Annotated in this window: 54 protein-coding genes and 3 tRNA genes (2 of these 57 only partly in view); 35 read left to right on the top strand and 22 right to left on the bottom strand. The window is 53.3% G+C overall.

Annotated features, from left to right (window positions below; all coding sequences use genetic code 11):
- The 8 genes from flgE to flgL all read left to right on the top strand — a co-directional run.
- Positions 1-100, top strand: partial view of a flagellar hook protein FlgE gene (flgE, locus tag OGY33_RS18985; protein ID WP_191238636.1) — the end only. The gene continues 1,154 nt to the left of window position 1, outside the view; only the last 100 of its 1,254 coding nucleotides appear in the window; its start codon lies beyond the left edge, outside the window; the stop codon is at positions 98-100.
- A gap of 20 nt (positions 101-120) precedes the next feature.
- Positions 121-876, top strand: a complete 756-nt coding sequence (locus OGY33_RS18990) for a flagellar basal body rod protein FlgF (protein WP_003832161.1) — start codon at positions 121-123, stop codon at positions 874-876.
- A gap of 13 nt (positions 877-889) precedes the next feature.
- Positions 890-1,672, top strand: a complete 783-nt coding sequence (gene flgG / locus OGY33_RS18995) for a flagellar basal-body rod protein FlgG (protein WP_003036202.1) — start codon at positions 890-892, stop codon at positions 1,670-1,672.
- 57 nt (positions 1,673-1,729) lie between these two features.
- Positions 1,730-2,428 (top strand): flagellar basal body L-ring protein FlgH, encoded by a 699-nt coding sequence (locus OGY33_RS19000; RefSeq protein ID WP_032934415.1) that lies wholly within the window; start codon positions 1,730-1,732, stop codon positions 2,426-2,428.
- A gap of 33 nt (positions 2,429-2,461) precedes the next feature.
- Positions 2,462-3,538, top strand: coding sequence for a flagellar basal body P-ring protein FlgI (locus tag OGY33_RS19005; RefSeq protein ID WP_032934416.1), 1,077 nt, complete (start codon positions 2,462-2,464; stop codon positions 3,536-3,538).
- Complete coding sequence (flgJ, locus tag OGY33_RS19010; RefSeq protein WP_016152632.1) at positions 3,538-4,488, top strand: flagellar assembly peptidoglycan hydrolase FlgJ; 951 nt, start codon at positions 3,538-3,540, stop codon at positions 4,486-4,488. The genes OGY33_RS19005 and flgJ overlap by 1 nt, the downstream gene beginning before the upstream one ends.
- Positions 4,489-4,552: 64 nt before the next feature.
- Positions 4,553-6,211, top strand: coding sequence for a flagellar hook-associated protein FlgK (gene flgK / locus OGY33_RS19015; RefSeq protein WP_048214465.1), 1,659 nt, complete (start codon positions 4,553-4,555; stop codon positions 6,209-6,211).
- Positions 6,212-6,225: 14 nt separating this feature from the next.
- Positions 6,226-7,179, top strand: a complete 954-nt coding sequence (flgL, locus tag OGY33_RS19020) for a flagellar hook-associated protein FlgL (protein ID WP_125363408.1) — start codon at positions 6,226-6,228, stop codon at positions 7,177-7,179.
- A gap of 77 nt (positions 7,180-7,256) precedes the next feature.
- Here the strand turns inward: flgL and OGY33_RS19025 are convergent, their stop codons facing one another.
- Positions 7,257-8,456 (bottom strand): MFS transporter, encoded by a 1,200-nt coding sequence (locus OGY33_RS19025; protein ID WP_149608142.1) that lies wholly within the window; start codon positions 8,454-8,456, stop codon positions 7,257-7,259.
- 21 nt (positions 8,457-8,477) lie between these two features.
- On the opposite strand from OGY33_RS19025, the gene OGY33_RS19030 reads away from it, so the two are divergent.
- Complete coding sequence (locus OGY33_RS19030; protein ID WP_048226963.1) at positions 8,478-9,503, top strand: LysR family transcriptional regulator; 1,026 nt, start codon at positions 8,478-8,480, stop codon at positions 9,501-9,503.
- A 40-nt stretch (positions 9,504-9,543) separates the two neighbouring features.
- Here the strand turns inward: OGY33_RS19030 and rne are convergent, their stop codons facing one another.
- Positions 9,544-12,807 (bottom strand): ribonuclease E, encoded by a 3,264-nt coding sequence (gene rne / locus OGY33_RS19035; protein ID WP_191238635.1) that lies wholly within the window; start codon positions 12,805-12,807, stop codon positions 9,544-9,546.
- A 574-nt stretch (positions 12,808-13,381) separates the two neighbouring features.
- On the opposite strand from rne, the gene rluC reads away from it, so the two are divergent.
- Positions 13,382-14,335, top strand: a complete 954-nt coding sequence (gene rluC, locus OGY33_RS19040) for a 23S rRNA pseudouridine(955/2504/2580) synthase RluC (RefSeq protein WP_003036228.1) — start codon at positions 13,382-13,384, stop codon at positions 14,333-14,335.
- A gap of 82 nt (positions 14,336-14,417) precedes the next feature.
- Here the strand turns inward: rluC and OGY33_RS19045 are convergent, their stop codons facing one another.
- Positions 14,418-15,002 (bottom strand): Maf family protein, encoded by a 585-nt coding sequence (locus tag OGY33_RS19045; RefSeq protein WP_003832177.1) that lies wholly within the window; start codon positions 15,000-15,002, stop codon positions 14,418-14,420.
- A 197-nt stretch (positions 15,003-15,199) separates the two neighbouring features.
- Between OGY33_RS19045 and yceD the strand changes: the two genes are divergently transcribed.
- The 14 genes from yceD to ptsG all read left to right on the top strand — a co-directional run bounded on the left by yceD (position 15,200) and on the right by ptsG (position 27,815).
- Complete coding sequence (yceD, locus tag OGY33_RS19050) at positions 15,200-15,721, top strand: 23S rRNA accumulation protein YceD (protein WP_003036239.1); 522 nt, start codon at positions 15,200-15,202, stop codon at positions 15,719-15,721.
- A gap of 16 nt (positions 15,722-15,737) precedes the next feature.
- Positions 15,738-15,911 carry a 50S ribosomal protein L32 gene (rpmF, locus tag OGY33_RS19055; RefSeq protein WP_003036242.1) on the top strand — a complete coding sequence of 58 codons (174 nt, stop codon included), beginning with the start codon at positions 15,738-15,740 and terminating at the stop codon, positions 15,909-15,911.
- A 123-nt stretch (positions 15,912-16,034) separates the two neighbouring features.
- The gene (gene plsX / locus OGY33_RS19060) at positions 16,035-17,114 is read left to right on the top strand and encodes a phosphate acyltransferase PlsX (RefSeq protein WP_071846967.1); all 1,080 of its coding nucleotides are present in this window, start codon (positions 16,035-16,037) and stop codon (positions 17,112-17,114) included.
- A 77-nt stretch (positions 17,115-17,191) separates the two neighbouring features.
- Positions 17,192-18,145 (top strand): beta-ketoacyl-ACP synthase III, encoded by a 954-nt coding sequence (gene fabH, locus OGY33_RS19065; protein ID WP_003832181.1) that lies wholly within the window; start codon positions 17,192-17,194, stop codon positions 18,143-18,145.
- A 15-nt stretch (positions 18,146-18,160) separates the two neighbouring features.
- On the top strand, positions 18,161-19,090 hold the full coding sequence (gene fabD / locus OGY33_RS19070; RefSeq protein ID WP_048226957.1) for an ACP S-malonyltransferase: 930 nt from the start codon (positions 18,161-18,163) through the stop codon (positions 19,088-19,090).
- Positions 19,091-19,102: 12 nt separating this feature from the next.
- Complete coding sequence (fabG, locus tag OGY33_RS19075; RefSeq protein WP_003036255.1) at positions 19,103-19,837, top strand: 3-oxoacyl-ACP reductase FabG; 735 nt, start codon at positions 19,103-19,105, stop codon at positions 19,835-19,837.
- A 154-nt stretch (positions 19,838-19,991) separates the two neighbouring features.
- Positions 19,992-20,228, top strand: coding sequence for an acyl carrier protein (gene acpP / locus OGY33_RS19080; RefSeq protein WP_000103754.1), 237 nt, complete (start codon positions 19,992-19,994; stop codon positions 20,226-20,228).
- Positions 20,229-20,313: 85 nt separating this feature from the next.
- Entirely contained in the window at positions 20,314-21,555 is a 1,242-nt protein-coding gene (fabF, locus tag OGY33_RS19085) for a beta-ketoacyl-ACP synthase II (protein ID WP_003036260.1), read from the top strand.
- Between the two features lie 135 nt (positions 21,556-21,690).
- A complete protein-coding gene (gene pabC / locus OGY33_RS19090; protein WP_048214459.1) occupies positions 21,691-22,500 on the top strand; it encodes an aminodeoxychorismate lyase in 810 nt (269 codons plus the stop codon).
- A 2-nt stretch (positions 22,501-22,502) separates the two neighbouring features.
- The gene (yceG, locus tag OGY33_RS19095) at positions 22,503-23,525 is read left to right on the top strand and encodes a cell division protein YceG (RefSeq protein ID WP_048214458.1); all 1,023 of its coding nucleotides are present in this window, start codon (positions 22,503-22,505) and stop codon (positions 23,523-23,525) included.
- Entirely contained in the window at positions 23,515-24,156 is a 642-nt protein-coding gene (gene tmk, locus OGY33_RS19100; protein WP_048214457.1) for a dTMP kinase, read from the top strand. Before yceG ends, tmk begins: the two co-directional genes overlap by 11 nt.
- A complete protein-coding gene (holB, locus tag OGY33_RS19105) occupies positions 24,153-25,157 on the top strand; it encodes a DNA polymerase III subunit delta' (RefSeq protein ID WP_191238634.1) in 1,005 nt (334 codons plus the stop codon). Before tmk ends, holB begins: the two co-directional genes overlap by 4 nt.
- 10 nt (positions 25,158-25,167) lie before the next feature.
- Entirely contained in the window at positions 25,168-25,965 is a 798-nt protein-coding gene (locus tag OGY33_RS19110) for a metal-dependent hydrolase (RefSeq protein WP_048214455.1), read from the top strand.
- A gap of 416 nt (positions 25,966-26,381) precedes the next feature.
- A complete protein-coding gene (gene ptsG / locus OGY33_RS19115; RefSeq protein WP_003836725.1) occupies positions 26,382-27,815 on the top strand; it encodes a PTS glucose transporter subunit IIBC in 1,434 nt (477 codons plus the stop codon).
- A gap of 55 nt (positions 27,816-27,870) precedes the next feature.
- Here the strand turns inward: ptsG and OGY33_RS19120 are convergent, their stop codons facing one another.
- From OGY33_RS19120 to OGY33_RS19140, 5 genes are all read right to left on the bottom strand, one after another.
- Positions 27,871-29,649: an aminopeptidase P family protein gene (locus OGY33_RS19120; RefSeq protein ID WP_191238633.1), complete on the bottom strand. Its 1,779-nt coding sequence runs from the start codon at positions 29,647-29,649 to the stop codon at positions 27,871-27,873.
- 15 nt (positions 29,650-29,664) lie between these two features.
- Complete coding sequence (locus OGY33_RS19125) at positions 29,665-31,119, bottom strand: AMP nucleosidase (protein WP_032942969.1); 1,455 nt, start codon at positions 31,117-31,119, stop codon at positions 29,665-29,667.
- A gap of 118 nt (positions 31,120-31,237) precedes the next feature.
- Complete coding sequence (gene shiA / locus OGY33_RS19130) at positions 31,238-32,554, bottom strand: shikimate transporter (protein ID WP_191238631.1); 1,317 nt, start codon at positions 32,552-32,554, stop codon at positions 31,238-31,240.
- 244 nt (positions 32,555-32,798) lie between these two features.
- Positions 32,799-33,251, bottom strand: coding sequence for a GNAT family N-acetyltransferase (locus OGY33_RS19135; protein ID WP_191238630.1), 453 nt, complete (start codon positions 33,249-33,251; stop codon positions 32,799-32,801).
- Between the two features lie 101 nt (positions 33,252-33,352).
- Positions 33,353-33,865 carry a GNAT family N-acetyltransferase gene (locus OGY33_RS19140; protein ID WP_191238629.1) on the bottom strand — a complete coding sequence of 171 codons (513 nt, stop codon included), beginning with the start codon at positions 33,863-33,865 and terminating at the stop codon, positions 33,353-33,355.
- A gap of 97 nt (positions 33,866-33,962) precedes the next feature.
- On the opposite strand from OGY33_RS19140, the gene OGY33_RS19145 reads away from it, so the two are divergent.
- Positions 33,963-34,184 (top strand): hypothetical protein, encoded by a 222-nt coding sequence (locus tag OGY33_RS19145; RefSeq protein ID WP_128611808.1) that lies wholly within the window; start codon positions 33,963-33,965, stop codon positions 34,182-34,184.
- A gap of 194 nt (positions 34,185-34,378) precedes the next feature.
- On the opposite strand, the gene OGY33_RS19150 is transcribed toward OGY33_RS19145, so the two are convergent.
- The 11 genes from OGY33_RS19150 to OGY33_RS19200 form a co-directional block, all read right to left on the bottom strand.
- On the bottom strand, positions 34,379-35,533 hold the full coding sequence (locus tag OGY33_RS19150; RefSeq protein WP_191238628.1) for an MFS transporter: 1,155 nt from the start codon (positions 35,531-35,533) through the stop codon (positions 34,379-34,381).
- 78 nt (positions 35,534-35,611) lie between these two features.
- Positions 35,612-36,214 (bottom strand): TetR/AcrR family transcriptional regulator, encoded by a 603-nt coding sequence (locus tag OGY33_RS19155; protein ID WP_008784381.1) that lies wholly within the window; start codon positions 36,212-36,214, stop codon positions 35,612-35,614.
- A gap of 371 nt (positions 36,215-36,585) precedes the next feature.
- On the bottom strand, positions 36,586-37,353 hold the full coding sequence (gene fecE / locus OGY33_RS19160) for a Fe(3+) dicitrate ABC transporter ATP-binding protein FecE (protein WP_191238627.1): 768 nt from the start codon (positions 37,351-37,353) through the stop codon (positions 36,586-36,588).
- Complete coding sequence (gene fecD / locus OGY33_RS19165; protein WP_191238626.1) at positions 37,354-38,310, bottom strand: Fe(3+) dicitrate ABC transporter permease subunit FecD; 957 nt, start codon at positions 38,308-38,310, stop codon at positions 37,354-37,356.
- Complete coding sequence (fecC, locus tag OGY33_RS19170; RefSeq protein WP_191238625.1) at positions 38,307-39,305, bottom strand: iron-dicitrate ABC transporter permease FecC; 999 nt, start codon at positions 39,303-39,305, stop codon at positions 38,307-38,309. Before fecC ends, fecD begins: the two co-directional genes overlap by 4 nt.
- Positions 39,302-40,201, bottom strand: coding sequence for a Fe(3+) dicitrate ABC transporter substrate-binding protein FecB (locus OGY33_RS19175; protein ID WP_191238624.1), 900 nt, complete (start codon positions 40,199-40,201; stop codon positions 39,302-39,304). Before OGY33_RS19175 ends, fecC begins: the two co-directional genes overlap by 4 nt.
- 74 nt (positions 40,202-40,275) lie before the next feature.
- A complete protein-coding gene (gene fecA, locus OGY33_RS19180; protein ID WP_191238623.1) occupies positions 40,276-42,600 on the bottom strand; it encodes a TonB-dependent Fe(3+) dicitrate receptor FecA in 2,325 nt (774 codons plus the stop codon).
- 86 nt (positions 42,601-42,686) lie between these two features.
- Positions 42,687-43,640, bottom strand: coding sequence for a ferric citrate uptake sigma factor regulator FecR (gene fecR / locus OGY33_RS19185; protein ID WP_048214442.1), 954 nt, complete (start codon positions 43,638-43,640; stop codon positions 42,687-42,689).
- Positions 43,637-44,158: a ferric citrate uptake sigma factor FecI gene (gene fecI, locus OGY33_RS19190; protein WP_008784388.1), complete on the bottom strand. Its 522-nt coding sequence runs from the start codon at positions 44,156-44,158 to the stop codon at positions 43,637-43,639. Before fecI ends, fecR begins: the two co-directional genes overlap by 4 nt.
- Before the next feature lie 289 nt (positions 44,159-44,447).
- The gene (locus tag OGY33_RS19195) at positions 44,448-45,431 is read right to left on the bottom strand and encodes an alpha/beta hydrolase (protein WP_191238622.1); all 984 of its coding nucleotides are present in this window, start codon (positions 45,429-45,431) and stop codon (positions 44,448-44,450) included.
- Between the two features lie 345 nt (positions 45,432-45,776).
- Positions 45,777-45,852 (bottom strand) — tRNA-Asn (locus tag OGY33_RS19200).
- Positions 45,853-46,178: 326 nt separating this feature from the next.
- On the opposite strand from OGY33_RS19200, the gene nac reads away from it, so the two are divergent.
- Positions 46,179-47,096 (top strand): nitrogen assimilation transcriptional regulator NAC, encoded by a 918-nt coding sequence (gene nac, locus OGY33_RS19205; RefSeq protein ID WP_008784390.1) that lies wholly within the window; start codon positions 46,179-46,181, stop codon positions 47,094-47,096.
- A 101-nt stretch (positions 47,097-47,197) separates the two neighbouring features.
- Positions 47,198-48,148, top strand: coding sequence for an HTH-type transcriptional regulator Cbl (gene cbl / locus OGY33_RS19210; RefSeq protein WP_048214440.1), 951 nt, complete (start codon positions 47,198-47,200; stop codon positions 48,146-48,148).
- A gap of 618 nt (positions 48,149-48,766) precedes the next feature.
- Here cbl and OGY33_RS19215 read toward each other — a convergent pair.
- Both OGY33_RS19215 and OGY33_RS19220 read right to left on the bottom strand, forming a co-directional pair.
- Positions 48,767-48,842, bottom strand: a tRNA-Asn gene (locus OGY33_RS19215).
- Between the two features lie 99 nt (positions 48,843-48,941).
- Positions 48,942-50,429, bottom strand: a complete 1,488-nt coding sequence (locus tag OGY33_RS19220) for an EmmdR/YeeO family multidrug/toxin efflux MATE transporter (RefSeq protein WP_003846749.1) — start codon at positions 50,427-50,429, stop codon at positions 48,942-48,944.
- 160 nt (positions 50,430-50,589) lie between these two features.
- Here OGY33_RS19220 and OGY33_RS19225 point away from each other — a divergent pair.
- Positions 50,590-50,665, top strand: a tRNA-Asn gene (locus OGY33_RS19225).
- 82 nt (positions 50,666-50,747) lie between these two features.
- On the opposite strand, the gene paaZ is transcribed toward OGY33_RS19225, so the two are convergent.
- Entirely contained in the window at positions 50,748-52,793 is a 2,046-nt protein-coding gene (gene paaZ, locus OGY33_RS19230) for a phenylacetic acid degradation bifunctional protein PaaZ (RefSeq protein ID WP_191238620.1), read from the bottom strand.
- 285 nt (positions 52,794-53,078) lie between these two features.
- Here paaZ and paaA point away from each other — a divergent pair, with 285 nt between their 5' ends.
- The 7 genes in view from paaA to paaG are tightly spaced (at most 12 nt apart) and all read left to right on the top strand, a layout consistent with a single transcriptional unit that may run on beyond the window.
- Positions 53,079-54,008 carry a 1,2-phenylacetyl-CoA epoxidase subunit PaaA gene (paaA, locus tag OGY33_RS19235; RefSeq protein WP_191238619.1) on the top strand — a complete coding sequence of 310 codons (930 nt, stop codon included), beginning with the start codon at positions 53,079-53,081 and terminating at the stop codon, positions 54,006-54,008.
- A 10-nt stretch (positions 54,009-54,018) separates the two neighbouring features.
- On the top strand, positions 54,019-54,306 hold the full coding sequence (gene paaB, locus OGY33_RS19240; RefSeq protein ID WP_032943000.1) for a 1,2-phenylacetyl-CoA epoxidase subunit PaaB: 288 nt from the start codon (positions 54,019-54,021) through the stop codon (positions 54,304-54,306).
- A gap of 7 nt (positions 54,307-54,313) precedes the next feature.
- Complete coding sequence (gene paaC / locus OGY33_RS19245; protein ID WP_048214436.1) at positions 54,314-55,069, top strand: 1,2-phenylacetyl-CoA epoxidase subunit PaaC; 756 nt, start codon at positions 54,314-54,316, stop codon at positions 55,067-55,069.
- 12 nt (positions 55,070-55,081) lie between these two features.
- Entirely contained in the window at positions 55,082-55,579 is a 498-nt protein-coding gene (paaD, locus tag OGY33_RS19250; protein ID WP_149608126.1) for a 1,2-phenylacetyl-CoA epoxidase subunit PaaD, read from the top strand.
- Positions 55,580-55,586: 7 nt separating this feature from the next.
- The gene (paaE, locus tag OGY33_RS19255; protein WP_191238618.1) at positions 55,587-56,657 is read left to right on the top strand and encodes a 1,2-phenylacetyl-CoA epoxidase subunit PaaE; all 1,071 of its coding nucleotides are present in this window, start codon (positions 55,587-55,589) and stop codon (positions 56,655-56,657) included.
- Positions 56,654-57,421: a 2,3-dehydroadipyl-CoA hydratase PaaF gene (gene paaF, locus OGY33_RS19260; protein ID WP_191238617.1), complete on the top strand. Its 768-nt coding sequence runs from the start codon at positions 56,654-56,656 to the stop codon at positions 57,419-57,421. Before paaE ends, paaF begins: the two co-directional genes overlap by 4 nt.
- 2 nt (positions 57,422-57,423) lie before the next feature.
- Positions 57,424-57,671, top strand: partial view of a 2-(1,2-epoxy-1,2-dihydrophenyl)acetyl-CoA isomerase PaaG gene (gene paaG / locus OGY33_RS19265; RefSeq protein WP_048214432.1) — the start only. It continues 541 nt past the right edge of the window; 248 of the gene's 789 nt are visible here — the first part of the coding sequence; its start codon is at positions 57,424-57,426; its stop codon lies beyond the right edge, outside the window.

Below are 57,671 nucleotides of genomic sequence, written 5' to 3' on the forward strand. Positions count from 1 at the left end.
ACTGGTGAATATGATTGTCGCCCAGCGTAACTATCAGTCGAACGCGCAGACCATCAAAACCCAGGATCAGATCCTCAACACGCTGGTCAACCTGCGCTAAGCGCCTGACGGGATGGCTTAATGGATCACGCAATTTATACCGCCATGGGCGCGGCCAGTCAGACGCTGAATCAACAGGCGGTGACGGCCAGCAACCTGGCAAACGCCTCCACGCCAGGGTTTCGTGCGCAGCTCAATGCACTGCGCGCGGTTCCTGTAGAAGGATTGTCTTTACCGACGCGTACGCTGGTCGTGGCCTCCACGCCGGGGGCCGATATGACGCCCGGTCAGATGGACTATACCTCCCGCCCGCTGGATGTGGCGCTGCAACAGGATGGCTGGTTGGCTGTGCAGACCGCTGACGGTAGTGAAGGATATACCCGTAACGGTGCTATTCAGGTGAGCCCAACGGGTGAACTGACTATTCAGGGACACCCGGTAATTGGCGAAGCCGGACCGATCGCCGTACCAGAAGGCTCGGAAGTCACCATTGCGGCGGACGGGACCATTTCTGCACTTAACCCTGGCGATCCGGCTAATACGGTCGCGCCAGTGGGGCGGTTGAAGCTGGTGAAGGCTACAGGGCTTGAAGTACAACGTGGCGATGACGGTATGTTCCGTCTGACCCAGGCCGCACAGGCAACCCGTGGTGCGACGTTACAGGCTGACCCCAGCATCCGTGTGATGTCTGGCGTGCTGGAAGGCAGTAACGTTAAACCGGTTGCTGCGATGAGCGACATGATCGCCAACGCCCGCCGCTTTGAAATGCAGATGAAAATTATCAGTAGCGTGGATGATAACGCGGGCCGCGCCAACCAACTGCTGTCGATGAGTTAATACAGGACATTTTATGATCAGTTCATTATGGATCGCCAAAACCGGCCTGGATGCACAGCAAACCAACATGGATGTGATTGCCAACAACCTGGCAAACGTCAGCACCAACGGATTTAAACGCCAACGTGCCGTGTTTGAGGATCTGTTGTACCAGACGATTCGTCAGCCTGGCGCACAGTCTTCTGAGCAGACCACACTGCCGTCTGGTTTGCAGATTGGTACCGGTGTACGTCCGGTTGCGACCGAGCGTTTACACAGTCAGGGGAACCTGTCGCAGACTAACAACAGTAAAGATGTGGCGATTAAAGGCCAGGGCTTTTTCCAGGTCATGTTGCCCGATGGTACGTCCGCTTATACCCGCGACGGTTCTTTCCAGGTGGATCAGAACGGTCAGTTGGTGACGGCGGGTGGTTTTCAGGTTCAGCCTGCCATCACCATTCCGGCTAACTCGCTCAGTATCACCATTGGACGTGACGGTATTGTCAGCGTGACCCAACAGGGGCAGGCGGCGCCTGTTCAGGTCGGGCAGCTTAACCTGACAACCTTCATGAACGATACCGGTCTGGAAAGCATTGGTGAGAATCTGTACACCGAAACGCAGTCATCCGGTGCGCCGAATGAGAGCACGCCAGGGCTGAACGGCGCGGGTCTGCTGTATCAGGGCTATGTTGAAACCTCTAACGTCAACGTGGCGGAAGAGCTGGTAAACATGATCCAGGTTCAGCGCGCTTACGAAATCAACAGTAAAGCGGTATCGACCACCGATCAGATGCTGCAAAAACTGACGCAACTCTAAAGTGGAGTCCGGTGGGGTGAAAACCTCACCGGCACACTGATTTTGAAGATGACCGCAATGCGAAAATACGCGCTTCACCCATACCCAATTTTAGCCCTGCTGGTGGTTTCACTAACAGGATGTGCCTGGATCCCGGCCACGCCGCTCGTGCAGGGCGCAACGTCTGCCCAGCCTGTTCCAGGTCCAACGCCGGTGGCGAATGGCTCAATCTTCCAGTCGGCACAACCGATTAACTATGGTTATCAGCCACTCTTTGAAGATCGTCGTCCACGCAATATTGGCGATACGCTGACCATCGTATTGCAAGAAAACGTCAGCGCGAGCAAAAGCTCTTCGGCGAACGCCAGCCGCGACGGCAAGACAAACTTTGGCTTTGATACCGTACCGCGCTATTTGGAAGGATTGTTCGGTAACGAACGTGCCGACGTAGAAGCCTCCGGCGGTAACTCCTTTAACGGTAAAGGCGGCGCGAACGCCAGAAATACCTTTAGCGGTACGCTGACCGTAACGGTCGACCAGGTACTGGTGAATGGCAACTTACATGTCGTGGGTGAAAAACAGATCGCTATAAATCAGGGCACTGAATTCATCCGCTTCTCCGGGGTTGTTAACCCGCGCACCATCAGTGGCAGCAACTCCGTACCGTCAACCCAGGTTGCGGACGCGCGTATTGAGTACGTCGGTAACGGCTACATCAATGAAGCGCAGAATATGGGCTGGTTGCAGCGTTTCTTCCTTAACTTGTCGCCGATGTAAGCGAGGTACCCAGTGTTTAAATCTTTTGTTGGAATGGTACTGGTGCTGATAACCACCTTTGCGCATGCTGACCGTATTCGTGACCTGACAAGCGTGCAGGGCGTGCGGGAAAACTCGTTGATAGGTTACGGGCTGGTGGTCGGGCTGGATGGTACCGGTGACCAGACCACCCAGACGCCGTTTACGACGCAAACGCTCAATAACATGCTTTCGCAGTTGGGGATAACCGTGCCAACTGGTACCAATATGCAGCTGAAAAATGTGGCGGCGGTGATGGTTACCGCGTCGTTTCCTGCATTCGGTCGTCAGGGACAAACCATCGACGTAGTGGTCTCCTCTATGGGGAATGCCAAAAGCCTGCGCGGCGGTACGCTGCTGATGACCCCGTTAAAAGGGGTCGATAGTCAGGTATATGCGCTGGCCCAGGGGAATATTTTGGTGGGCGGTGCGGGCGCGGCTGCAGGTGGCAGTAGCGTGCAGGTTAACCAGCTCAATGGTGGACGCATTACCAACGGCGCGATTATCGAACGTGAATTACCCAGCCAGTTCGGCGGTGGTAACACCATTAATCTGCAGCTCAATAATGAAGATTTCACGATGGCGCAGCAGATTACCGACACCATCAACCGCTCGCGTGGCTTTGGTAGCGCAACAGCGTTGGATGCCCGAACCATTCAGGTGCGCGTGCCAAGTGGCAACAGCTCGCAGGTGCGTTTCCTCGCTGATATCCAGAATATTGAGGTGAACGTCACGCCGCAGGATGCGAAAGTGATTATCAACTCGCGCACCGGATCTGTCGTCATGAACCGTGAAGTGACGCTGGATAGCTGTGCCGTGGCACAAGGCAACTTGTCGATCACGGTGAACCGCCAGGCGAACGTCAGCCAACCGGACACACCGTTTGGTGGTGGACAAACCGTGGTGACGCCACAAACCCAGATTGACCTGCGCCAGAGCGGTGGTTCACTGCAAAGCGTGCGTTCCAGCGCCAACCTGAACAATGTGGTGCGTGCGCTGAATGCGCTGGGGGCAACGCCGATGGATCTGATGTCCATTCTGCAATCGATGCAGAGCGCGGGTTGCTTACGCGCCAAACTGGAAATCATCTAATGATTGGTGACAGCAAACTGCTGACCAGCGCTGCCTGGGATGCGCAATCACTGAACGAACTGAAAGCGAAAGCGGGTCAGGATCCGGCGGCGAATATCCGTCCGGTCGCCCGTCAGGTTGAAGGGATGTTCGTGCAGATGATGCTGAAAAGCATGCGTGAAGCGCTGCCGAAAGATGGCGTGTTTAGCAGCGATTCAACGCGTTTGTATACCAGTATGTATGACCAACAAATTGCGCAGCAAATGACCGCAGGCAAAGGTCTGGGGCTGGCTGAAATGATGGTCAAGCAGATGACTGAAGGGCAAGCGCAACCTGCGGATGACGCGCCGCAGGTGCCGATGAAGTTTTCACTGGAAACGGTGACCAGCTATCAAAATCAGGCATTGACGCAACTGGTCCGCAAAGCCATCCCCCGGGCGACGGAAAGCAATGATGAGCCGCTGTCAGGTGACAGTAAAGACTTCCTCGCCCAGCTATCGCTGCCGGCTAAGCTGGCCAGCCAGCAAAGCGGCGTCCCGCATCATCTGATTCTGGCACAGGCGGCGCTGGAATCCGGATGGGGGCAGCGACAAATTCGCCGTGAGAACGGTGAACCGAGCTTTAACATTTTTGGCGTGAAGGCTTCAGGAAGCTGGAAAGGTCCAACCACTGAAATCACCACGACTGAATATGAGAACGGTGAGGCGAAAAAGGTGAAAGCCAGATTCCGCGTCTATAGCTCTTACCTTGAGGCGTTGTCGGATTATGTCGGTCTGATATCGCGTAACCCGCGCTATGCGGCAGTGACCGCTGCCGCGACAGCCGAGCAAGGGGCGCAGGCATTGCAAAATGCGGGTTACGCCACGGACCCTAACTATGCGCGAAAATTAACCAGCATGATCCAGCAGTTGAAATCGATGAGTGAAAAAGTGAGCAAAACCTACAGCACGAACATCGATAATCTCTTTTAAATAGCTCAAGTCTACCGACCTGCTGCCGATAATAACGAGTATTGAAGGATTACAAGGAACCTCCATGTCCAGCTTGATTAATAACGCGATGAGTGGACTCAGCGCAGCGCAGGCCGCGTTGAATACTGCCAGTAACAACATCTCCAGCTATAACGTTGCCGGATATACCCGACAGACGACAATTATGGCGCAAGCGAACAGCACGCTGGGTGCGGGGGGCTGGGTAGGCAATGGTGTCTATGTTTCTGGTGTACAACGTGAATATGACTCCTTTATCACTAACCAGTTGCGAGCAGCGCAGAACCAGAGCAGCGGTCTGACGACACGTTATGAGCAAATGTCAAAAATCGACAATCTGCTCTCCAGCAAAACCAGTTCTATTTCGACCTCCATGCAGGACTTTTTTACCAGCCTGCAAACGCTGGTCAGCAACGCCGAAGATCCGGCGGCCCGCCAGGCGCTAATCGGTAAAGCTGATGGATTGGTAAATCAGTTTAAAACGACCGACCAGTATCTGCGCGATCAGGATAAGCAGGTCAATACCGCGATTAAAGCCAGCGTTGATCAGATCAACAACTATTCGAAACAAATTGCCAGCCTCAACGACCAGATTTCTCGTATGACAGGCGTCGGCGCAGGTGCGTCTCCTAACGACCTGCTTGACCAACGCGATCAGCTGGTCAGTGAACTGAATCAGATTGTCGGTGTTGAAGTCAGCATTCAGGATGGAGGCACTTACAACCTGACCATGGCCAACGGCTATTCGCTGGTGCAGGGCAGCAATGCACGTCAACTGGCGGCAGTGCCTTCCAGCGATGATCCTAATCGTACAACCGTGGCCTACGTTGATGGCGTTGCCGGAGCTGTTGAAATTCCGGAGAAACTGCTGAATACCGGTTCACTGGGTGGGCTGCTCACCTTCCGTTCTCAGGAGCTGGATCAGACGCGTAATACCCTCGGCCAACTGGCGCTTGCATTTGCCAGCGCATTTAACGCCCAGCATAAAGAAGGTTTTGATGCCAACGGCGATCAGGGTAAGGATTTCTTTGCTATCGGTAGCCCGGAAGTCTTCAACAACGCGAAAAATACGGGTACAGGATCGTTAAGCGCTAAGATCACTGACAGCTCCGCTGTACAGGCGACAGATTATAAAATCGTTTTTGATGGGAAGGACTGGCAGGTTACTCGCCTGGCGGATAATACCAGCTTCAAAGCCACCGTTACCGGTGGAAAAATGTCCTTTGACGGGATGGAAATCACCGTTAATGCTGGCGCGAAAGCTAATGACAGTTTTACTGTAAAACCCGTGAGTAACGCTATCGTTGATATGAAAGTTATGGTGACTGATGAGTCGAAAATCGCCATGGCTCAAGTGTCTAAAAATGATACGGACCCCACGATCGATAAAGGCAAGAGCGACAACCGTAACGGTCAGAAACTGTTAGATCTGCAAACCAAAGCGACTGTCGGCAATAAGACCTTCAACGATGCATATGCCACGCTGGTAAGCGATGTCGGGAACAAAACCGCTACGCTGAAAACCAGTGCCACCACCCAGAACAACGTGGTGACACAGCTTTACCGGCAGCAACAGTCTATTTCCGGCGTTAACCTCGACGAAGAGTACGGTAATTTACAGCGTTTTCAGCAGTATTACCTGGCTAACGCGCAAGTGCTGCAGACCGCGAATGCGTTGTTTGATGCACTGATTAATATCCGCTAAGGGAGAGGGACACAATGCGTATCAGCACCCAGATGATGTACCAGCAGAATATGCGTGGCATCACTAACTCTCAGGCTGAATGGATGAAGTTCGGCGAGCAGATGTCAACGGGCAAACGCGTGATCAACCCATCAGACGATCCGATTGCCGCCTCGCAGGCCGTGGTACTTTCTCAGGCTCAGGCGCAGAACAGCCAATATACGCTGGCACGCTCATTCGCGACGCAAAAGGTGTCGCTGGAAGAGAATGTTCTGAGCCAGGTGACGACGGCAATTCAGGCTGCACAGGAAAAAATCGTTTATGCCGGGAACGGAACGTTAAGTGATGATGACCGTGCATCGCTGGCCACCGACCTACAGGGGATCCGCGATCAGCTGATGAACCTGGCAAACAGTACCGACGGTAATGGTCGCTATATTTTCGGTGGATATAAAACAGAATCCGCACCGTTTGCCCAGACAGATGGCGCTTACAGCGGCGGTACAACAAACGTTACCCAACAGGTCGATGCCTCCCGAACCATGGTGATTGGTCATACTGGCGATAAAGTATTCGCCAACCTGACCAGCAACGCTGTACCGGAACCTGGTGGCGGTACTCAGGAAAAGAACCTGTTCAAAATGCTGGATACCGCTATTGATGCGCTCAAAACCCCTATTGAGGGTAATGACGTGGCAAAAGCTACCGCCGCTGCTGCCATTGATAAAACCAACCGTGGCCTGAAAAACTCGTTGAATAACGTCCTGTCCGTTCGTGCAGAATTAGGTACGCAACTGAGTGAATTAAGCTCGCTGGATTCACTGGGCGCCGATCGTGCATTAGGCCAAACTCAGCAGATGAGTAATCTGGTGGATGTTGACTGGAACGCCGCGATCTCGTCTTATGTCATGCAGCAGGCTGCGCTACAGGCATCCTATAAAGCATTTACCGATATGCAGGGAATGTCGTTGTTCCAGCTTAATCGGTAATAACTCTTTTTGAACATATCTTGAAACTGGGTATGTTTGTCTGCCCGCTCCTTTAACACCCCGGAGCGGGCATTTTTTTAGGCAACCGACGTCTTACTAAGCGACGGGTTCCCCGTCAGTCTTATGACCAATGCAATTGCACTGCTGAAGGTAGCCAACGCAACGACACCTTCCCAATTGGCCAGGGCGTAGACCTGACTTCCGAGAACCGAACCCAGCGCCATACCGATAAACACCATCGTAAACAGCAGAGCGTTCAATCGTCCTCGTGCCAGAGGCTCCAGGCTATAGACCAGATTCTGGTGGGCAACCAGGCTGGATTGCAATCCGAGATCAAAACCTACCGCCGAAAGGGCGATGAGCAGCCACTGCCCCTGAACGGGCAGGGCGGGTAACAAAAACATCAGAGCGAAAGATGCCGTTACCAGCAAAGCACCCAATTGCGTTACTTTTGCCGCACCCACTTTATCGGCAAGATGACCCGCCAACGGTGCGGCAAGCGCTCCGGCTGCTCCCGCGATACCAAAAGCACCCGCTATAGCGCTACCCATGTGGTAATGCTCAGATAACATTACCGCCAGCGTAGACCAGAAGGCGCTAAAAGCAATGGACAGAAAGCCTTGTGCCAGTGCTGCGCGGCGCAAGGTGGAATATCGTTGCCAAAGTTGCGCCATTGAGAACATTAATGATGGATAGCTCAACGTGGAATGGACCGTAAAGCGAGGCAGTACTTTCCACATAATCGCGGTAATTATGGCAATGCTGACGGCAGCGAGTTGATACATCTCGCGCCAGCCAAACGCTTCGCCCACCACTCCACTGACGGTACGTGAGAGTAAAATCCCCAGCAGAAGGCCCGTCATCACAGTACCCACCGTTTTTCCCTGCTTGCCGTTGGGCGCCAGTATTGCCGCCGCAGGCACAATATCTTGTGCCATGGTTGCCGCCATTCCCATCAGCAGGCTCACCAGTAATAGCGAATGCAACTGACCGGTAAAGCTACAGGCCAGCAGCAGCGCGGCAAGAGAGATGCTTTTCAGCAGGATTAATGTCCGGCGGTCATAACGATCGCCTAATGGCAATAAAAACAATATACCTAACGCATATCCCGCCTGGGTCAGCGTCGGGACCAACCCCATACCGGTGAGACTTAAGGCCAGATCCTGACCCATTAAAGGCAGAAGAGGCTGGGCGTAGTAGATAGCGGCCACGCTGAATCCGGCGCCCATTGCCAGAACAAAAATGACCCAACGGGAAAGTGCGGTATGTGTGTTCACAAATGATTCCTCAATCACAGGATGTGCGGCTATTTTTATCCTTCTGCGGGTGGTGCGGTAGCGAGCGCAGTGGTAAAACAGTTATACGCCAGACGTATGAAGAAACTGATAATGATAAAAACTGAACGTATAGATAGGGTGGAGCTGATGCGCACGTTTGTGCGTATCGTAGAAGCAGGATCGCTTTCGGCAGCGGCAAAACAGATAGGGACGACGCAAGCGACCGTAAGCCGACGGCTGCAATCGCTGGAGACGCTGCTGGGTGTGAAACTGCTTATGCGTACCACGCATGCGATGAAATTGACCGACGACGGCGAAAGAGGCTATCAGCATGCTAAGAAGATTATTGATGCCTGGCTGGCGCTGGAAGATGGACTTAATGTCACAGAAGATGAACCGGTGGGAACGTTGCGAGTCCGCGCACCGCATGCGTTCGGGCAACAACAACTACTGGAGCCGCTTTTGCAGTTTCTTTCGCGCTATCCCCAGTTGGCAGTAGAGTGGATGCTCAACGATAAAACCGTTGATTTTCTGAGCGATAATATTGATTGCGCTATTCGGGTTGGCGCGGAAGTCGATCCGGCCACGGTTTCCGTTTTACTGGCTGAAGTTCCCCGTAGTATGGTGGTGAGTCCAGGACTGCTGGAGCAATATGGCGAGCTTTCTCATCCTGAGCAGTTATCAGCGCTGCCCTGGATTGCAGTGAACACGTTTTATCAGCATAGCGTTTCGTTGTTGCACCAATTGCGTAATGAGCCAGTCACGCTGAATATTTCACCCAGATTAAGCACAGACAGTATTTATGTCGCAAGAAATGCCGCGCTGGCGGGGTTGGGAGTGACTATTGTTTCAAGCTGGATGGTGGCGGAGGATATTGCCGACGGACGTCTGGTTGCATTGCTACCTGAGTGGCATGCGGCGCCGTTGCCTGTACATTTGGTTTATCCGTGGGCACGTTACTATCCGACCCGCTTACGCAAGTTTCTGGCCCTAATGAAGGATGTTATGCCGCAGCTGACGGGGATGAAAGGCGTAGATCAGATATAAAAAAGCCGACCCGAAGGCCGGCTTTGATATTGATTATGGCTTACTCAACAGGCTGTGGACGTGTTGCTGGCGCAGTCGCTTGATGCGTTGCGCTATGTCCACCTGCGGCACCTTTGCCTTCAAAGGCGAATGCCGGACGCTGCCAGTCGCTATGACGCGGCGCTTCTGGCACATATTCCGGTGCCGGAGCGCGGGTCATTGGCGCGGTTGCATGGCTGTGCAGGTGTTCAGCATCAGCGCTTGCTGCGACAACTTCAGCCTTAACGACTTCAGTTTCGACGACAGGCGCGGCAACAACGACTTTCGGCGCTGCAACCTCTTCAACAACTGGCGCTGTTTCCACAACTTCAGCAATCTCTTCAACCACTTCTGGCTGGGGAATAACCACCTCTGCAGGCTCTTCGGCAACCGGTGCAGTCACAACGTCAGCCACAGGTTCGGCTTCAGCGGCGATTTCTTCTGCTACGGGCGCATCAGATGCAGCGATAATTTGCGGTTGTTCCTCGACTGGGGTCGCAATCACTTCCGGATGCGTGGTTTCAACCTGTGTGGTTTCAACAACGGCGGCCTGAGGCTCAGCTACGACAACCTCTGGTTGCACGGCTTCAACCGGCGCAGGGGTATCCACAATGTGTTCAACGGCAGCGGCAGCAACCTGAGGCTCTACGGCGACAGGTGCAGCTTGCTGCTGGACCATTTCCTGTTCACGCTGTTCTTCAACCTGCTGATCCTGAGGACGTGCGACAGGGTAGCGGATCCAAACTTTACCGGACGCTAATTCAGGAGATGCGCAGGCGACCGTTAACGGCATCGGTGACTGAACCGGATAACGCTCGTCACGGTAACGACGACGACGCTGTCCACTGACGCGCAGATGGCGAGGAGAGCGGCGAGAACGACGCGGCATACCGTTGGAGTCACGAGCTTCGCTGTTGTCTTCCTGCTCAGTCGCAACGACGGCTGGCAGATCAACTTTCGCCAGTTCGGTGCGCTGTGCCGGTACCGGCTGTTCTGTTGGTTGAGCAACAGCAGTTTCAGCGATTGCAGCAACAGTAGCCACTTCGGCTTCAACCGCCGGGCTGTCTGTGAAACGAACTTTCTGAGTCAACTGACGCTGTTTGCGGCGGGTTTGAGGCTGACGTACGCGCTCTTCCTGCTCAGTATCCTGCACAGGTTGTTCAGCCTGGTTCAGCTCTTTAACTTCCTGCTGAGCCTGACGCTTGTCATCGTTACGACGGCGGTTGCGTTCGCGACGCGGCGCCTGCTGTTCATCACCGGATTTCGCTTTGTCTGCAACATCAGTGGTTTGCTGGCGGTTATCGCGAGCTTCCGCATTTTGCTGCTGGGACTGACGACGGTTACGGCGGTTATCTTCACGGTTTTCGCCGTTTTCTGAACGTTCGCTACGGTTGTCGCGGTCACCGCGATTATCACGGTTATCACGACGATCGTTACGGTCGCGACGATTGTTCTGACGCGGTTTACGACGATCCTGCTGGCGTTCGGTTTTCTCTTCAGCTTTCGGCGCAGGTTGTTCAACCGGTTTCACTTCTTCGCTACCACCGAAGATGGACTTCAGTGCGCCAAAGAAACGGCTAATCAAACCGGGTTGTGCGGCAACGGCTGCGGTTGCTGCTGCAGCTTTAGTCGCGGTGGCTTTCGCGGCAGGTTCCTGCAGAGCAGGGGCTGGCGGAACGTCTGGCATGGCGAAGGTGGCCAGCGCCGGTTGCTCAGGCTGTTTACGCTCGACGTACTCTTCTTCCGTCGGCAATGCCATTGCCTCTTCATGCAGTTTCGGCAGCAGGTAGCTCAGGGTCGGTGTTTCTTCCCCTTTACGTACGCGCAGCACAGAATAGTGCGGGGTTTCCATCTGATCGTTTGGCACGATCACACAGCGCACGCCATTCTGACGCGTTTCGATAGCATTAACCGCGGTACGTTTTTCGTTAAGCAGGTAAGAGGCGATTGGCACAGGAACAATAGCATGAACTTCTTGCGTATTTTCTTTCAGTGCTTCTTCTTCGATCAGACGCAGAATAGACAGCGACAGTGATTCGTTATCACGTACGGTACCGGTGCCGGAACAGCGCGGGCACACGTGATGGCTGGATTCACCCAGAGACGGGCTCAGACGCTGACGAGACATCTCCAGCAGACCGAAGCGAGAAATATGGCTGATCTGAATACGCGCTCTGTCCTGGCGTACGGCCTCGCGCAGACGGTTTTCAACCGCGCGCTGGTGGCGAACCGGCGTCATATCAATGAAGTCGATTACAATCAGACCGCCGAGGTCGCGCAGACGTAGCTGACGGGCAATTTCATCGGCTGCTTCAAGGTTAGTGTTGAACGCAGTTTCTTCGATGTCGCCGCCGCGAGTTGCACGCGCGGAGTTGATATCGATAGCGGTCAGGGCCTCTGTGCTGTCAATAACGATTGAGCCGCCGGACGGCAGGCGCACTTCGCGCTGGAACGCGGATTCAATCTGAGACTCGATCTGATAGTGGCTGAACAGCGGGATTTCACCGGTGTACAGTTTGATTTTGCTGCTGAAATCCGGACGACCCAGTGCGGCGATGTGCTGACGTGCCATCTCCATCACTTTCGGATTATCGATAAGGATTTCGCCGATGTCCTGACGTAAGTAGTCACGGAAAGCGCGAACGATAACGTTGCTTTCCTGGTGGATCAGGAACGGAGCAGGGCGGCTGTCAGCGGCTTTTTGAATCGCTTCCCAGTGCTTCAGGCGGAAGCTCAGGTCCCACTGCAGTGCTTCGGCGGATTTGCCGACCCCTGCGGTACGCACGATAAGCCCCATGCCATCAGGCAGTTCCAGGCTTGCCAGCGCTTCTTTTAATTCGGTACGGTCGTCGCCTTCAATGCGACGGGAGATACCGCCCGCGCGCGGGTTGTTCGGCATCAGAACCAGATAACTACCCGCCAGGCTGATAAAGGTAGTCAGCGCAGCGCCTTTATTGCCGCGTTCTTCTTTATCGATCTGAACGATGACTTCCTGACCTTCGCGCAACACGTCTTTAATGTTGGGACGACCATGGGAGTTGTAGTTAGCGGGGAAGTATTCGCGGGCAATTTCTTTTAACGGGAGGAAACCGTGACGTTCAGCGCCGTAATCAACAAAAGCAGCTTCCAGACTCGGTTCAATACGGGTAATTTTGCCTTTATAGATGTTGGCTTTTTTCTGTTCGTGTCCAGGACTTTCGATATCCAGATCGTACAGACGTTGCCCATCTACAAGGGCGACACGCAACTCTTCCTGCTGAGTTGCGTTAATTAACATTCTTTTCATCGTAACTTACTCATTATTCTTACATTGACGACTAAGCTGCGGGCAGAGTAATGCCTTTCCGGGTGTGAACCGATGGCCTCGTGTCTATTCGCGTCGCCAACCTCACGGTTATCGTCAGCTCAAAGAGGCGCAGAGTGTCGGTTGCCTGCATTTCATACGGAAACACAGCGCAATTATCAGGGGAACAGTCTGGGTGTTACTCTCCAGAAAAGCTTCCATATTACCGGTAAGGACTGCAACCCGCAGCCCGCTAACTGCCTGAAAGATCAATACGTCTTACGCCATTGCTGCGTTGATGATCGGTCGGGCAAAATTGGGTCATTCCGGAAAAGTTCTTGTTTTAACAAGATTCAACACGGAAACAACCTCATTATTCCACTGCTAACCTTGTTATAGCAAGATGACTTTTGCCATTTATCACCCGGTTACTCACAGTTTTTTCACTTCCGCGTAGTGATTGCTTTAATAACCACCAAATCGGCTATGTCAAACTTAAGTAATAGGGTATAGCAGTTAATATAAGCATAGAAAAATGTGTGGCGCGAATCTTGATGGCTATTTAAAATCGGCCCCCATGAAAACAGAGACTCCAGCCGTAAAAACAGTTGCCATTACTGCCGACGAAGCAGGGCAACGCATCGATAACTTTTTGCGCACCCAGCTTAAGGGCGTGCCGAAAAGTATGATTTATCGCATTTTGCGTAAAGGCGAAGTGCGGGTGAATAAAAAACGCATTAAACCCGAGTACAAACTCGAAGACGGGGATATTGTGCGTATTCCACCTGTGCGTGTCGCTGAACGTGAAGAAGAGGCCATTTCACCGAACCTGCAAAAGGTCGCGGCGCTGACCGACGTCATTTTATATGAAGATGACCACATTCTGGTGCTTAACAAACCTTCAGGTACGGCCGTACATGGCGGAAGCGGGTTAAGCTTTGGCGTCATTGAAGGATTACGAGCACTGCGCCCGGAAGCGCGTTTCCTTGAACTGGTGCATCGCCTCGACCGGGATACCTCCGGCGTGCTGCTGGTTGCCAAAAAACGCTCAGCCTTGCGTTCATTGCATGAACAACTGCGTGAAAAAGGCATGCAGAAAGACTATCTCGCGCTGGTTCGAGGTCAATGGCAGTCGCATGTCAAAACCGTGCAGGCGCCGCTGTTAAAGAACATTCTGCAAAGTGGCGAGCGTATCGTGCGGGTGAACCAGGAAGGCAAACCGTCAGAAACACGTTTTAAAGTGGAAGAGCGCTATGCGTTTGCCACGCTTGTGCGCTGTAGCCCGGTGACCGGACGTACGCACCAGATTCGTGTGCATACCCAGTATGCCGGTCATCCAATTGCTTTTGACGATCGCTACGGTGACCGTGAGTTCGATAAGCAACTGGCGGATACGGGGTTGAATCGACTTTTCCTGCACGCCGCAGCGTTGAAATTTACCCATCCTGGAACGGGTGAAGTGATGCGTATTGAGGCGCCGATGGATAAGCAATTGAAGCGCTGCCTCGAGGTTTTACGCAGTAAAGCCTGATGCGCGTTGCTTATCAGGCCTACAATCGTGTGATGCACCGTAGGCCTGATAAGACGCATCGCGTCGCCATCAGGCAGATCAATCAGGCATTCAACGGGTTCATCTCTTCCCGCCGCAGCATTTGACACAACGCGATAAGCGGCAAACCGATCAGGGTATTTGGGTCACGGCCCTCCAGGCGTTCAAAGAGTGCAATACCTAACCCTTCACTTTTGAAGCTACCTGCACAATGGAGCGGGCGCTCTTTGCGCAGATAATCATCAATTTCCGCCTCGCTTAAATGACGGAAATGCACGTCAAAAGGTTCAACTTCGGTTTGTAAATGTCCGGTCGCAGAATTATACAGCGCCAGTCCGGTGTAAAACGTCACAATATTGCCACGGGCTTTGAGTAATTGTTGGCGCGCATTTTCTTCAGTTAATGGTTTGCCGGTTATTTCACCATCAAGAACACAAATTTGATCGGAGCCAATAATCAGATGCGATGGGTAACGGTGGGCGAGAGATTGCGCTTTTTTCTGCGCCAGTCGCAAGACTAAATGGCGTGGTGCTTCGCCGGGCAACGGCGTTTCATCAACCTCTGGCGCAGCGCATTCAAACGGGATTGCCAGTTTTTCGAGTAAAGCGCGACGCCAGGGGGAGGTAGAAGCAAGAATAAGTTGAGGCATATTTTTTCCCTCGCATATAGCGTATTGATGAGAGCCATTTTAAACTATGGACTTCGACCTACAAGCTGGCTGTAGTGGCTTGTCTTGAGTGATTTTAAGTCGATGACCCGCAATGTGTGCGAATTATTGGCAAAAGGCAACCACAGGCTGCCTTTTTCTTTGACTATATGACGTTACAAAGTTAATATGCGCGCCCTATGCAAAAGGTAAAATTACCCCTGACTCTTGATCCGGTTCGTACGGCTCAAAAACGCCTCGATTATGAAGGTATCTATACTTCTGATCTGGTTGAGCGCGTCGCCGATTCTGTAGTCAGTGTGGACAGTGATGTGGAATGCTCCATGTCGTTCGCTATCGATAACCAGCGTCTCGCCGTTATAACCGGTGATGCGAAGGTATCGGTTACGCTCGAATGTCAGCGTTGCGGGAAACCGTTCCCACTTCATGTTCACACAACATATTGTTTTAGTCCTGTCCGTTCTGACGAGCAGGCTGAAGCACTCCCGGAAGCGTATGAGCCGATTGAGGTTAACGAATTCGGTGAAATCGATCTGCTTGCAATGGTTGAAGATGAGATTATCCTCTCCTTGCCGGTAGTTCCGGTGCATGATTCTGAACACTGTGAAGTGTCCGAGGCGGACATGGTCTTTGGCGAATTGCCTGATGAAGCGCAAAAACCAAACCCATTTGCCGTATTAGCCAGCTTAAAGCGTAAGTAATTGAGGAGTAAGGTCCATGGCCGTACAACAGAATAAACCAACCCGTTCCAAACGTGGCATGCGTCGTTCTCATGACGCTCTGACCGCAGTCACCAGCCTGTCTGTAGACAAAACTTCTGGTGAACAACACCTGCGTCACCACATCACTGCCGACGGTTTCTACCGTGGCCGTAAGGTAATCGCTAAGTAATCACGCATGACTCAATGGCTTTCCCACTTCTGGTGAGAAAGACAAAGAGTGAACGCGTGATGAAGCTTAGTGAGGCTTTCCCCGGGTAACTGGGGAAACACCTAACCGGGCAGCGACGATACCTTGACACGTCTAACCCTGGCGTTAGATGTCATGGGGGGAGATTTTGGCCCTACCGTGACAGTGCCTGCAGCATTGCAGGCACTGAATTCTAATTCGCAACTCACACTTCTTTTAGTCGGGGATCCCGATACAATCACGCCATTACTTGCCAAAGCTGACTTCGAACAACGTTCGCGTCTGCAGATTATCCCTGCTCAGTCAGTTATTGCCAGTGATGCCCGGCCCTCGCAAGCTATTCGCGCCAGTCGTGGAAGCTCAATGCGTGTTGCCCTGGAGCTCGTGAAAGAAGGTCAGGCACAAGCTTGTGTCAGCGCCGGTAATACGGGCGCACTCATGGGACTTGCGAAGTTATTGCTCAAACCTCTTGAGGGGATTGAGCGTCCTGCGTTGGTGACGGTGTTACCCCATCAGCAAAAGGGCAAAACGGTGGTGCTGGATTTGGGCGCCAACGTAGATTGTGATAGCACGATGTTGGTGCAATTTGCCGTCATGGGTTCCGTGCTGGCAGAAGAGGTTGTTGGCATTGCCAATCCTCGCGTAGCGTTACTCAACATCGGCGAAGAAGAAACGAAAGGTCTCGACAGTATTCGAGATGCTTCAGCTGTGCTAAAAACAATCCCTTCCATTAATTATATCGGCTATCTTGAAGCCAATGAGTTACTGACTGGCAAAACCGATGTGTTGGTCTGTGACGGTTTTACAGGTAATGTCACATTAAAGACGATGGAAGGTGTTGTCAGAATGTTCCTTTCACTGCTGAAATCTCAGGGTGAGGGCAAAAAACGGTCGTGGTGGCTGCTGTTATTAAAACGTTGGTTACAAAAAAGCCTGACAAGGCGATTTAGTCACCTCAACCCCGACCAGTATAATGGCGCCTGTCTGTTAGGATTGCGCGGCACGGTGATTAAGAGTCATGGTGCGGCCAATCAGCGAGCATTTGAAGTCGCGATTGAACAGGCAGTGCAGGCGGTGCAGCGACAAGTTCCTCAGCGAATTGCCGCTCGCCTGGAATCTGTATACCCAGCTGGATTCGAACTGCTGGACGGTGGCGAAAGCGCAAAATCACGAGCACACAGATAACGGTGCGTTTGTGAATGTGGCCAACGTATCAGCGATTTGCTCGTAGCGGTATATAACCAAAAAGTGACTGAGCGTACATGTATACGAAGATTATTGGTACTGGCAGCTATCTGCCTGAACAAGTGCGTACTAACGCCGATTTGGAAAAAATGGTTGAGACGTCTGATGAGTGGATCGTCACTCGTACAGGTATCCGTGAACGCCATATTGCAGCGCCAAATGAAACAGTTGCGACGATGGGCTTTGCCGCCGCAAACCGTGCGATTGAAATGGCGGGCATCGACAAAGAACAAATTGGTCTGATTGTGGTTGCTACCACATCATCCACTCACGCATTTCCAAGCGCGGCGTGCCAGATCCAAAGTATGCTGGGGATCAAAGGCTGTCCAGCGTTTGACGTTGCAGCCGCTTGTGCTGGCTTCACTTACGCCCTGAGCGTTGCCGACCAGTACGTTAAATCTGGCGCAGTTAAGCATGCTCTGGTCGTTGGCTCCGATGTCCTGGCCCGTACCTGCGATCCAACCGATCGCGGAACGATCATTATTTTCGGTGATGGGGCTGGTGCGGTTGTACTGAGCGCATCAGAAGAGCCAGGCATTCTCTCCACGCATCTGCACGCTGACGGTCGCTACGGCGAACTGTTGACGCTGCCTAACGCCGATCGCGTGAACCCGGAAAACCCGATCCACCTGACGATGGCGGGTAACGAAGTATTTAAAGTCGCGGTGACCGAGCTTGCGCACATCGTTGATGAAACGCTGGAAGCCAATAATCTTGACCGTTCTGCGCTGGACTGGCTGGTGCCGCATCAGGCTAACCTGCGCATTATCAGCGCGACAGCTAAAAAGCTGGGTATGTCGATGGATAATGTTGTCGTGACGCTCGACAGACATGGTAATACCTCTGCTGCCTCCGTACCGTGCGCGCTGGACGAAGCCGTCCGCGACGGGCGTATTAAAGCTGGGCAGTTGATATTGCTTGAAGCCTTCGGGGGTGGATTCACCTGGGGCTCCGCGCTGGTTCGTTTCTAGTATAAGGATTTAAACATGACGCAATTTGCATTTGTGTTTCCGGGGCAGGGTTCCCAGACCGTTGGGATGTTGTCTGAAATGGCAGCAAACTACCCAATTGTTGAAGAAACATTTGCTGAAGCATCAGCTGCACTGGGCTATGATCTGTGGGCGTTGACTCAGCAAGGTCCGGCTGAAGAACTGAATAAAACCTGGCAGACGCAGCCCGCGCTGTTGACCGCATCCGTTGCGCTTTATCGCGTATGGCAGCAGCAGGGGGGTAAAACACCTGCGCTGATGGCGGGTCACAGCCTGGGCGAATATTCTGCGCTGGTATGTGCGGGTGTTATCAGTTTTGCCGATGCCGTACGTCTGGTTGAACTGCGTGGCAAATTCATGCAGGAAGCGGTTCCGGAAGGCACTGGCGGCATGTCTGCTATTATCGGTCTGGACGATGCCGCTATCGCTAAAGCGTGCGAAGAGTCTGCCGAAGGCCAGGTGGTTTCACCGGTAAACTTTAACTCACCGGGTCAGGTGGTTATTGCCGGGCATAAAGAAGCCGTAGAACGTGCTGGTGCTGCCTGTAAAGCCGCGGGCGCTAAGCGTGCGCTGCCGCTGCCGGTCAGCGTTCCTTCTCACTGCGCGCTGATGAAGCCTGCCGCTGAGAAACTGGCCGTTGAGCTGCAGAAAATCACCTTTAACGCGCCGACTGTTCCGGTTGTGAACAACGTCGACGTGAAGTGCGAGACCACGGCAGACGCAATTCGCGATGCGCTGGTTCGTCAGCTGTATAGCCCGGTTCAGTGGACTAAAACCGTTGAATTTATGGCATCCCAGGGCGTAGAGCACCTGTATGAAGTCGGTCCGGGTAAAGTTCTGACCGGCCTGACGAAACGTATTGTTGACACCCTGACTGCTTCGGCACTGAATGAGCCGGCGGCATTGTCTGCGGCGCTAGAGCAATAAAAGAGGAAGACCATGAGTTTTGAAGGAAAAATCGCGCTGGTTACCGGTGCTAGCCGTGGCATTGGCCGCGCAATTGCTGAGACACTTGTTGCCCGTGGCGCGAAAGTTATCGGTACTGCTACCAGCGAAAGCGGCGCGCAGGCCATTAGCGATTACTTAGGTGCAAATGGTAAAGGTCTGATGTTGAATGTGACCGATCCGGCATCTATCGAATCTGTTCTGGAAAATATTCGCGCAGAATTTGGTGAAGTCGATATCCTGGTCAATAATGCCGGGATTACTCGTGATAACCTGTTAATGCGCATGAAAGATGACGAGTGGAACGATATCATCGAAACCAACCTGTCATCTGTTTTCCGTCTGTCAAAAGCGGTAATGCGAGCTATGATGAAAAAGCGTCATGGGCGTATTATCACTATCGGTTCTGTGGTTGGTACCATGGGAAATGCGGGTCAGGCTAACTACGCTGCGGCGAAAGCGGGTCTGATCGGCTTCAGTAAATCACTGGCGCGCGAAGTTGCGTCTCGTGGCATTACTGTAAACGTTGTTGCTCCGGGCTTTATTGAAACGGACATGACGCGTGCGCTGTCTGATGATCAGCGTGCGGGTATTCTGGCGCAGGTTCCTGCGGGTCGCCTCGGTGGCGCTCAGGAAATCGCCAGTGCGGTTGCATTTTTAGCTTCTGACGAAGCAAGTTACATCACAGGTGAGACTTTGCACGTCAACGGCGGGATGTACATGGTTTAACCACGATGAAAAATATTTGCGTTATTGTAGGTCTTGGCCTCAAAATAACGTAAAATCGTGGTAAGACCTGCCGGGATTTAGTTGCAAATTTTTCAACATTTTATACACTACGAAAACCATCGCGAAAGCGAGTTTTGATAGGAAATTTAAGAGTATGAGCACTATCGAAGAACGCGTTAAGAAAATTATCGGCGAACAGCTGGGCGTTAAGCAGGAAGAAGTAACCAACAATGCTTCCTTCGTTGAAGACCTGGGCGCAGATTCTCTTGACACCGTTGAGCTGGTAATGGCTCTGGAAGAAGAGTTTGATACTGAGATTCCGGACGAAGAAGCTGAGAAAATCACTACCGTTCAGGCTGCCATTGATTACATCAACGGCCACCAGGCGTAAGTGAACATCTCCAGGCGGTCATTCGACCGCCTGAGTTTTATCTTTTTATCCCACTTGAATTATTTTCCCTCCCTGGAGGACAACCGTGTCTAAGCGTCGTGTAGTTGTGACCGGACTGGGCATGTTGTCTCCTGTCGGCAATACCGTAGAGTCTACCTGGAAAGCTCTCCTTGCCGGTCAGAGTGGCATCAGCCTGATCGACCATTTCGATACTAGCGCCTATGCAACGAAATTTGCTGGCTTAGTAAAGGATTTTAACTGTGAAGACATTATCTCGCGCAAAGAACAGCGCAAGATGGATGCCTTCATTCAATATGGAATTGTCGCTGGCGTTCAGGCCATGCAGGATTCTGGCCTCGAAATTACGGAAGAGAACGCTCATCGTATTGGCGCCGCTATCGGCTCTGGTATTGGCGGTCTCGGTCTTATCGAAGAAAACCATACCTCACTGGTAAACGGTGGACCGCGTAAGATCAGCCCGTTCTTCGTTCCGTCGACGATTGTTAACATGGTGGCTGGTCACCTGACCATCATGTACGGCCTGCAAGGGCCAAGCATCTCCATCGCGACCGCCTGTACTTCAGGCGTGCATAACATCGGTCATGCCGCACGTATCATTGCATACGGCGACGCAGACGCGATGGTTGCGGGTGGTGCTGAAAAAGCCAGTACGCCGTTGGGTGTGGGTGGCTTTGGCGCGGCACGTGCACTGTCTACGCGTAATGATAATCCGCAAGCGGCAAGCCGCCCATGGGACAAAGAGCGTGACGGCTTTGTGCTGGGCGACGGTGCTGGCATGGTGGTACTGGAAGAGTACGAGCATGCGAAAGCGCGCGGTGCAAAAATCTATGCTGAAGTCGTTGGTTTCGGTATGAGCAGCGATGCTTACCACATGACGTCGCCACCGGAAAACGGTGCAGGCGCTGCGCTGGCAATGGTCAACGCACTGCGCGATGCGGCTATCGAAGCGGGTCAGATTGGCTATGTCAACGCACATGGTACGTCCACCCCAGCGGGCGATAAAGCGGAAACCCAGGCAGTGAAATCTGTCTTTGGCGATGCGGCAAGCCGTGTAATGGTAAGCTCCACTAAATCCATGACCGGACACCTGTTGGGTGCGGCGGGCGCGGTAGAGTCAATTTTCTCTATCCTGGCGTTGCGCGATCAGGCTATTCCGCCAACCATCAACCTGGATAACCCGGATGAAGGTTGTGACCTGGACTTCGTACCTCACGAAGCGCGTCAGGTTAGTGGTCTGGAGTATGCGCTGTGTAACTCCTTTGGCTTCGGTGGTACCAACGGCTCTTTGATCTTTAAAAAGATTTAAGTCCGTCAGGTGATGCGCTAGCATCGATAGCAAATTGAAAAGGTCCGCTTGTCGGGCCTTTTTTTATTCGGTTTTCCGCCCTTGTCCTGTGTTACTCATCCTGCCAAACTAGCGGACCAGAAATAAGGAGCCACCATGTTCTTAATTAATGGCTGCGAGCAAGATATGCTGGCCGCAAGCGATCGAGCGACCCAATTTGGTGATGGCTGTTTTACCACTGCCTGTATTATCGACGGTGAAATCCCTCTCTTTGCAGCGCATCTTGAGCGTTTACAAGACGCTTGCCAAAAACTGCTGATCTCTTTTGAAGATTGGTCCGAGCTGCAAAATGAAATGAAAATGCTGGCGAAAGGGCACGTACGCGGTGTGTTGAAGGTGATTATCAGCCGTGGCAGTGGAGGCCGGGGTTACAGTGGCAAAAATTGTCATAGTGCCACACGCATCCTCTCCGTTTCAGCCTGGCCCGATCATTACGATCGTTGGCGGCAAGAAGGCATTACGCTGGCGCTAAGCCCAGTGCGGCTGGGACGTAATCCACTGCTTGCCGGGCTTAAACACCTGAATCGACTGGAGCAGGTGTTGATTCGCTCTCATCTTGAACAGACGGACGCCGATGAAGCGCTGGTTCTTGACAGCGAGGGATGGGTTACGGAATGCTGTGCGGCTAATTTGTTCTGGCGTAAAGGCGATGTGGTTTACACGCCCCGGCTGGACCAGGCCGGAGTGAACGGTATTATGCGACAATTCTGTATCCGGATGCTGGCACAATCGCCATTCAGTATTGTCGAAGTGTATGCCGGGTTGGAGGAGATAATGCAGGCTGATGAAATCGTCGTCTGTAACGCGTTAATGCCCATTATTCCCGTGCGTGCCTGTGGCGACACGTTGTTGTCTTCACGTTTGTTATTCGATTATTTAGCCCCACTTTGTGAGCACCCGAATTAGCCATGAAAAAACTGTTACTTGTTGTCCTGTTATTGCTGGTTGTGCTGGGCATTGCCGCTGGAGTGGGAATGTGGAAAGTTCGCCATCTGGCGGACAGCAAATTATTGATTAAAGAAGAAACGATTTTTACGCTGAAAGCGGGGACGGGCCGTCTGGCTCTCGGCGAACAGCTGTATGCAGACAAAGTTATCAATCGTCCGCGCGTGTTCCAGTGGCTGCTGCGTGTGGAGCCCGAGCTGTCGCATTTTAAGGCCGGAACATATCGCTTCACGCCTGACATGACGGTGCGGGACATGCTGCAACTGCTGGAAAGCGGCAAAGAGGCGCAGTTCCCGTTACGTCTGGTTGAAGGGATGCGCCTGAGCGATTACCTCAAACAGCTGCGTGATGCCCCGTATATCAAACATACGTTAAGCGACGATAGCTATGAGACCGTGGCCGAGGCACTTAAGCTGGAAAACCCGCAACGGGTAGAAGGCTGGTTCTGGCCAGATACCTGGATGTATACCGCCAATACTACTGACGTAGCGTTGCTAAAACGCGCGCATCAGAAAATGGTTAAAGCGGTGGATACTGTCTGGGAGGGGCGCGCTAATGGCCTGCCTTATCAGGACAAAAATCAGCTGGTAACCATGGCTTCTATTATTGAAAAAGAAACTGCGGTTGCCAGCGAGCGCGACCAGGTGGCTTCGGTCTTCATTAACCGCTTACGTATCGGTATGCGTTTACAAACCGATCCGACCGTGATTTACGGGATGGGTACACGGTATAATGGCAAATTGTCGCGTGTGGATTTAGACACCCCGACCGCCTATAACACCTATACCATTACGGGACTGCCGCCTGGCCCGATTGCCATGCCGGGAGAGGCTTCATTGCAGGCCGCGGCGCATCCGGCAAAAACGCCGTATCTCTATTTTGTGGCTGACGGTAAAGGCGGCCACACGTTTAACACCAATCTTGCCAGCCATAACCGGTCCGTGCAGGATTACCTGAAAGTGCTTAAGGAAAAAAATGGGCAGTAACTATATCGTCATTGAAGGCCTGGAAGGCGCCGGAAAAACCACCGCGCGTAACGTGGTGGTGGAGACACTTGAGCAACTCGGTATTCGTGACATGGTTTTCACCCGTGAACCTGGTGGAACGCAGCTGGCTGAGAAACTAAGAAGTCTGGTGCTGGATATTAAATCGGTCGGTGACGAGGTCATTACCGACAAAGCCGAAGTTCTGATGTTTTACGCGGCGCGTGTACAGTTGGTCGAAACCGTTATTAAACCTGCACTGGCGAAAGGCGCGTGGGTAATTGGCGATCGTCACGATCTGTCGACCCAGGCGTACCAGGGCGGCGGACGCGGTATCGATCAAAATATGCTGGCAACCCTGCGCGATGCGGTGCTTGGTGATTTTCGCCCGGACCTGACGATTTATCTGGATGTGACACCAGAAGTCGGGTTGAAGCGTGCCCGTGCCCGCGGCGAGCTGGATCGTATTGAGCAGGAATCTTTCGACTTCTTTAATCGTACTCGCGCGCGCTATCTTGAGCTGGCTGCCAAAGACGCCAGCATTCGTACTATAGACGCTACGCAGCCGTTGGAGGCTGTGATGGCTGATATCCGTCATACCATCACCCAATGGGTGAAGGAGCAGGGCGCATGAAATGGTACCCATGGTTACGACCGGATTTTGAAAAACTGGTAGCCAGCTACCGGACGGGTCGTGGTCACCATGCGTTACTGATTCAGGCGTTACCCGGAATGGGCGACGACGCGCTGATTTACGCCCTCAGCCGCTATTTAATGTGCCAGCAGCCGGAAGGGCATAAAAGCTGTGGACAGTGCCGCGGCTGTCAGCTAATGCAGGCGGGGACGCACCCTGACTACTATTCGCTGCTGCCGGAAAAAGGCAAAAGCACGCTGGGGGTTGATGCGGTACGCGAAGTCAGTGAAAAGCTGTACGAGCATTCGCGTCTCGGCGGTGCGAAGGTCGTGTGGATCCCGGATGCTGCCCAGTTAACCGATGCCGCCGCCAACGCCTTGCTGAAAACGCTGGAAGAACCCCCGGCACAAACCTGGTTTTTCCTCGCCAGCACAGAGCCAGCTCGCTTGCTGGCGACATTACGCAGTCGTTGCCGGTTACATCATCTTGCGCCACCGGCTGAGTCGTATGCGATCTCCTGGCTTGCCCGAGAAGTGACCGCGTCTCCAGAAGCGCTGCTTAGCGCGTTACGCCTGAGTGCTGGTTCGCCTGGCGCGGCACTTACGTTGTTACAGGCTGAAAGCTGGGCGCACCGCACAGATTTTTGTGCGGCACTGGGGAACACATTAAACGCAGGCGACTGGTATATCTTGCTCGCGGCGTTAAACCACGATCAGGCTGCCGCCCGTTTACACTGGCTGGCAACGTTGTTGACGGATGCGTTGAAACGTCCGTATGGGGTTTCCCATTTAACGAATCCTGATGCGCTGGACCTGATATCTTCTATCGCAGAACGGTTATCCGTTGCCCAGATACAGGCGATACTCGGTGACGTTTGTCATTGTCGTCAGCAACTGCTGAACGTAACAGGCGTAAACCGTGAGCTGGTGTTAACCGATCTTATCCTGCGTATTGAGCATTACCTGCAACCAGGCACCGTACTGCCTGTTCCCCATCTTTGAGAGAGACATTATGTTTTTAGTCGACTCACACTGCCATCTTGATGGCCTGGATTATCAATCTCTGCATAAGGACGTGGATGACGTGCTGGCGAAAGCGGCCGCACGTGATGTGAAATTCTGTCTTGCCGTTGCGACCACTCTGCCAGGATATCGCAGTATGCGCGAACTGGTCGGTGAGCGTGATAATGTGGTTTTCTCCTGCGGCGTGCATCCGTTAAATCAGGATGAAACCTATGATGTTGAGGACCTGCGTCGTTTTGCCGCCGAAGAGGGGGTTGTGGCGATGGGAGAAACCGGGCTGGACTATTTTTACACGCCGGAAACAAAGGTGCGCCAGCAGGAATCTTTTATCCACCATATTCAGATCGGCCGTGAGTTACAGAAGCCGGTTATCGTGCATACCCGCGATGCGCGAGCCGATACGCTGTCTATTCTGCGCGAAGAAAAAGTGACGGATTGTGGCGGCGTACTACACTGTTTTACAGAGGACAGAGAAACGGCGGGCAAATTGCTGGACCTTGGATTCTATATCTCGTTTTCCGGCATCGTCACGTTCCGAAATGCAGAGCAGCTCCGTGATGCCGCCCGCTATGTTCCTCTGGACCGGTTATTGGTCGAGACGGATTCTCCCTACCTTGCGCCTGTACCGCATCGTGGAAAAGAGAACCAGCCCGCCATGACTCGTGACGTTGCAGAGTACTTGGCCGTAGTGAAAGGTGTTGCCGTTGAAGAACTGGCGCAGGCAACCACTGATAACTTTGCCCGCCTGTTTCACATCGACGCTTCTCGCCTGCAATCTGTTCGTTAACTGACTTTTTTTAAAGCTCGTAATTAATCACTAATGCGAGTAAAGTTCACCGCCACAAAATGGGCGGTGAATAATCAGTTTGACACATTCAGAAACTCATTTTATCGGAATGTGCGGATTTTGCGGCCATTCACGACTGAACTGTGATAGCCGTCAAACAAAAACAAACTGAATTATTTTACTCTGTGTAATAAATAAAGGGTACTTAGATGCCCTGTACACGGCGAGGTTCTCCCCCCTCGCCAATGCGTGAGAACGTAGAATACACAAAGTCAATCAAGCTGCATCAAGGCGGCAAGTGAGTGAATTGCAGGAGCTTACTAGAGTAAGTGTCTGGGATGAACGAGCGCAGCCCGCGCTGAGGCGGTTTGAAGGATGAAGTGTATAAGCACAAATACTCAGGAGCACTCCTAATTATGTTTAAGAATGCATTTGCTAACCTGCAAAAGGTCGGTAAATCGCTGATGCTGCCGGTATCCGTACTCCCGATTGCAGGTATCCTGCTGGGCGTCGGTTCCGCTAACTTCAGCTGGCTGCCAGCCGTTGTATCGCACGTAATGGCAGAAGCAGGCGGTTCTGTTTTTGCGAACATGCCGCTGATTTTTGCTATCGGTGTTGCGTTAGGCTTCACTAATAATGACGGTGTATCTGCACTGGCATCCGTTGTTGCTTACGGCATCATGGTTAAGACCATGGCTGTTGTTGCGCCGCTGGTTCTGCATTTACCTGCTGAAGAGATCGCCGCTAAACACCTTGCTGATACGGGTGTTCTCGGGGGGATTATCTCCGGTGCGATTGCAGCGTATATGTTCAACCGTTTCTACCGTATCAAATTGCCTGAGTATCTTGGCTTCTTTGCGGGTAAGCGTTTCGTTCCTATCATTTCTGGTCTGGCTGCCATCTTCACAGGTGTGGTTCTGTCCTTCATTTGGCCGCCGATTGGTACTGCTATTCAGACGTTCTCTCAGTGGGCTGCATACCAGAACCCGGTCGTAGCGTTCGGTATCTATGGCTTCATTGAACGCTGCCTGGTACCGTTTGGTCTGCACCATATCTGGAACGTTCCATTCCAGATGCAGATCGGTGAGTACACCAACGCTGCGGGCCAGGTGTTCCACGGTGATATTCCTCGCTATATGGCGGGTGACCCGACTGCGGGCAAACTGTCCGGTGGCTTCCTGTTCAAAATGTACGGTCTGCCGGCTGCTGCTATCGCTATCTGGCACTCTGCTAAACCAGAAAACCGCGCGAAAGTGGGCGGTATCATGATCTCCGCGGCGCTGACCTCGTTCCTGACCGGTATTACCGAGCCGATCGAGTTCTCCTTCATGTTCGTGGCGCCGATCCTGTACATCATCCACGCGATTCTGGCTGGTCTGGCATTCCCGATCTGTATCCTGCTGGGTATGCGCGACGGTACGTCGTTCTCCCACGGTCTGATCGACTTTATCGTTCTGTCCGGTAACAGCAGCAAGCTGTGGCTGTTCCCGATTGTCGGTATCGGTTATGCGATTGTTTACTACACCATCTTCCGCGTGCTGATCAAAGCGCTGGACCTGAAAACGCCAGGTCGTGAAGATGCTACCGAAGACAGCAAAGCAGGTGCGACCGGTGAAATGGCTCCGGCTCTGGTTGCTGCATTCGGCGGTAAAGAAAACATCACTAACCTCGATGCGTGCATCACTCGTCTGCGTGTCAGCGTGGCTGACGTTGCTAAAGTGGATCAGGCTGGCCTGAAGAAACTGGGTGCGGCAGGCGTTGTGGTAGCTGGTTCCGGTGTTCAGGCTATCTTCGGGACTAAGTCCGATAACCTGAAAACTGAAATGGATGAGTACATCCGTAACAGCTAAGCAGTAAGAAGTTGGGGAGAACTAAGGCAGCCTGCGGGCTGCCTTTTTTATTGCATTAATTAGCCTGAACGCGAATCGGTGCGGTGGCAGCGAACAGCCAGGGACGAGCCTCTGCGTTCACGCGCGGGGATAGCGTCTCTCTGACCTGCTGGTGGTAATCATCAATCCACTGTTTCTCAGCATCACTCAGCAGATGCAGTTCGACCAGATTCAAATCAATCGGTACCAGCGTCAGCGTTGAGAAACGACAGAAACCAGGACGACTGTTGATAATCTCCACCTGATTCTCAATACGGATCCCATATTGTCCGGCCAGATAATAACCCGGCTCGATGGTGATGATGTTGCCTGCGACCAGTGGCCACGGGTTTACTTTTTTGGCGATGCGATGGGGTTGCTCATGAATAAGCAACTGGTGACCCACGCCGTGTCCCGTGCCATGATCAAAATCCAGTCCCAGCTCCCACAACGCCCGGCGGCTAAAAGCATCCAGTTGATGGCCCTGAGTCCCGCTGGGAAACTGCAGCGAAATAAGCGACAAAAAGCCTTTCAACACGGCGGTGTAATGCAGGCGGCGTTGCGGATCCTGTGGGCCAAATGCGAGGGTACGCGTCGTATCCGTCGTACCATTGTGGTACTGGCCACCGGAATCATTCAGATACATGGCCTGCGAGGTAATTGGCGTATTGGTCTTTTCACTGGAGTGGTAATGACACATTGCGGCATTGCTGGCAGAGGCCGAAATCGTGCTGAAACTTTGCTCGATAAATCCCGGCTGCTGCTGGCGAAATTCCAGTTGCTTGGCCTGCGCTTCCAGCTCGGTGACCGGATTGCCTGCGGCTTCGCGCAAAGGAACTTCATGGGCCAGCCAGGCAAGGAAGTTTACCCAGGCTGCGCCATCTTGTTCATGGCATTCACGATAGCCTGCCAGTTCAACGTCATTTTTGTGGGATTTCATCAGAGTGATGGGATCGGGCGCCCAAAGAACGTTGCCACCGTGTTCTTCAATGGCAAAACGCAATGCGACCGGGGCGTAGTCTTTATCGACCAGGAAACGCTTCCCATTAGCTAATTGCTGGCAGCGAGTCAGAAAATTCTCTTGCGGGGCCAGAGTAAGCGTATCCAGCAGTGATGCGGGGAGCTGTTGCGTTTTATTGCTATCCACAAACCATTCCAGCTCACCGCTGCGATGGAGCAGGGCAAACGAAAACGGCACTGGCACCATGGCCAGATCCGAACCACGCACATTCAATAACCAGGCAATGTTATCTGGCAGGGTAATTGCCAGCACGTCAGCCTGGTGTTGAGCGAGTTGTTCCACGACGCGGGCACGCTTTTGCGTGCTGCTTTCCCCGCTGATTTCAATGGGCATTTCACGAATGATGCCGCAGGGTGCTGCCGGACGGTCTAGCCATACCTGGTCAAAAGGATCTTGCTCAAGAGGCACCAGCTCGCAGTGGGTTGCCGACAGTGCTTCAAACTGACTATTGACCATCAGCATTGGTTCAAAGCCGATACGTTTACCTGCTGCAACATGAGACTGCAAATAGTCGGCCAGCGGCTCATCGTGTAAATGATGAATTTCAAAATCATCCAGCGAGACTTCATTACGTACCTGGACCTGATAGCGTCCATCGACAAACATTAACGCGCGATCCCGAAGGACCAACGCGAGGCCAGCAGAGCCGCTAAAACCGGTCAGCCAGGCCAGTTTATTGTCATGCGGCGTACAATCTTCGCTTTGATGAGCATCGGCGCGCGGAACAATCATGCCATCCAGCCCCTGCGCTATCAGCAGGTTGCGCAGGGCGGAAAGAGGAGTTGAGTTGTGCATAGTTACCTTCAGGTCTTAACGGAACGGCGGTTCGTTGAATGTACGTAATTTACGGGAGTGCAGTCGGTCGCCTTCAGCACGCAAACGATCGATAGCCCGGATACCTATTTGAAGATGCTCAGAAATGGCACCTTCATAAAAACGGTTGGCCTGACCCGGCAGTTTGATCTCACCGTGCAGCGGCTTGTCGGAAACGCACAGCAGCGTGCCGTACGGAACGCGGAAACGGTATCCCTGGGCGGCGATGGTGGCGCTTTCCATATCGATAGCCACCGCGCGGCTGAGGTTAAAGCGTAGCGCAGAAGCGGAATAGCGTAGCTCCCAGTTGCGATCGTCAGTGGTGACGACGGTACCGGTACGCAGGCGCTGTTTAACCTCCTCGCCGGGCATACCGCTGACTTCTTTGGTGGCGTCATACAGTGCGCGCTGCACTTCCGCGATGCTCGGAATTGGAATATCTGGCGGCAGTACGGCATCCAGCACGTGGTCGTCACGCAGATAAGCGTGGGCCAGAACATAGTCGCCAATCGCCTGGCTTTCACGCAGCCCGCCACAGTGACCAATCATCAACCAGACGTCAGGACGCAGTACGGCCAAATGATCGCAAATGGTTTTGGCGTTAGACGGGCCAACGCCGATATTGACCAGCGTGATCCCCTGACCGTCGGCGGTGATTAAATGCCAGGCGGGCATCTGGTGTTTCTTCCAGGCGAGATCGGAGATGGCTTCTTCAGGCGCTTCAGTTTCAGCGGTGATCCAGATCCCGCCCGCACAAGAAAGCGCGATATACGGGCTGTCCGGGTCGAGGATCTGGCTGCAACCCCAACGCACAAACTCATCGACGTAGCGGGTGTAGTTGGTGAACAGCACAAACGGCTGAAAATGTTCAACCGGTGTTCCCGTGTAGTGGCGCAGTCGCGCCAGCGAAAAATCTACTCGTCGGGCGTCGAAGTGCGACAACGGGGAGAATTCCGCCGGATGATAGGTACCGTCGGCTGTTTCATCGCCAATCTGTGACAGCTCGGTTGTGGGGAAGTGGCGCGTTAGGCCGGCACTCATCGAGCGGTCGAGCGTCAGTTCAGAACCGTCAATGACATACGGATAGGGGATTTCATGCTGCGACGGCTCAACGGAGATATGCGCATCATAATCCTGATACAGCAGCGTGAGTTGTTCTTCAAGATACGGACGAAAAAGCGACGGACGGGTAATCGTAGTGGTGTAGCAGCCCGCATGGGTAAAACGACCATAGGCGCGGGTTTTAGGGGGATTGGTGGCGCTGCCATCCCAGGTGACACACAGTGATGGGTAAACAAAAAGACCGTTATGGCGGGCGATTACGTCAGGGAGCGTCCCTGTTTCAATATACTTACCAATGGCGCTACGCAGTGCTTTTACCGACTGCTCGTACAGCGCGTCCAGTTTATCCAGTGCCTGAGCCGGGGTCAGGCTGGAGCCCTTATTGTTCATGTCTGTCTCCTTGTTCCACAGATGTACTGCTCTCCCGATAGTATGTCACAGGAATGTGAAACAAAAGTCAGACGTTGAGGAAGATTGTGCGAAGATCGGACGGCCTCCGCACCCGGGCTTAACCGTGCTGCTTATCCCGCATCAGCAATGCTGTAGTGGCGGAAATAAGACAACCCGCCATCAGATAAATGGCCACACTGTGCCAGTCTCCGCCGGAGAATGTTACCAGCGCAGCAGCAATGAAGGGGGTAAAACCGCCGCCAACCACACTTGCTACCTGATAACCAACGCCAGCGCCGCTGTAGCGGTAGCTTGCGCCAAACAAACCGGTAAACATTGGTTGCTGCACGCAGACCACCATATCGTGTGCAATGTTGGCTAACATAATTGCGAAAAACACGATCCAGAAAATGGATTGCGCTTCTAACGCTATAAAGAACGGGAATGCGCTGAGCGTCCCCACCAGCGCGCCGGTAATGTAAACGCGCCGGCGACCAAAGCGGTCGGCGAGCCAGGCAAAGCAGGGGATGGTCAGACAGCTCAGCCCTCCCACCAACAAGCCGATATTCAGAAACAGTTCGCGAGGTAAGCCCAGATTCTGCGTGGAGTAATTTAGGGCAAACGCGGTGACGATATACATCGTCAGCAGTTCACACAGGCGCAGAGCGATAATTTTCAAAAAGGCACCTGGATGACGGATTAACGCCTCGACTACCGGTAGTCTCTTTTTCTCTGGTTGCGCTGCCTGCTGCTGCTGTTCGAATTCGGCTGATTCATCCATTCGGTTACGCATCCACAACGCGCCCAATACCAGCACGATGCTGAACAGGAATGGAATACGCCAGCCCCAACTCAGGAACTGCTCATCGGTGGTTTGCGAGCTAATCAGCGAGACCAGACCGGTAGAAAGCAGTAGCCCGACGCCATAACCGACCTGAACACCGCTGCTGTAGAAGGCTTTTTTATTTTTCGGCGCGCTTTCGACGGAGAGCAACGCCGCGCCGCCCCATTCACCGCCAACGGCGAATCCCTGAATAGCACGCAGCGTCACCAGCAGAACGGGAGCCCACCAGCCAATGGTGTCAAAGGAAGGAATAATCCCTATCAGTGCAGTGGCGATCCCCATCATCCAGACGGTGAGCATCAGCATACGTTTACGCCCCAGGCGGTCGCCGAAGTGGCCGAAGATCACCCCGCCTAGCGGGCGGAACAAGAATCCGACGCCAAAGGTGGCAAATGCGGCAAGTGTCCCCATCGCCGGGCTGACCTGCGGGAAGAACTCGCGGTTAAAGACCAGTGCGGCAGTGATGCCGTAAAGCAGAAAATCATACCAGTCGACCACGGCACCCGCGAAGCTACCAAGCGCAGCGCGTCGGGCGCGGTTAAGTGAAGAGGCGTCCTGTTGGGGACCCGTGGAGGTGAGGGAGGAATCCATAGTTATCCTGTCTGTACTGTTTTTTAGTTATTAGTATTTGAGTTGGGTTACACACATTGCAGTCGCAATATTAACGACCGTTATGAGATTACCGCGACAGACGGGAAGTGAAAACGATTATCTCCCTCATCTGAGGGCAACATGAAAAATAAGATGAATGAGAAATCTGAACCTGGTGGAATCGTGGCCTGTCAGGAGTGTTCTGATTTCAGGTGTAACATCAGGAGCGCTGTATTTGGGGAAGTTATAAACCCACTTTCATAATGGTATACGGAGATTCGGTGAAACCACATCGCTCATAAGCACGAATCGCACGCCCGTTATCTCCGTGGACATATAAGCGAAGCTCCAGTGCCTTTTCTGATCTAGCTTCTTTTGTAAGATGTTTGATGAGCTCATCAGCTAATCCCATCCCACGATGCTCCGGGGCGATATAAAAGCTTTGGATCCACCAGTAGTCATTTCCATGAAAATCACTCCATTCTTTTACGACAGAGGTATTGGCGATCACTGTTGCTGAAGAATCTTCCATGACCCAATATTTTGAACGTGGGTTTTCACTAAACGCCGACGAAACGCCACGCTCCACAGCAACAAGGTCAATCACTGAACCTTCAGATTCTTGTGCTTCCTGAGTGGTGAATTCGATGATTTTATTGATATCGTCAGGCGTAGCTGGTCGAATAAAGTAGTTCATAAGTCTGGCTCTCATTAGCGTTGCGGCTATACGAATCGCGCAATACCCTACATCAAATCTTGTTCAATGTCCGCTTCTGGCACAAAGCGGCCGGTCACCCGCTAGACAGCAATCCCCATGATCCTGATGACGCTCTGCTGTGAAGCTGTTTTGAAATAGTCTCTTTTAATTAAGGTCATGCCCTGTTTGCGGTAGAAATTACAGGCGCGTTCGTTCTGTTCAAGAACCTCCAGCCATACAAAGTCTTTCCCCCTGGCCCGGGCCAGCGCTTTGACGGTGTCAAACATCACCTGACCGTAACCTTTACGGGTGTCTGCAGGATCAAGATAGAGTTTGTTAAGCAGCATCCCTGACATATTCGTATCAGGGATGCTGCTTTCATAGGTCACTTTCGCAAAACCAATTGGCCTATCGGTCTCTGCTACATACCAACAGACCGCTTGCTCTTTCAGGCTCTGTTCCAGCTCGTCCAGAGAATATTCGCTTGCTAAAAAAGCTTCCAGTTCAGACTTTGACTCCCACAGATGTTCAAAGTGTGCGCGGTAGATGCGGTAGCCCAGCGCATTAAGCAACATCGCGTCGGCAGGTGTGGCTTCACGGATTTGTAATGTCATGAATGATTCCTGTCCTGGTAATAAATTAACGATTACTGAACTATATCAAAACTGTCAGTGATACAGTGGTATGCGAATATTTCAGAGGCTTATCAGTATGAAGATTGTTTTTATCCCTGCGTTGATCGCCGTCCTGATTGATAAAGAACAGGACATGGGACGGGAATTGACCCGCGATGAGGTTGAGTCCATCCGCGATGGCGCTACAGCCATTCGCCTGCCGGCCGAAGCAGCCGAGGGCATAATCAGAGAGCGCGGCTACCGCGATATTGATCCTGAGAATGTCTGGCGCGAGTGGCAGGCGTATAAAGCTGACTGAATGTCGATGGGAGCACGCTGCTTAAGTAGCGCATGAAAATTGTGCACTTACATGGATGCGTTTATTCCGCATCTGGCGTGGAACTGAGGGGCAACTTTGAGCGACATGCAGCCAGTCAGTTTTGAATAAAATTTAACGGCTAAATCGACGCCCCGTAATTTTTATAAGTGGGGCATTTTTATCTTCAGAACCTATTAACTCCAGCCTTGTTTACTACGACGGATATAAGGTAATACGGATAATAAAGCCAGAACCGCTAATACCATTCCAATCCATAGAGCTGAACGTAAACCGAATCCAGATGAAATTGCCATTCCACCTAAATAAGAACCGCCACCTAATCCAATATTGATCACGGAAGTATGAACGGCATTGACCATTGGCCCTGGATGTGCCACGCTGACAATTCTTGTCATCATTGCCGGATTCATTGGTACGCCAGATAAACCGATAAGTATAACAGCCAGAATAGCAATGACCTGATATTGAACAAATAGCGCCATGCCGAGCAAAGAAATACTCAATATTGTTAAGCCGACAACCATAACAGTTAAACTATGGCGATATGCAAGACGTCCCGTTACCATATTCCCGATGATATTGGCTAGTCCATAAAGCATCAGAATGAAGGGAACCGTCTGCATTGTAAATTCACTGACATCAGTCAGCACGGGAACAAAATAACTGAATGCCGCAAAACTTGCCCCCAAAATCAAACAGCTGGTTGCACAGGCTTTCCAATAGGCTTTATTTTTAAATGCCTTAATCTCTTCAGCCATCTTGATAGCACCGCCGCCGCTCATATGTGGCAATAAACGTACTAATGCTAGCAGGCATATGAAAACCAGGACCGCGACCAGCCCAAAACTCATTTTCCAGCCCCAGTGCTGGTCAATGATTGTCGCGATAGGTACACCAAAGACATTGGATACCATAAAACCTGCTATCACTATTGATGCGGCACGAGGGCGATTTTCAACAGATACAAGAGCCATACTTGTCGCGAGTGAAAGACTTAAACACCCTGCACATAAAATACCTGTCACGATTCGAATGGCAACTAACACATTGTAATCAGGGGCAAAGACGCTTAATCCTTGTACGATAACATATAACCCTAACAGCCATAATAATGTTGAGCGATAGGGCGCTTTAAACTTAAGAAAGGTGTAGGTTAATACCGGGCCACCTAGCATTACACCGAATGCATAATATGAAATCAAATGCCCGACTTCGCCGACTGTAACACCAAATGCTTCCGATAGCGTGGTCATCATACCCGCCACCATTAACTCTGCTGTACCTAATGAAAAAATGGCTAACCCTAAAATATAAACGACTAATGGCATGTTTTTTTATTTTTCCTTGTATTGGAATGATCGTTACAAAAATGAGTGCAAGTAAATAATGAATTTTTTCGCTTAAATTTATAAATTGATTAACAGACCAGCGACGACATCTTCGAGGATTTTTCTATCTGTAATGTTTTTATTCAGTACACGTAAACCGTAATAGCCTGCCATAAAGCCTCTCGCCATTTCGACGGCTGATGCTTTATTGTTCAGTTCGCCGGTTCGTTGGCCTTCGATGAATACCGACACCAGCGTTTTTTCTAAATGCTGACGATATTCATTATTCAGGCTCGCAACGGCTTCATCTTTACTGCCCATCTCCAGGGCTGAAAATAAGACCATCGCATCATGCTGCTCTGGCTGAGAAAGATCTTCGGCAATACCCCAGAGCAGAAGGGTATGCAATCGCTCTTTTACCAGACCTGGCTGTGTGAGTATTGTTAACTGTGCTGACATAGTTTGTTCGTGGCTGCGCAACAAAGCTTGCTCGTACAGGGCTTGCTTGCTTCCAAAGGCATTGTATAGGCTTCCCCGCCCTAATCCCGTACCATTGCATAAATCTTGCGCAGAGGTGCCTGCATAACCATTGGCGCTGAAAACAGCGACGGCAGCATCAATGACATCCTGATCTTCGAACTTTCGTGGACGACCTGGAAAGGTTGGTTTTTCAGCACTCATAGGGATGTGGGACTTGAAATGAGTTGAGGCGGCATAGTATTGATTATGGAACGATCAGTCAAATAATTTTCATAAAAAAATCAGTGGTGATGCGCAGACAGATTTTCTTATGAATTGCTATGCGTTTCTATAGAGGGATGTGTGGATTTTATCCTTTCCAGGATAGTACGTTGATACAACGGCAACCACGCGTAATGGTTAATCATCACACCGGAATCTGCCGTATTCTAGTGAACGTCCAACGTCCCCCTTCGATTAAGGATAGTGTTGCATCGACCGATTGAACTCACAGGGCAGAGTAAAGTCATCGCAGCGTGAGTGATATGACAGGCGACCTGTTGAGGCCATGGTACCATTACAGACTGTATCATCTACCTCACTACACACATTGGCCTGCCAGATACTGGTTCGGGGTGTATCTCCGTATCCACGCTGAATATGGTTCTCAGCAATCCAGGGTTCATCACCTCTTCTGGTGTGCCTTGCGCCATAACATGTCCGTTCGCCATGACCACCAGATGGTCGCAGTACCGGCTGGCTTGATTAAGGTCGTGCAGCACGGCGACCACCGTTTTCCCCTGAGCCCTGAGTTCGCCCATCAGCCGCATCAGTTCCACCTGGTGATTGATATCGAGATAGGTGGTTGGCTCATCGAGTAGTACAACGGGCGTATCCTGCGCCAGGACCATCGCCAGAAATGCGCGCTGTCGCTGACCGCCAGAAAGATCGGTTAACCGTCGGTCAGCAAGATGTTGGATCTGCGTCTGGCTCATAGCATCATGGACCCGCGTATTGTCTTCAACGGAGAGACGCCCCCAGAGTGACAACCACGGGTTGCGACCGTACGAAACAAGCTCCTGGACGGTGATCCCCTCGGGAGTTAAATGGTGCTGGGGCAGCAGCGCCAGCCTGCGGGCTAGCTGGCGTGATGAGAGCGTATTGATGGCACTATCGCCGAGAAATACGCCGCCGGACTGCGGCGTTAACAGTCGTGAAAAACAGTTTAACAACGTTGACTTCCCGCAGCCGTTAGGGCCGAGCAGGGCGGTTGTCTTCCCCGCTGGTAGGGCGAGTGAAACGCCATCAAGCACCTTGTTTGTACCGTAACAGACCGTCAGATTTTCAGTTCGTAATGTCATTTATCGCATTCTCACAAGCAGCCAGACAAACCATGGTGCACCGATAATGGCGGTCAGCACGCCAGCCGGAAGTTCCAGAGGAGGATGAATAATTCGCGCCAGCAGGTCGGCAACCACCAGCAGCAACGCACCTGTCATGGCTGAAACGGGCAGCAGCCAGCGGTGACGTCCACCAGTAATGCTGCGCACCATATGCGGCACCACAAGACCAATAAAGCTAATTGGGCCGCAGACGGCCACGCCGGTCGATGTCATGGCGACGGCCAGTAGTAAAGCCTGGAGCCGAATACGCGGCACCGACACACCGAGCGTGGCGGCGCGCGCATCGCCCAATGCCAGGAGGTCGAGATCGCGGCAAAAACGCAGACTCAGCGGCAGAAACAAAATCAGCAGTGGGGCGGCTATTTTCACAAAGCTCCAGTCACGGCCCCATAAGCTGCCGGTCAGCCACAGCAGGGCGCTGTTCACATCCTGCGGGTGCGAAAGCATCAGATAATCCGTCAGGCTGGCCCAGCAGGCAGAGAGCGCAACACCCGTGAGCGCCAGCTTCATCGGCTGGCTGGTGTTCGCCAGTATTCTCAGCAGGATCAGGCCCGCCATGCCACCGGCAAAGGCCAGCAGCGGCAGAGTAATCACCGGTAGTGACGGTAAGAGAAGCAGCGTGCCCACAGAGGCCAGGCTGGCGGCATGGTTTACGCCGAGGATATCCGGTGATGCCAGAGGGTTACGCACGATCCCTTGTACCAGCACGCCTGCCACCGCGAGGGCTGCACCGACAAGCAGCGCCAGTAGCAGTCGCGGCAGGCGGTACGCCGTTAATACGTAATGATATTCGCGCCCGGTCTGCCAGTCGCTCAGCAGAGCACGCCAGGGAACGGCGATCACCCCCATTTGTAGTGACAAAGCCGAAAGTCCTGCCAGCGCGAGGGCGATGAAAATGACGAACGCAATTTTCATCCACGCCTCCTGACCAGCCAGACAAAACAGGGTGCACCAATCAGCGCCACTACTGCCCCCGCGGGCAATTCGCCAGGGAAAGCCAGCGCTCGGGCCAGAACATCAGCCAGCAGCAGCAGCGTGGCGCCCATAAGCATGCTCATCGGCAGGACCTTGCGCTGATCGAATCCCACCCAGAAGCGAGCCAGATGCGGCATCAGCAGACCGATAAACGCCACCGGACCTGCCACGCTGACGCAGGTACCGACCAGAAGCAGCACCAGAACATTGATGATCAAACGGAGCTTCGGCAGATTCACCTCCAGCGTGCGGGCGGTGCTGTCACTGACGTTAAGCAGGTTCAGTTGATTAGCCAGCAGCAATACCACCGGTACAGCAACCACTACCATTGGGAAAAGCTGCCAGAACTCCTGCCAACGTGCGTGGGATACGCCTCCCGCAAGCCAGTAAAAAATGCCGTAGGCGTGATCTTCCGTCAGCAGCAGAGTGATGCGGGTAAGGGCCATGCAGAAAGCCGAGAACGCGATGCCCGCGAGGATCAATTTGTTTCTGTCCTGGGTGTGGCGAAATCCACCACCTGCGGTCATCACCATCAGCCAGCTTACGCCACCGCCGCAGGCGGCGATAAAGGCGATGGAGTAACCCGTAGCTGGCGCAGGGCTGATAGCGCTGGTAAGCGCCATCGCCAGCGCTGCGCCACTGTTAATACCGAGTAGTGAAGGGGAGGCCATTGCATTATGCGTCAGGGTCTGCAGCAGCGTTCCCGCCAGAGCCAGGCTTGCGCCGATCAAAATGGCGACCAGGCTTCTCGGCAAACGAAGGTTTTGCACCAGCGCTTGTGGAAGCGTCGGCGTATGGCCTGGCAGCAGGGCGTGAATGGCATCAACGCCAGAAACAGGAATGGCCGAGTAGCAAAACAGACTCAGCCAGAAGATAGCGATAAGCGCGACAAGGGGAAGCCCCCACTGTAGCGCTGGATGTTTGAAAACTGTCATTTCACATCGGATAAAGGCTGGTGGTGAAAGATTTTTACCGTGTCGCTGGCAATGCGTTCGGCTGCGAAAATGCCGCGCATCCGCGCCCAGGCGTTACTGTCGACCGACGCCGTCTGCTGTTTTTGCGCCGCAGTTAGCATCTGCCACAGCGGGTCTTGTTGCCAGCGTTTCACGATGCTCTCTTCACGATAGTGCGCGACCAGCAGCCATGCCGGATTGAGCGCCAGCAGCTGTTCCAGACCGATGGACGGCATAGACGAACCCGCCATAGCCGCAGGCGCTGTCAGCCCCAGAGAGGTCAGGACGCCCCCGGTCCAGGTCTCCTGCGTGTGCAGGTTGAACTGCTGCTCCCGGGACGTACCAAACACCACCATCGTGTTTTTTGGCAGTTGGTTGGCCCACGCTGACATCTGTTGTTGGTGTTGCGCCAGGCGTGACTGCATCTGTGCCTTTTTACCCACGATTGCACCGATGATGGCCGCAGATTGCAGATTTTCAGCGTAAGTTTCATTGCGGGACTTGAGCAGCAGCACAGGTGCGATTTGCTGTAAGGCGCTGTAAATACCCGCATGGCGGTTGCTGTCGGCAATGATCAGATCCGGTTTCAGCGCGCTGATGGCTTCTAAACTCGGCTGCGCACGCGTGCCGACAGACTGCCAGGGTTTCAGATGGGCACGAACCTCTGGAAGAATGCGCATGGCATCGTTATCGTCGGCAATGCCGACCGGACTGACATCGACAGCAGCCAGTGCGTCCGCGAACGACAGTTCCAGCACCACTATCCGTTGTGGCGTTTTATCAAGCGTAAAGGTGCCATGTTCGTCATGAACCGTGGCGGCAAAAGCATGGCCGGTGAACAGCAGAGCGGCGAATAGCGTACGTAATAGTGTGAACATGTAAATTGCCTGCGTCGGGTGGCGTTTCGTTTGCCCGACCTACAAAAGCATCATGCAGGCCGGTCAACCGGGATTTAGAACTTCAACGAACCCTGCATATACAGCGTGCGCGGCTGGCCTGCGTAGATGCCTTTGTTGTTGTCGTCGTAAGAGCGGGTGAAATACTCATGGTCGAAGATATTTTTCACGCCAAACGCCAGGTTCAGGTCTGCCATCTGCGGACCAAAGTCATAGGCCATGCGTGCGCCCCAGAGCATAAAGCCAGGGATGCGACCGGTACTGCCGTCAGCGCTCTCTTTAACGGTGTTGGCGTTATCCGCAAACTGGCTGGACTGGAAATCACTATTCAGATTGAAGGTCCAGTTGCCCGGCTTATAGTCCACGCCCAACGTGCCTTTGTGTTTTGGTGAGAAGGGCACCTGATTGCCATAGGTATCGCCTTTCTCGCGGATCTCAGCGTTCACATACGCATAGCTTGCGTAGACTGAAACGTTGTCGAGCGTTGGCGTCAATGTGCCGAGATCATAGCGAGTCTGAGTTTCCAGTCCGGTATGGCGCGTTTTACCGCGTGCGGTAACGGTGTCGTTGGTTTGGTTGGAATCGTACTGATTATTAAAGTTAATCAGGAACAGCCCCATTTCCGCCGTCAGCGCGCCATCGTCGTATCGGGTTCCGAGCTCCCAGGTTCGCGCTTTTTCCGGTTCCACATTGCCGCTTTGCACAGCCTTGCCAATTTGGCTGTACTGTACGGTGCCGAATGAGCCTTCAGTGTTTGCATAAAGATTCCAGCTATCAGTCAGGTGATAAAGCACATTTAGCGCCGGAAGTGGGGCGTTGTAGCTTACTTCCTCATGTGTGCCTTTGATGGCGTTGTTCTGGTATGACTCGATATGTTCAAAGCGCATACCCGGTGTGATAGTCCAGTTGCCAATGTCGATTTTGTCATCCAGATACCAGGCGTGCGCTTCGGTGCCGGAACGAGTGTCGCGATCGTAAGGGCTGGCGCTGGACGGCAGTTGTCCACTGCTGGTGGCCGTGTAGTAACGCATTTCATGCGTCGACTCGCTCACATAGCGGTATCCCACGCCCACTTCGTGCGCGGAAGGACCCACCATAAAGCTCTGACTGTAGCGTGGTTCAATGCCGCGTACCCAGTAGTTACGCGGTGAAAGGGTGAGGCGTTTTCCCTGTTCCAGGTAGCCGCTGCGCAGGGTTTCAGTGTAGAAGCCCTGAATATTGAATTTATGCTGGCTGTCCGGCTGGAACTGATAGCCGAGGCTTGCCAGCTTGCGGCGCCCCCAGAAGCGATCGTAAGGGCGCGTGGATTGCCAGCGGTCGGCGTCGTAATCCGCGCGAGACAGGCCGCCGGGCATGTCGGCTTCACCGTCGTAGTATTGCAACAGACTGTTGAAGGTATGCACTTCGTTTGGCGCATATTTGCTTTTCAGCATCAGGTCGTCGATGCGGGTCGCGCTGTGTTCGCGCCAGTCGCTTCCACGTGTACCGGAGTAAAGCAGGGCGGTACCAAAACCGTTATCCGCCGTGCCGCCCACCATCAGGTTGTGCGTTTCTTTTGGGTTATTTTGTGAAGATGTTGGGCTGAGCTGGCCTTCCACGCCGGCTTCCATGCCGAAGTCTTGCGGAATAGCGCGGGTAACAAAGTTCACCACACCGCCCACGCTCTGTGGCCCGTAACGCACCGCGCCACCGCCGCGAACCACGTCGATGGCGTCCATATTTCCGAGTGAGACAGGCGCCAGTGAAAGCTGCGGCTGGCCGTAAGGGGCAAACGGCACGGGAATACCGTCCATCAGCACCGTTGAACGGCTGGCCAGGCGCGGATTCAGGCCGCGAATACCAAAGTTCATTGCCAGATCGTGGCTACCGGTGCCGTTGTTTTCTGGGGCGGTAACGCCAGGAATGCGGTTCAGTACCTCGCGCATGGATGTTGCGCCGGTTTTGGCGAAATCCTCACGGCGGATAACGTCACGTGCGCCAGCATGTTCGAAAACGTCGTTTTCGCGCGCATCCCCCAGCCAGTCGCCCACCACGGTCAGGGCATCTTCTTGCGGTGTTGGTGCGGGCTCCAGCGTCCAGCTATTATTACCCAGCGATTTCACCTGCAGGCCACTACCGTTCAGCAGGTGTTGCAGGCCGGTTTCGACGTCGTAGTCACCGTGAAGACCGTTACTCTGTTTGCCGCGAGTCAGGCTGGCGTCAACCGACAGGGTAATTCCGCTGAGCGCGGCATACTGATTAAGGGCTTTGTCGAGCGAACCCGGTGCAATATCAACCTGCGCTGCGAAGGCGGATAACGACAGCCCGGCCAGCGGCAGCAGGCTCAGGCGAACGGCGTTAACCAAAGGTGTTGTTTTGCGAAAAACGCGTAAAGGCGTCATACCTTCTCCATCATCATTTTTGTTGTGTTCATCTATGAGTCGAATGAGAAGGGGAAAAAGGACAATCGAAATGAGAATTATTTTTCTTACAATGCAGAAATATTTACCCAGTATCGCGTAACTGACTGAATTTTCACTGGAAGAGTCTTGGCAATAACATCCAGGATTGCATCAGTATTTTTCAGCGGGAAAGTGCCACTCAGGCGTAATCCGGCCACAGCCGGATCGCAGCGCAGCACGCCGTTGCGATAACGGCTCAGCGTGGCAATCACTTCACCCAAAGGTTTATCGCTGAAGCTCAGAATGCCCTGCGTCCAGGTGGCGCTTTCATCATCCGCTGAGGCTATTGCACCAAATTCAGACGCGCTAAACTGCAGGCTCTCGCCAGCGCTGACGATGCGTTTTTCCTGCGGACGATTTGCCAGTAAGACTTCTACAGCATGTTGTTGAACGACAACGCGTGTGACGTTGTCCTGCTGGTAGACGGTAAATTCTGTGCCTAATGCGGTGAGCTGGCCCTGGCGGGCCACAACGCGGAAAGGTCTCTGCTGCGCGTCTTTTGCGGTGGTAATAGCAATTTCGCCGTACCAGAGATGGACAGCGCGTTGACGCGTATCAAAACGAACATCCGCGGCGCTTTGTGTGTTGAGCGTCAGCAGAGAACCATCTTCCAGCCGCTGATGGCTCACCGCGCCTTTGGCGGTGCGGTAATCCGCGCGCAGACCTTCACCGGCTTCAGACTGCCAGAGCTGCCAGCCGCCGCCCACGCCGAGCAGCAGCAGTAGCCCTTTCATGACATGACGACGGGTAAGGCGCGTATCGTGCAGCGCCCGGCTGGCAACATTGCCCGGTACGCGGCTGAGCTGGCTGCGCAGGTTTTCAACCTGTTGCCAGGCCCACTGATGATCTTTGTCCTCATCGTACCATTGTTGCCAGCGCGCTTCTTGCCGTGGGCTGACACGCTCGCCGCTCAATACAGCATACCAGTGCGATGCCGAGCGCAATGCCTGGCGGCGAGAATCGGTGATAGAAGCATTCACAGGCCGTGCTCCAGACGAAACAGCAGACAATGTTCGATAGCCTTTGCCATATACTTTTTCACCGAGCTGACGGAGATACCGAGCTTCAGCGCGATCTCGCTGTATGTCAGACCATCCAGTTGCGAAAGCAGAAACGCTTCTCGTGTTTTCCCGTTCAGCCCGTCAAGCATGCTGTCGATGAGTTGCAGGGTTTCGAGCTGGCTCTCGCGTTCCTCGGGGGAAGGCGCGAGCGCCTCCGGCATAAGCGCCAGCATCTCCAGATAGGCTTTTTCCAGCGCGTTTCGGCGAAACAGGTCGACCATCACCCGTTTGGCGAGAGTGCACAGAAAGGAGCGCGGATCGCGGATCGTCGAGAGCGAGTCGCTGCCCATTACCCGTAGAAAAGTGTCCTGGGCAATGTCATCTGCATCAAAGGCGGACTGGAGTTTGCGCGTCAGCCAACTTTTCAGCCAGCCGTGATGTGCGCCATAAAGCGACTCGAGCGTAAAGGAAGCAGTGGTAGTGGCGTGGTCAGACATGCGGAATGTATCAAAAGTTAATTATCACGCGATTATAGTAATATGAGAATGGTTATCATTACAATTAGAAATATAATTGTATTACGTTGAACTTCTTAATGCGTTGTTATTTATAAAAATGTTATGAGGTGGATATCGGATGGGGAAGGGGAGTCTGCTTCTGGCATGTGACGGTTGGAATGACATCTGACCATGTCTGCTGTGAGCATGGAGCAGACGAATGCTTTAAAGCATGCTGAACTCTTTAAAAGTAAACCGTCTTGGGAGGACACCGAGAGCAGAGCAGCTGTTACTTTTCGGGAAAAGGTGAGTTGTGGATCAGGAAATGCTCAATCGAGTCGATTAAACCGGGAGCTAAGGGGAGCGCGGGTTCAGCGTATGTCGCGATATTCGCTTTGCGATCGTCCGAAGTCACCTCTTTCATAACATGGTTCATATTGGGCAGTATAACCAGGGACGCTTGAGGATTCGCGGCCTTAAGCAGTCCTGCATCCGTTTCTTCCACCTGGAGATCGCGTTGCCCTTGTAGCACTAACACGGGTTTGGAAATACTCGAAATGAGATGACCCGGATTATATGAAAACGCATTGATCAAAAACCCCTGAACAGCAGGATTAAAGATACTTTGCAGTGCTGGGTGAATATTCGTAATATCGACTCGCTGCTGATGCTCCAGAGCATCAATTATCGGCAGCGCCTGCTTTAATAGAATTTCATTTTCCGGATTAGCGTTAAGTTGCCCCCTCAACACCTCGCCCATCGGCCTCCCGGGCGTTGCGATAAGAACCACACCGCACACATTCTCTTCTTGAGCCGAGGCAAGTGCGACTACGCCCCCTTCGCTGTGCCCTAAAACCCAAATACAGGGGGTGTGCATGTGACGTCGAAGCACGTCTACCCAGGATCGAATGTCGTCAACATAGTCAGCAATCGTCACCGCATTGGCATCCTCTACAGCCATTGCGCTAGCGAACATTCCACGTTTGTCGATACGAAGCGTCGCAAAGCCTTTGGCAGCAAGGCCTTCAGCAAGAAGTCGGTAAGGCGATGCATTCACACCAAGCGGGTTGTTTCCATCCCGATCGGTTGGCCCGGAGCCAGGAACGATAAGAACAACGGCTGTTGGTTTTGAATTCGGGGTGAGTAACGTGCCTTTCAAAGGGCCTTTTGGCCCTGCGGCATCCAGGACAGTTTCGGAAAAGGTCACCGGTACTGCCGCCAGACTCACAAATGGGCAAGCGCCCAAAAGGGCAATTGAGGCGGCAATATTCATTGGAGATGTTCCTGTAAAATTCAGCGTATCCGTCAATTTATATTATAAATATGGCCTGCTCTCCATTGATTAATATATCAGCGGCGATAGAAAACGCCGCTGCTGGCACAGAACGGAGGTACTGGGTGAGTTTAAAGTCTGCAGTGAGCGAAGAGCGGACATCTCAACTCATTGTTGGTCCTGTCTATTGATATGGAAGCCCGGAACGGCAAGCGTCTGGAACAAATACCTGCGGCTATTATGAATGAAGTGTTGGCCAAACTAAGTTGAGGTTTTGATATGTGCAATGAGCAATGGCATAAAAGCAAAAAGCCTGCTTAGTTTCCTAAGCAGGCTTCTTAAATATGGCTCCTCTGACTGGACTCGAACCAGTGACATACGGATTAACAGTCCGCCGTTCTACCGACTGAACTACAGAGGAATCGTTTGAACGAGGCGCATATTAGCGAGGGTGGTGAGGCTTGTCAAAGGGGTAAATACATTTGTGTGTTCGTTTGCTGACAAAATCAGCAAAGAGGCGATCTTTCCGTCTTTTTATGCTTTTGCCCCATTCTGGTGCGTGTCTACCTCTTCCAGGGCAGACTGAATGAGATACTTAGGTGTGCAGAATGATCTTCCTTCGCTTTTACTCCTGACTTTACGCGGCTTTAACCGTAAAACACCGTTTTAGAAGAAAGTGGCAAGCATCTTGCAATCCTGAATTCAATGACTGCCAGCACGGGTTCTGGTATTCCGACAGGAGGCAAAATGAACTTCAGACGACTGAAATATTTCGTGAAAATCGTCGATATTGGTAGCCTGACCCAGGCAGCGGAAGTGTTGCACATTGCGCAACCCGCGCTGAGCCAGCAGGTCGCTACGCTGGAAGGTGAGCTGGATCAGCAATTGCTGATTCGTACCAAGCGTGGCGTCACGCCGACGGAAGCAGGAAAAGTGCTATATACCCACGCCCGGACGATTTTACGTCAGTGCGAACAGGCGCAACTTGCGGTTAATAACGTGGGCCAGACTTTGAGTGGACAGGTCTCTATCGGCCTTGCGCCGGGGACAGTCGCGTCATCCATTACCATGCCGTTATTACAGACGCTACGTGCCGAACTGCCTGATGTGCTGGTCTATTTGCATGAAAACAGTGGGGCAGTGCTGAATGACAAGCTGCTCAGCGGGCAGTTAGATATGGCAGTGCTCTATGAGCGTTCACCCGTGGCGGGCATCAGCAGTCAACCGTTGCTTAAAGAGGATCTGTACCTGGTTGGCACGCGTGAGTGTCCGGGGCAAAGCGTCGATTTAGCCGCAGTGGCGCAGATGAATTTGTTCTTGCCACGGGATTACAGCGCGGTTCGCCTGCGCGTGGATGAAGCTTTTTCGCTACGTCGCTTAACGGCTAAAGTGATTGGCGAAATTGAGTCTATCTCCACCCTAACGGCCGCCATTGCCAGTGGTATGGGTGTCACAGTGTTGCCTGAGTCGGCCGCCCGTTCATTATGCAATGCGGCTAACGGCTGGATGGCGCGCATTACAACACCGTCGATGAATCTGCCATTATCGTTGAACGTATCCGCCAGAGGGAGCTTATCGCCCCAGGCGCAGGCCGTGAAGGAGATCCTGTTGTCGCTGGTCAGCCGTCCGGCGCTGGAAAATCGCGAGCTGCAGCTGGTCAGCTAAACCTTATTCCCGCAAGGAATAAGATGCAGGTTTTTATTATTTGTTATGCCGGGCATCAGACTTTAACAATAGCGTAATGTCTGATGTGCCCGGAGCGAAACGTGAATTTCCAGCAACTTAAAATAATCCGCGAGGCGGCTCGTCAGGATTACAACCTGACAGAGGTCGCGAATATACTGTACACCTCGCAGTCGGGCGTCAGCCGACACATTCGTGAACTTGAAGATGAACTTGGTATCGAGATTTTTATCCGTCGCGGTAAACGCCTGTTGGGCATGACCGAACCGGGTAAAGCCTTGCTGGTGATTGCCGAGCGTATTCTGAATGAGGCCAGCAATGTTCGTCGACTGGCGGATCTGTTTACCAATGACACGTCCGGCGTTCTGACGATTGCCACCACGCATACCCAGGCACGCTATAGCTTGCCTGCGGTGATAAAAGCTTTTCGTGAGCTGTTCCCTGAGGTGCGTCTGGAACTTATTCAGGGCACGCCACAGGAGATTGATGTCCTGCTACAAAATGGCGGGGCAGATATCGGAATTGCCAGTGAGCGGCTGAGCAGCGATCCATTGTTGGTGGCTTTTCCCTGGTTTCGTTGGCACCACAGCCTGCTTGTTCCTCACGACCATCCATTAGTGAAAGCCTCTCCGCTCACGCTGGAGTCTATTGCTCACTGGCCGTTAATTACCTATCGTCAGGGGATTACAGGGCGTTCCCGCATCGATGAAGCATTTGCTCGCAAAGGGCTGATACCGGATATTATTCTCAGCGCCCAGGACTCGGATGTGATTAAAACTTACGTGTCGCTGGGGTTGGGGATTGGGCTGGTGGCAGAGCAATCCAGCGGCGAGCAGGAAGAGGGGACCTTAACCCGTCTGGATACCCGGCATTTGTTTGATGCAAATACCGTTTGGCTGGGGCTTAAACGCGGACAGCTGCAGCGCAACTACGTCTGGCGATTCATCGAGCTATGCAATGCAGGGTTATCCGTCGATGAAATTAAGCGTCAGGCGATGGAGCCAGATGAGGCGGTGATTGATTATCAGATTTAACTACAAAAGCCCGTGAGTAAACGGGCTTCCCTGACGTCGCTGAATAGCGGGTAGAAAGCTGCGTTACCTCAAGGTCTCCAGCCTCAGATCCTGCGTCGGCACCCGCGACAATATCGAACAAGACACCGCCCGTCCCGAATCCGCATAAATAAACTGAAATCCATTCTTCACCGAAAGAACATCTCGATTGGTAAACGTATAGAATTTATTACTCTGACTACGCCGGGCATCGGAAACATAAAAACTATTGTTTTCCCACAGCACGCTAACGTGCTGGAACAGATGAAATGTCACCTCCGCCCAGCCTCTGTCCGGGCAACGTAGCGTGACTTTCTCACCGGCTATTGTACTCAATGGAATTACTAATAAAGCGGTTAGCGCTGCTTTCAGCAGTATCGGCATGGGCTAGTATGGGTCTCATTCTGATGTCGTTGCACGATAAGATACTTAACCATGACGTTAACGAATTGGATCATAGAGACATTTTGCATAAGCAGACGGACATTCTCCCATCGGCAGTATGGAAAAACCTGGTGTGGAGTGAAGCGCTCTACCTGGCTAATGGGATCGCAGAAAAGCAAAAAGCCTGCTTAGTTTCCTAAGCAGGCTTCTTAAATATGGCTCCTCTGACTGGACTCGAACCAGTGACATACGGATTAACAGTCCGCCGTTCTACCGACTGAACTACAGAGGAATCGTTTGAACGAGGCGAATATTAGCGATGCCGCTCAGCGTTGTCAAAGCCTGAATGGATAAATGCGATCGTTTGCTGAAATATTCCCCATTTCGCCGCTTATTCAGACGCAACCGGTTGTTTTATGCACTTTTCGCGTTCGGGGCGTGGGTATTTCCACAGCCAGCGGCCGGTGACCATACGCCAGTAAAATAACGCGGCGCGTACGGCCCAGTCGAAGAACATGCCTAACCAAACGCCGACAACTCCCCATCCTAATACGATACCCAGGGTGTAACCCGCGACTACGCGGCAGCCCCACATGCCCAGCATCGATACCCACATAGCAAAACGTGCATCTCGCGCACCTTTAAAGCCTGCTGGTAACACCCAGGAGGCTGCCCATATCGGCATAAATGCTGCGTTGAGCCAAATCAGGATGACTATGACCTCTTTTACATCCTGATCGTGGGTATAAAATGAGGCCATTACCCCGGCGAAAGGAGCGGTTAACCAGGCAATTGCCGTCAGGCCGATCGTCGACAGCCAGAATACATGCCGTAGCTGGATTTCAGCTTGGGCAATCTGGCCATTTCCCAGACGCCTGCCGGTAATGATTGTCGACGCGGAACCTAAAGCATTCCCCGGTAAGTTGATAAGCGCGGCGATAGAAAATGCAATAAAGTTCCCGGCGATAACGCTGGTTCCCATGCCTGAAACAAACATCTGCGTCAAAAGTTTACCGCCATTGAACAGCACTGACTCGATACTTGCCGGAATGCCGATCCCCATCACCTCCCAGATAATGGCGAGATTGAGTGGCTTAAAATAGCTTTTGAAGGGAATTCGCAGCGCGGGGTTAAAACCAATCATCAGTACCCAGATGATGGCAATCGCCCCGATGTAGCGCGAAATGGTCAGTCCCAGGCCTGCTCCCACAAATCCCAGACCTTGCCAGGAAAAGATCCCGTAAATCAGGATGCTACTGATGATGATATTCAGGATGTTCATGCCGCCGTTAATCAACAACGGTATTTTTGTATTTCCGGCTCCACGTAGTGCGCCACTGCCGATCAGCGCAATGGCTGCCGCCGGGTAGCTGAGCACCGTCAGCTCCAGATAGGTGAGTGCCAAAGCTTTAACGTCTGGCGTTGCTTCACCTGCGACAACGTCAATAATCTGTTGACCAAAATAGTGAATGACTGCTGCCAGCACGGTAGCAAAAATTGTCATGATCACCAGTGATTGTCTGGCCGCGGCTCTGGCCCGTCGACGATCTCGTTTCCCGAGGCTAAATGCTACAACCACGGTGGTGCCCAGATCGATGGCGGCGAAAAATGCCATGATGACCATATTAAAGCTGTCGGCGAGTCCAACCCCGGCCATCGCTTCTTTTCCCAACCAGCTGACCAGGAAAGTACTCAGAACACCCATCAATAGCACACAGGTGTTTTCCAGAAAAATGGGGACAGCCAGCGGAGTGATTTCGCGCCAAAAGAGAACCTTATAACTCTTGCGTTTGGCATACCAGGGCGTGCGGGAAGCGACCTGGCGTAAGGCAGCGGAGACGTTCAAAGTGGACCTTAACGAAGAAAGTTGAAACCTCATTTCAAATGATGAGGGAGAATCGAAAAAGCTGCAAAGTTTTTTCTATTTAAAATGTCTGTAAATGCAACAAACTGTCGAGAGAAGCATCAATTGATTCGCATTCGAGGAAATGGGGTTTGACAAAATTTTTTTCGCCGCTAAGATAAGCCTCCACAACGATTCCTCTGTAGTTCAGTCGGTAGAACGGCGGACTGTTAATCCGTATGTCACTGGTTCGAGTCCAGTCAGAGGAGCCATATTTAAAAAGCCTGCTTAGGAAACTAAGCAGGCTTTTTGCTTTTTGTTTCAAGCCTGATCGAGCGAAGCTATACCGGAATCTTACGCCGGGAAATCCCCATGCTGACGCGCAACCAACGTCAGAATGGAATACAGCGCCACCGCCTGCTGGTGCTGATTAAAGATCTCCACCGACCACTCCACCACGCCGGTCGCTTTTTCTTCGGCATTTCGCTGACGTTTCACCGTTTTGCGTTTGCAGGTTAAACGCACCTGGATAGTGTCGCCCGGCTTAACTGGCTCGATAAAGCGCAGGTTTTCCATGCCATAGTTGGCAATCACTGGACCGACACCCGCGTCGACAAACAGCCCGGCTGCGGCGGAAATCAGGAAGTAACCGTGCACCACGCGCTCGCCGAAAATGGAATCGGCTGCTGCAATCTTGTCCATATGGGCGTAGAAGTGGTCACCGCTGAGGCAGGCAAAGTTAACGATATCCGCTTCGGTCAGTGTACGACGTGGCGTCAGCAGGCTGTCGCCCGGCTGGATCTCTTCGAAGTATTTACGGAACGGGTGAATACGATCTTCCTCCACCCGAGCGCCACGCACCCACTGTTGGCTTACCGCCGCGAGCATGGTTGGGCTGCCCTGAATGGCGGTGCGTTGCATGTAGTGTTTCACCGCGCGTAGACCACCCAGCTCTTCACCGCCGCCTGCACGTCCAGGCCCACCGTGGACCAACTGTGGCAGCGGAGATCCGTGGCCGGTCGATTCCACCGAGGACTCTTCGTTCAGCACCTGAATACGCCCGTGGGCGCGGGCCGCACCGAGGATAAACTCTCGCGCCAGTTCGCCGCTCGCCGTCACCAACGTTCCTGCCAGACTGCCTTCACCGGCGCGTGCCAGCGTCATGGCATGCTCGGTATTTTGATACGGCATCAGCGTGGCGACCGGGCCAAAGGCTTCAATTGCATGTACCGCGGCAATTTCATCCGGCTGCGGACAAAACAGCAGAGTTGGCGGGAAGAAAGCCCCAGCCGTGCTCAGATCTGCTTTTCCACCCAGCAGCACCTCACACCCGGCTTCAACCAGACGATTCACATTATCCTGCACGTCCTGACGCTGATCGTTATTCACCAGCGACCCCATCTTCACGCCTTCCTGCGCCGGATCGCCCACTACCACTTTTTGCAGACGGGTAATCAGCGCCTCGCTGACCGCTTTCACCTGCGCCTGTGGCACGATAATGCGGCGGATAGCGGTACATTTCTGCCCGGCTTTGGTCGTCATCTCGCGCACTACTTCACGTACAAACAATGCAAACTCAGGCTGTTCTGGGGTGACGTCATCACCCAGCACACAGCAGTTGAGTGAATCCGCTTCCATGGTGAATGGAACCGATTTAGCCACCAGATTGGGATGCACGCGCAGCTGCTGTCCGGTATGAGCAGAACCGGTAAAGGTCACCACATCCTGGCTGTCGAGGTGATCGAGCAGGTCACCCGCGCTGCCGCAGATAAGGCTAATTGCGCCGTTCGGTACCAGACCACTGTCGATAATCGCTTTCACCATTGCCTGAGTGAGCTGCGCGGTGGCGGTTGCAGGTTTGATAATGGCGGGCATCCCGGCAAGCAAGGTTGGCGCCAGCTTCTCCAGCATACCCCAGCAGGGGAAGTTAAAGGCGTTGATATGCACCGCAACACCGGATTTGGAGGTCAGCACGTGGCGTGCGGCAAAACCGCCCTGTTTGGACAGCGGGATCAGTTCGTCTTCCGGCCACAGCGTATCGTCCGGCAGCTCGCGGCCACCGAGACTGGCATAAGTGAAAAGCGTGCCAATGCCGCCTTCGATATCGACCCAGCTGTCACCGCGCGTTGCTCCGGTTTGCGCGGATATGGCATAGAAATCGGCTTTCAGTTCCATTAAATGCTTCGCCACCGCTTTTAGCATCGCGCTGCGCTCAATAAAACTCATTGCCTGTAACGCTTTGCCGCCGTGCTCAATAGCAAAGCGGCGCGCTTGCGCCATATCCAGTCCAACGCTTGTCACTTCCCAAAGCGCTTCACCGGTAAGGGCGTGGTGGATGGTGCGGGTGCGGCCCCGGCCTGTCTGCCAGGCACCGGATAAATAACTGGCTAACTGCTGCATCGTTAATCTCCAGATGTGTTCCGTAATATCTCTTTAAATAGTTCTTTTATGAATCACAAAATGCAAGCGAGATTTTAATAATTTATTAACAATGCGATCGCGAACACTTTATCTTAATTGGTTATCTATCTGTTATTAATGGATAAACAAAAACCATTTGCGACAAGTATCGCAAAACCAGCAAACAAAATTTGTGGTTTTATTTAACCAAGATGTAACTTTTGTAAAACAAAGTGATTCACAAATATTGATTTGTTGAAATTATCGGAATCATAAGGTGATGACGTGACAGAAGAACAACGCTTTGACCAGCGCATCGCGCAGGAAACGGCCATCGAGCCGCAGGACTGGATGCCGGACGCATACCGTAAGACGCTGATCCGCCAGATTGGCCAGCATGCGCACTCGGAAATTGTCGGCATGTTGCCGGAAGGCAACTGGATAACCCGCGCACCCACGCTGAGGCGTAAGGCCATTCTGCTCGCAAAAGTACAGGACGAGGCCGGACACGGTCTGTACCTCTACAGCGCGGCGGAAACACTGGGCTGCGCGCGTGAAGATCTGTACCAGAAGATGCTCGACGGCCAGATGAAATACTCCTCCATCTTCAACTACCCAACCCTGAGCTGGGCGGATATCGGTGTGATCGGCTGGCTGGTCGATGGCGCGGCGATTGTTAACCAGGTGGCGCTGTGTCGTACCTCCTACGGCCCGTATGCCAGGGCGATGGTCAAAATCTGCAAAGAAGAGAGCTTCCATCAGCGTCAGGGCTTCGAAGCGTGTATGGCGCTGGCTACTGGTAGCGAGGAACAGCGTCAGATGCTGCAGGACGCCATCAACCGTTTCTGGTGGCCTGCGTTGATGATGTTTGGCCCGAACGACGACAACTCACCGAACAGTGCCCGCAGCATGGCGTGGAAAATCAAACTGCACTCCAACGACGAACTGCGTCAGCGCTTTGTTGATAACACGGTCCCGCAGGTAGAAATCCTCGGTATGACCGTGCCGGACGCCGACCTACAGCTTGATGAAGTGACGGGGAAATATCGATTCGGTGAGATCGACTGGCAGGAATTTAATGAGGTCATCAACGGTCGTGGTGTCTGCAACCACGAACGTCTGGGCGCAAAGCGTAAGGCCTGGGAAGAAGGGGCATGGGTGCGCGAGGCCGCACTGGCGCACGCCGAAAAGCAACAGGCCCGCGACGCGGCGTAAGGAGAGAGTCATGAGCAAAACATACTGGCCGTTATACGAAGTTTTTGTCCGCAGCAAACAAGGGTTATCACACCGTCACGTTGGAAGTCTGCATGCCGCCGATGACCAGATGGCGCTGGAAAATGCACGCGATGCCTATACACGCCGCAGCGAAGGCTGCTCCATTTGGGTGGTGAAAGCCAGCGAAATTGTTGCGTCACAGCCGGAAGAACGCGGTGAGTTTTTTGACCCGGCGGAGAGCAAAGTCTATCGCCATCCCACGTTCTACACCGTGCCGGACGGCATGGAACATATGTGAGGCAACGATGAATAACCTGAATCCCGTTGCAACCTATGCCCTGCGTCTGGGCGATAACGGCCTGGTGCTGGCTCAGCGTCTGGGTGCCTGGTGCGGTCATGCGCCGGAGCTGGAGATTGATCTGGCGCTGGCTAATATCGGCCTCGACCTGCTGGGGCAGGCGCGCAACTTCCTCAGCTACGCCGCCGAACTGGCGGGTAACGGCGACGAAGACACGCTGGCTTTTGGTCGTGACGAGCGTCAGTTCCGCAATCTGTTGCTGGTGGAACAGCCTAACGGCAACTTTGCCGACACGATCGCTCGCCAGTTCTTTATCGACGTCTGGCATGTGGCGCTGTTCACTCGTTTGGTTAACAGCCGCGATAAGCAGATTGCGGCTATCGCTGCCAAAGGACTGAAAGAAGTGCGTTATCACCTGCGCTTCAGCCGCGGCTGGCTGGAGCGACTGGGGAATGGTACTGACTACTCCGCGCAACTGATGCAGAAGGCGGTGGACAATCTGTGGCGTTACACCGGCGAATTGTTCCTTGCCGACGAACTGGAGATCGCTCTGGCCAGGCAGGGCATTGCCGTCGATCCCCGCGAACTGCAAACCGAATGGCAGACGACGGTACACACTGCGCTGATTGATTCTGGTTTACACGTTCCGCAAGAGGCGGCGTTTCGCAACGGCGGTAAGCAGGGGCTACACAGCGAACATCTCGGGCCGATGTTGGCCGAGATGCAGTACTTGCAGCGTGCGTATCCTGGTCAGCAGTGGTAGCAGGGGGTGGCTATGCAACGTCTTACCGCGGTCGCACCGCCAGAGGTGCACACCGTTTGGGGGCTGTTAAGTGCGATTTCCGATCCGGAAGTGCCGGTGCTGACCATCACCGATCTCGGCATGGTACGCAGCGTTGAGCGCTGCGGCGACGGCTGGGTAATCGGCTTTACGCCGACGTACTCCGGCTGCCCGGCCACCGAGCATCTACTGGGTGAAATTCGCATGGTGATGGCGGAGCACGGCTATACGCCAGTACATATCGTCCTGCAGCTTGACCCACCGTGGACCACTGACTGGATGAGCCCGGACGCCCGCGAACGCCTGCGCCAGTATGGTATCAGCCCGCCGCAGGCCCACGCCTGTCATGCCGAAATGCCAACTGACGTACAGTGCCCGCGCTGCGCTAGCCCCCATACCTCGCTGATTAGCGAATTCGGATCCACGGCCTGTAAAGCGTTGTATCGCTGCGACAGCTGCCGTGAACCCTTTGATTACTTTAAATGTATTTGAGGTTGCGATGACAACATTTCATTCGCTTACCGTGGCCAACGTCGAAGCGGAAACGCGCGATGCGGTGACCATCACTTTCACCATTCCCGACGCGCTGCGTAATGCCTACGCCTTCCGACCGGGCCAGCATTTGACGCTGAAAGCTCACCTCGGTGGAGAAGAGCTGCGTCGGTGTTACTCCATTTGTCGCAGCCGCTCGCCGTCGGAAATTAGCGTCGCGGTTAAAGCTATCGACGGTGGGCGTTTCTCCCGCTATGCCCAGCAGGATATCCAGCAGGGTATGGCGCTGGAAGTGATGGTGCCGCAAGGGCACTTCGGCTACCAGCCGCAGGCCGAGCGCGAAGCCGAATATCTGGCGATTGCCGCCGGGTCCGGCATTACGCCGATGATGGCGATTATTGAAGCGACGCTGACGATCGAACCGGCCAGCCAGTTCACGCTGATCTACGGCAACCGCAGCAGCCACAGCATGATGTTCCGTCAGGCGCTGGCCGATCTGAAAGACCGCTATCCGCAGCGTTTACAGGTGGTGCACTTGTTCAGTCAGGAGGCGATGGACAGCGATCTGCTACAGGGTCGTATTGACGGCGACAAACTGCGTGCGCTGGGTAAAAACCTGCTCGATTTCAGCCGCTTTGACGACGCCTTTATCTGTGGCCCATCGGCAATGATGGATGAAGCCGAAGTGGCACTGCGCGAACTGGGCATAGCGGAAAAATCCATTCACCTTGAGCGTTTCAATACGCCGGGGACCAGCGTGAAACGCGCCACCGGCGTGCAGGCGGAAGGCCGCACGGTCACCCTTCGTCAGGATGGGCGCGATCGCCTGATTTCACTGAATGCGGAAGATGACAGCATTCTCGACGCCGCGTTGCGCCAGGGCGCTGACCTGCCGTTCGCCTGTAAAGGCGGCGTGTGCGCTACCTGCAAATGCAAGGTGGTCAGCGGCGAGGTGGCGATGGCCGCCAACTACAGCCTTGAAGCCGATGAACTGGCGGCGGGCTATGTGCTGAGCTGCCAGGCGCTGCCAACCAGCGGTGACGTAGTGGTCGACTTCGATGCGCGGGGGATGGCATGAGCGAACTGCTGATTTCCCGTCACGACCGTGTACTGCAACTGACCCTGAACCGCCCACAGGCGCGTAACGCACTGAACAATGCGCTGCTAACGCAGATTGCTGACGCGCTGGAAAGCGCGGCGGCGGACGCCAGCATCAGCGTTTGCGTGATTAGCGGCAACCTGCGCTACTTCGCTGCCGGAGCCGATCTCAACGAAATGGCGGAAAAAGATCTGCCCGCCACTTTCGACGATATTCGCCCTCGCCTGTGGGCACGTATTGATGCCTTCAACAAGCCGTTGATCGCGGTGGTTAACGGTTACTCGCTGGGAGCCGGGTGCGAGCTGGCTCTGCTGTGCGACCTGGTGATTGCCGGGGATAACGCCCGCTTTGGTCTGCCGGAGATTACTCTCGGCACCATGCCAGGGGCGGGCGGTACGCAGCGGCTTATCCGTAGTGTTGGTAAAGCGCTGGCCAGCCGAATGGTGCTGAGCGGTGAAAGCATTGATGCCGAACGAGCGCAACAGGCCGGGCTGGTGAGTGACATTCACCCGGCGAACCTCTCCGATGAATACGCGCTCAAGCTGGCGGCGACCATCGCCCGTCACTCACCGCTGGCGCTGCGGGCGGCAAAACAGTCTCTACGCGCTGCGCAAGAAGTGGGTCTCCAGGCCGGTCTGGTGCAGGAACGTCAGCTGTTTACGCTGCTGAGCGGCACCGAAGATCGTCGTGAAGGCGTCAGCGCCTTTTTAGAAAAACGCACACCGGAATTTAAAGGACGCTAATCGTGGACGTATTTATTCTCAGCGAAGTGGAGCAGGGCGTGATGACTATCACCCTGAACCGCCCGGACCGACTCAACAGCTTTAACGACGTGATGCACCAGCAGCTCGCCGACTGCCTGAAACAGGCCGAGCGCGACGACACCATTCGTTGTCTGCTGATCACCGGCGCCGGACGCGGATTTTGCGCCGGACAGGATCTGAACGACCGTAACGTTGACCCGAGCGGTCCCGCGCCGGATCTGGGCATGTC

Origin of the sequence: Citrobacter sp. Cpo032 (genome assembly GCF_030332975.1) — a bacterium.
GTDB classification, from domain to species: Bacteria; Pseudomonadota; Gammaproteobacteria; order Enterobacterales; family Enterobacteriaceae; genus Citrobacter; species Citrobacter portucalensis.

What these genes read in the sequence shown, in the direction of transcription:
- flgJ (WP_016152632.1), top strand. Translation starts at nt 3,538, where the DNA reads ATGATTGGTGACAGCAAACTGCTGACCAGCGCTGCCTGGGATGCGCAA.
- flgK (WP_048214465.1), top strand. Translation starts at nt 4,553, where the DNA reads ATGTCCAGCTTGATTAATAACGCGATGAGTGGACTCAGCGCAGCGCAG.
- OGY33_RS19125 (WP_032942969.1), bottom strand. Translation starts at nt 31,119, where the DNA reads ATGAACAATAAGGGCTCCAGCCTGACCCCGGCTCAGGCACTGGATAAA.
- OGY33_RS19110 (WP_048214455.1), top strand. Translation starts at nt 25,168, where the DNA reads ATGTTTTTAGTCGACTCACACTGCCATCTTGATGGCCTGGATTATCAA.
- shiA (WP_191238631.1), bottom strand. Translation starts at nt 32,554, where the DNA reads ATGGATTCCTCCCTCACCTCCACGGGTCCCCAACAGGACGCCTCTTCA.
- OGY33_RS19030 (WP_048226963.1), top strand. Translation starts at nt 8,478, where the DNA reads ATGTGCGGCTATTTTTATCCTTCTGCGGGTGGTGCGGTAGCGAGCGCA.
- OGY33_RS19045 (WP_003832177.1), bottom strand. Translation starts at nt 15,002, where the DNA reads ATGCCTCAACTTATTCTTGCTTCTACCTCCCCCTGGCGTCGCGCTTTA.
- paaF (WP_191238617.1), top strand. Translation starts at nt 56,654, where the DNA reads ATGAGCGAACTGCTGATTTCCCGTCACGACCGTGTACTGCAACTGACC.
- OGY33_RS19145 (WP_128611808.1), top strand. Translation starts at nt 33,963, where the DNA reads ATGAAGATTGTTTTTATCCCTGCGTTGATCGCCGTCCTGATTGATAAA.
- rpmF (WP_003036242.1), top strand. Translation starts at nt 15,738, where the DNA reads ATGGCCGTACAACAGAATAAACCAACCCGTTCCAAACGTGGCATGCGT.
- acpP (WP_000103754.1), top strand. Translation starts at nt 19,992, where the DNA reads ATGAGCACTATCGAAGAACGCGTTAAGAAAATTATCGGCGAACAGCTG.
- yceG (WP_048214458.1), top strand. Translation starts at nt 22,503, where the DNA reads ATGAAAAAACTGTTACTTGTTGTCCTGTTATTGCTGGTTGTGCTGGGC.
- fecD (WP_191238626.1), bottom strand. Translation starts at nt 38,310, where the DNA reads ATGAAAATTGCGTTCGTCATTTTCATCGCCCTCGCGCTGGCAGGACTT.
- fecA (WP_191238623.1), bottom strand. Translation starts at nt 42,600, where the DNA reads ATGACGCCTTTACGCGTTTTTCGCAAAACAACACCTTTGGTTAACGCC.
- fecI (WP_008784388.1), bottom strand. Translation starts at nt 44,158, where the DNA reads ATGTCTGACCACGCCACTACCACTGCTTCCTTTACGCTCGAGTCGCTT.
- OGY33_RS19150 (WP_191238628.1), bottom strand. Translation starts at nt 35,533, where the DNA reads ATGCCATTAGTCGTTTATATTTTAGGGTTAGCCATTTTTTCATTAGGT.
- paaE (WP_191238618.1), top strand. Translation starts at nt 55,587, where the DNA reads ATGACAACATTTCATTCGCTTACCGTGGCCAACGTCGAAGCGGAAACG.
- OGY33_RS19140 (WP_191238629.1), bottom strand. Translation starts at nt 33,865, where the DNA reads ATGACATTACAAATCCGTGAAGCCACACCTGCCGACGCGATGTTGCTT.
- OGY33_RS19000 (WP_032934415.1), top strand. Translation starts at nt 1,730, where the DNA reads ATGCGAAAATACGCGCTTCACCCATACCCAATTTTAGCCCTGCTGGTG.
- rluC (WP_003036228.1), top strand. Translation starts at nt 13,382, where the DNA reads ATGAAAACAGAGACTCCAGCCGTAAAAACAGTTGCCATTACTGCCGAC.
- rne (WP_191238635.1), bottom strand. Translation starts at nt 12,807, where the DNA reads ATGAAAAGAATGTTAATTAACGCAACTCAGCAGGAAGAGTTGCGTGTC.
- yceD (WP_003036239.1), top strand. Translation starts at nt 15,200, where the DNA reads ATGCAAAAGGTAAAATTACCCCTGACTCTTGATCCGGTTCGTACGGCT.
- paaC (WP_048214436.1), top strand. Translation starts at nt 54,314, where the DNA reads ATGAATAACCTGAATCCCGTTGCAACCTATGCCCTGCGTCTGGGCGAT.
- OGY33_RS19155 (WP_008784381.1), bottom strand. Translation starts at nt 36,214, where the DNA reads ATGAGTGCTGAAAAACCAACCTTTCCAGGTCGTCCACGAAAGTTCGAA.
- fabH (WP_003832181.1), top strand. Translation starts at nt 17,192, where the DNA reads ATGTATACGAAGATTATTGGTACTGGCAGCTATCTGCCTGAACAAGTG.
- paaZ (WP_191238620.1), bottom strand. Translation starts at nt 52,793, where the DNA reads ATGCAGCAGTTAGCCAGTTATTTATCCGGTGCCTGGCAGACAGGCCGG.
- flgG (WP_003036202.1), top strand. Translation starts at nt 890, where the DNA reads ATGATCAGTTCATTATGGATCGCCAAAACCGGCCTGGATGCACAGCAA.
- paaD (WP_149608126.1), top strand. Translation starts at nt 55,082, where the DNA reads ATGCAACGTCTTACCGCGGTCGCACCGCCAGAGGTGCACACCGTTTGG.
- fabD (WP_048226957.1), top strand. Translation starts at nt 18,161, where the DNA reads ATGACGCAATTTGCATTTGTGTTTCCGGGGCAGGGTTCCCAGACCGTT.
- OGY33_RS19175 (WP_191238624.1), bottom strand. Translation starts at nt 40,201, where the DNA reads ATGTTCACACTATTACGTACGCTATTCGCCGCTCTGCTGTTCACCGGC.
- OGY33_RS19195 (WP_191238622.1), bottom strand. Translation starts at nt 45,431, where the DNA reads ATGAATATTGCCGCCTCAATTGCCCTTTTGGGCGCTTGCCCATTTGTG.
- pabC (WP_048214459.1), top strand. Translation starts at nt 21,691, where the DNA reads ATGTTCTTAATTAATGGCTGCGAGCAAGATATGCTGGCCGCAAGCGAT.
- paaB (WP_032943000.1), top strand. Translation starts at nt 54,019, where the DNA reads ATGAGCAAAACATACTGGCCGTTATACGAAGTTTTTGTCCGCAGCAAA.
- OGY33_RS19220 (WP_003846749.1), bottom strand. Translation starts at nt 50,429, where the DNA reads ATGAGGTTTCAACTTTCTTCGTTAAGGTCCACTTTGAACGTCTCCGCT.
- tmk (WP_048214457.1), top strand. Translation starts at nt 23,515, where the DNA reads ATGGGCAGTAACTATATCGTCATTGAAGGCCTGGAAGGCGCCGGAAAA.
- fecC (WP_191238625.1), bottom strand. Translation starts at nt 39,305, where the DNA reads ATGACAGTTTTCAAACATCCAGCGCTACAGTGGGGGCTTCCCCTTGTC.
- OGY33_RS19120 (WP_191238633.1), bottom strand. Translation starts at nt 29,649, where the DNA reads ATGCACAACTCAACTCCTCTTTCCGCCCTGCGCAACCTGCTGATAGCG.
- OGY33_RS19135 (WP_191238630.1), bottom strand. Translation starts at nt 33,251, where the DNA reads ATGAACTACTTTATTCGACCAGCTACGCCTGACGATATCAATAAAATC.
- nac (WP_008784390.1), top strand. Translation starts at nt 46,179, where the DNA reads ATGAACTTCAGACGACTGAAATATTTCGTGAAAATCGTCGATATTGGT.
- flgL (WP_125363408.1), top strand. Translation starts at nt 6,226, where the DNA reads ATGCGTATCAGCACCCAGATGATGTACCAGCAGAATATGCGTGGCATC.
- holB (WP_191238634.1), top strand. Translation starts at nt 24,153, where the DNA reads ATGAAATGGTACCCATGGTTACGACCGGATTTTGAAAAACTGGTAGCC.
- OGY33_RS19005 (WP_032934416.1), top strand. Translation starts at nt 2,462, where the DNA reads ATGGTACTGGTGCTGATAACCACCTTTGCGCATGCTGACCGTATTCGT.
- OGY33_RS18990 (WP_003832161.1), top strand. Translation starts at nt 121, where the DNA reads ATGGATCACGCAATTTATACCGCCATGGGCGCGGCCAGTCAGACGCTG.
- ptsG (WP_003836725.1), top strand. Translation starts at nt 26,382, where the DNA reads ATGTTTAAGAATGCATTTGCTAACCTGCAAAAGGTCGGTAAATCGCTG.
- fecE (WP_191238627.1), bottom strand. Translation starts at nt 37,353, where the DNA reads ATGACATTACGAACTGAAAATCTGACGGTCTGTTACGGTACAAACAAG.
- fabG (WP_003036255.1), top strand. Translation starts at nt 19,103, where the DNA reads ATGAGTTTTGAAGGAAAAATCGCGCTGGTTACCGGTGCTAGCCGTGGC.